56 protein-coding genes, 2 tRNA genes, 1 rRNA gene and 1 pseudogene (1 of these 60 running past the window's edge) are annotated in these 57671 nt (G+C 42.9%); 16 read left to right on the top strand and 44 right to left on the bottom strand.

Annotation, left to right across the window (positions count from 1 at the left end):
* From menD to H6F42_RS06385, 8 genes are all read right to left on the bottom strand, one after another.
* On the bottom strand, nucleotides 1-1172 hold the 5' portion of the coding sequence (menD, locus tag H6F42_RS06420) for a 2-succinyl-5-enolpyruvyl-6-hydroxy-3-cyclohexene-1-carboxylic-acid synthase (protein ID WP_190398528.1). Its footprint begins 625 nt before the window's first position; 1172 of the gene's 1797 nt are visible here — the first part of the coding sequence; it begins with the start codon at nucleotides 1170-1172; its stop codon lies off the left edge, out of view.
* A gap of 91 nt (nucleotides 1173-1263) precedes the next feature.
* Nucleotides 1264-2628, bottom strand: a complete 1365-nt coding sequence (locus tag H6F42_RS06415; protein ID WP_190398527.1) for a restriction endonuclease subunit S — start codon at nucleotides 2626-2628, stop codon at nucleotides 1264-1266.
* A 194-nt stretch (nucleotides 2629-2822) separates the two neighbouring features.
* Nucleotides 2823-2996 (bottom strand): hypothetical protein, encoded by a 174-nt coding sequence (locus H6F42_RS06410; protein WP_190398526.1) that lies wholly within the window; start codon nucleotides 2994-2996, stop codon nucleotides 2823-2825.
* 359 nt (nucleotides 2997-3355) lie between these two features.
* Nucleotides 3356-3667 carry a type II toxin-antitoxin system RelE/ParE family toxin gene (locus tag H6F42_RS06405; RefSeq protein ID WP_190398525.1) on the bottom strand — a complete coding sequence of 104 codons (312 nt, stop codon included), beginning with the start codon at nucleotides 3665-3667 and terminating at the stop codon, nucleotides 3356-3358.
* The gene (locus tag H6F42_RS06400; RefSeq protein WP_190398524.1) at nucleotides 3664-3918 is read right to left on the bottom strand and encodes a hypothetical protein; all 255 of its coding nucleotides are present in this window, start codon (nucleotides 3916-3918) and stop codon (nucleotides 3664-3666) included. Before H6F42_RS06400 ends, H6F42_RS06405 begins: the two co-directional genes overlap by 4 nt.
* A 244-nt stretch (nucleotides 3919-4162) precedes the next feature.
* Nucleotides 4163-5677 (bottom strand): N-6 DNA methylase, encoded by a 1515-nt coding sequence (locus tag H6F42_RS06395; protein WP_190398523.1) that lies wholly within the window; start codon nucleotides 5675-5677, stop codon nucleotides 4163-4165.
* Nucleotides 5674-9048, bottom strand: a complete 3375-nt coding sequence (hsdR, locus tag H6F42_RS06390; protein ID WP_190398522.1) for a type I restriction-modification system endonuclease — start codon at nucleotides 9046-9048, stop codon at nucleotides 5674-5676. Before hsdR ends, H6F42_RS06395 begins: the two co-directional genes overlap by 4 nt.
* A gap of 75 nt (nucleotides 9049-9123) precedes the next feature.
* A complete protein-coding gene (locus tag H6F42_RS06385; RefSeq protein WP_190398521.1) occupies nucleotides 9124-9750 on the bottom strand; it encodes a nucleoside triphosphate pyrophosphatase in 627 nt (208 codons plus the stop codon).
* Between the two features lie 215 nt (nucleotides 9751-9965).
* Here H6F42_RS06385 and H6F42_RS06380 point away from each other — a divergent pair, with 215 nt between their 5' ends.
* The 5 genes from H6F42_RS06380 (at nucleotide 9966) to H6F42_RS06360 (ending at nucleotide 14251) form a co-directional block, all read left to right on the top strand.
* A complete protein-coding gene (locus H6F42_RS06380) occupies nucleotides 9966-11249 on the top strand; it encodes an ATP-binding protein (protein WP_190398520.1) in 1284 nt (427 codons plus the stop codon).
* Nucleotides 11242-11874, top strand: a complete 633-nt coding sequence (locus H6F42_RS06375) for an RloB family protein (protein WP_190398519.1) — start codon at nucleotides 11242-11244, stop codon at nucleotides 11872-11874. The genes H6F42_RS06380 and H6F42_RS06375 overlap by 8 nt, the downstream gene beginning before the upstream one ends.
* 100 nt (nucleotides 11875-11974) lie before the next feature.
* Entirely contained in the window at nucleotides 11975-12883 is a 909-nt protein-coding gene (gene thrB / locus H6F42_RS06370; protein WP_190398518.1) for a homoserine kinase, read from the top strand.
* Between the two features lie 47 nt (nucleotides 12884-12930).
* Complete coding sequence (locus H6F42_RS06365; protein ID WP_190398517.1) at nucleotides 12931-13218, top strand: hypothetical protein; 288 nt, start codon at nucleotides 12931-12933, stop codon at nucleotides 13216-13218.
* A gap of 43 nt (nucleotides 13219-13261) precedes the next feature.
* Nucleotides 13262-14251, top strand: a complete 990-nt coding sequence (locus H6F42_RS06360) for a Gfo/Idh/MocA family oxidoreductase (protein WP_190398516.1) — start codon at nucleotides 13262-13264, stop codon at nucleotides 14249-14251.
* Between the two features lie 32 nt (nucleotides 14252-14283).
* Here the strand turns inward: H6F42_RS06360 and H6F42_RS06355 are convergent, their stop codons facing one another.
* From H6F42_RS06355 to H6F42_RS06325, 7 genes are all read right to left on the bottom strand, one after another.
* Nucleotides 14284-14853, bottom strand: a complete 570-nt coding sequence (locus H6F42_RS06355) for a protein tyrosine phosphatase family protein (RefSeq protein ID WP_242018349.1) — start codon at nucleotides 14851-14853, stop codon at nucleotides 14284-14286.
* Entirely contained in the window at nucleotides 14853-15374 is a 522-nt protein-coding gene (purE, locus tag H6F42_RS06350; protein ID WP_190398515.1) for a 5-(carboxyamino)imidazole ribonucleotide mutase, read from the bottom strand. The genes H6F42_RS06355 and purE overlap by 1 nt, the downstream gene beginning before the upstream one ends.
* A 128-nt stretch (nucleotides 15375-15502) precedes the next feature.
* Nucleotides 15503-16405 (bottom strand): alpha/beta hydrolase, encoded by a 903-nt coding sequence (locus H6F42_RS06345; RefSeq protein ID WP_190398514.1) that lies wholly within the window; start codon nucleotides 16403-16405, stop codon nucleotides 15503-15505.
* A gap of 64 nt (nucleotides 16406-16469) precedes the next feature.
* Nucleotides 16470-17189: a hypothetical protein gene (locus H6F42_RS06340; RefSeq protein ID WP_190398513.1), complete on the bottom strand. Its 720-nt coding sequence runs from the start codon at nucleotides 17187-17189 to the stop codon at nucleotides 16470-16472.
* Nucleotides 17190-17228: 39 nt separating this feature from the next.
* Nucleotides 17229-18746: a peptidoglycan-binding domain-containing protein gene (locus H6F42_RS06335; RefSeq protein ID WP_190398512.1), complete on the bottom strand. Its 1518-nt coding sequence runs from the start codon at nucleotides 18744-18746 to the stop codon at nucleotides 17229-17231.
* A 344-nt stretch (nucleotides 18747-19090) separates the two neighbouring features.
* The gene (locus tag H6F42_RS06330; protein ID WP_242018348.1) at nucleotides 19091-19894 is read right to left on the bottom strand and encodes an ABC transporter ATP-binding protein; all 804 of its coding nucleotides are present in this window, start codon (nucleotides 19892-19894) and stop codon (nucleotides 19091-19093) included.
* A 173-nt stretch (nucleotides 19895-20067) separates the two neighbouring features.
* Nucleotides 20068-20904, bottom strand: coding sequence for a sigma-70 family RNA polymerase sigma factor (locus H6F42_RS06325; protein WP_190398511.1), 837 nt, complete (start codon nucleotides 20902-20904; stop codon nucleotides 20068-20070).
* 413 nt (nucleotides 20905-21317) lie between these two features.
* On the opposite strand from H6F42_RS06325, the gene uvrA reads away from it, so the two are divergent.
* Entirely contained in the window at nucleotides 21318-24206 is a 2889-nt protein-coding gene (gene uvrA / locus H6F42_RS06320; protein WP_190398510.1) for an excinuclease ABC subunit UvrA, read from the top strand.
* Between the two features lie 321 nt (nucleotides 24207-24527).
* Nucleotides 24528-24887 (top strand): DUF3082 domain-containing protein, encoded by a 360-nt coding sequence (locus tag H6F42_RS06315; protein WP_242018347.1) that lies wholly within the window; start codon nucleotides 24528-24530, stop codon nucleotides 24885-24887.
* Nucleotides 24888-25000: 113 nt separating this feature from the next.
* Here the strand turns inward: H6F42_RS06315 and H6F42_RS06310 are convergent, their stop codons facing one another.
* Nucleotides 25001-26989, bottom strand: a complete 1989-nt coding sequence (locus H6F42_RS06310) for an FAD-dependent oxidoreductase (RefSeq protein WP_190398509.1) — start codon at nucleotides 26987-26989, stop codon at nucleotides 25001-25003.
* A gap of 581 nt (nucleotides 26990-27570) precedes the next feature.
* Between H6F42_RS06310 and H6F42_RS06305 the strand changes: the two genes are divergently transcribed.
* Nucleotides 27571-28128 (top strand): Uma2 family endonuclease, encoded by a 558-nt coding sequence (locus H6F42_RS06305; RefSeq protein ID WP_190398508.1) that lies wholly within the window; start codon nucleotides 27571-27573, stop codon nucleotides 28126-28128.
* Nucleotides 28129-28286: 158 nt separating this feature from the next.
* Here the strand turns inward: H6F42_RS06305 and H6F42_RS06300 are convergent, their stop codons facing one another.
* The 3 genes from H6F42_RS06300 to H6F42_RS06290 form a co-directional block, all read right to left on the bottom strand.
* Nucleotides 28287-29156 carry a DNA-formamidopyrimidine glycosylase gene (locus H6F42_RS06300; protein WP_190398507.1) on the bottom strand — a complete coding sequence of 290 codons (870 nt, stop codon included), beginning with the start codon at nucleotides 29154-29156 and terminating at the stop codon, nucleotides 28287-28289.
* Between the two features lie 64 nt (nucleotides 29157-29220).
* Nucleotides 29221-29412, bottom strand: a complete 192-nt coding sequence (locus H6F42_RS06295; protein ID WP_190398506.1) for a photosystem I reaction center subunit IV — start codon at nucleotides 29410-29412, stop codon at nucleotides 29221-29223.
* Between the two features lie 138 nt (nucleotides 29413-29550).
* The gene (locus H6F42_RS06290) at nucleotides 29551-30075 is read right to left on the bottom strand and encodes a L,D-transpeptidase (protein ID WP_242018346.1); all 525 of its coding nucleotides are present in this window, start codon (nucleotides 30073-30075) and stop codon (nucleotides 29551-29553) included.
* Between the two features lie 7 nt (nucleotides 30076-30082).
* Here H6F42_RS06290 and H6F42_RS22060 point away from each other — a divergent pair, with 7 nt between their 5' ends.
* On the top strand, nucleotides 30083-30208 hold the full coding sequence (locus tag H6F42_RS22060; RefSeq protein WP_277873818.1) for a hypothetical protein: 126 nt from the start codon (nucleotides 30083-30085) through the stop codon (nucleotides 30206-30208).
* A gap of 69 nt (nucleotides 30209-30277) precedes the next feature.
* Here H6F42_RS22060 and H6F42_RS06285 read toward each other — a convergent pair whose 3' ends face one another.
* The 5 genes from H6F42_RS06285 to H6F42_RS06265 form a co-directional block, all read right to left on the bottom strand.
* On the bottom strand, nucleotides 30278-30565 hold the full coding sequence (locus H6F42_RS06285; RefSeq protein ID WP_190398505.1) for a DUF4090 family protein: 288 nt from the start codon (nucleotides 30563-30565) through the stop codon (nucleotides 30278-30280).
* Nucleotides 30566-30827: 262 nt separating this feature from the next.
* Nucleotides 30828-31271, bottom strand: a complete 444-nt coding sequence (locus H6F42_RS06280) for a DUF29 domain-containing protein (protein ID WP_190398504.1) — start codon at nucleotides 31269-31271, stop codon at nucleotides 30828-30830.
* A 78-nt stretch (nucleotides 31272-31349) separates the two neighbouring features.
* Nucleotides 31350-32045 carry a class I SAM-dependent methyltransferase gene (locus tag H6F42_RS06275; RefSeq protein WP_190398503.1) on the bottom strand — a complete coding sequence of 232 codons (696 nt, stop codon included), beginning with the start codon at nucleotides 32043-32045 and terminating at the stop codon, nucleotides 31350-31352.
* Nucleotides 32046-32615, bottom strand: coding sequence for a Uma2 family endonuclease (locus tag H6F42_RS06270; protein ID WP_190398502.1), 570 nt, complete (start codon nucleotides 32613-32615; stop codon nucleotides 32046-32048).
* A 12-nt stretch (nucleotides 32616-32627) separates the two neighbouring features.
* Complete coding sequence (locus H6F42_RS06265) at nucleotides 32628-33290, bottom strand: DUF2301 domain-containing membrane protein (RefSeq protein ID WP_190398501.1); 663 nt, start codon at nucleotides 33288-33290, stop codon at nucleotides 32628-32630.
* Nucleotides 33291-33614: 324 nt separating this feature from the next.
* Between H6F42_RS06265 and H6F42_RS06260 the strand changes: the two genes are divergently transcribed.
* Nucleotides 33615-34454, top strand: a complete 840-nt coding sequence (locus tag H6F42_RS06260; RefSeq protein ID WP_190398500.1) for a hypothetical protein — start codon at nucleotides 33615-33617, stop codon at nucleotides 34452-34454.
* Nucleotides 34455-34541: 87 nt separating this feature from the next.
* Here the strand turns inward: H6F42_RS06260 and infC are convergent, their stop codons facing one another.
* The 3 genes from infC to holA all read right to left on the bottom strand — a co-directional run bounded on the left by infC (nucleotide 34542) and on the right by holA (nucleotide 37487).
* Complete coding sequence (infC, locus tag H6F42_RS06255) at nucleotides 34542-35066, bottom strand: translation initiation factor IF-3 (RefSeq protein WP_126385849.1); 525 nt, start codon at nucleotides 35064-35066, stop codon at nucleotides 34542-34544.
* 195 nt (nucleotides 35067-35261) lie between these two features.
* Complete coding sequence (gene aroB, locus H6F42_RS06250; protein ID WP_190398499.1) at nucleotides 35262-36392, bottom strand: 3-dehydroquinate synthase; 1131 nt, start codon at nucleotides 36390-36392, stop codon at nucleotides 35262-35264.
* A 111-nt stretch (nucleotides 36393-36503) separates the two neighbouring features.
* Nucleotides 36504-37487, bottom strand: coding sequence for a DNA polymerase III subunit delta (holA, locus tag H6F42_RS06245; protein ID WP_190398498.1), 984 nt, complete (start codon nucleotides 37485-37487; stop codon nucleotides 36504-36506).
* A 41-nt stretch (nucleotides 37488-37528) separates the two neighbouring features.
* On the opposite strand from holA, the gene H6F42_RS06240 reads away from it, so the two are divergent.
* On the top strand, nucleotides 37529-38221 hold the full coding sequence (locus tag H6F42_RS06240; RefSeq protein ID WP_190398497.1) for a sugar transferase: 693 nt from the start codon (nucleotides 37529-37531) through the stop codon (nucleotides 38219-38221).
* A gap of 58 nt (nucleotides 38222-38279) precedes the next feature.
* Here the strand turns inward: H6F42_RS06240 and H6F42_RS06235 are convergent, their stop codons facing one another.
* The 3 genes from H6F42_RS06235 to H6F42_RS06225 all read right to left on the bottom strand — a co-directional run bounded on the left by H6F42_RS06235 (nucleotide 38280) and on the right by H6F42_RS06225 (nucleotide 42019).
* Nucleotides 38280-39221, bottom strand: coding sequence for a hypothetical protein (locus H6F42_RS06235; protein WP_190398496.1), 942 nt, complete (start codon nucleotides 39219-39221; stop codon nucleotides 38280-38282).
* A gap of 147 nt (nucleotides 39222-39368) precedes the next feature.
* Nucleotides 39369-40025 carry an Npun_F0813 family protein gene (locus H6F42_RS06230; RefSeq protein WP_190398495.1) on the bottom strand — a complete coding sequence of 219 codons (657 nt, stop codon included), beginning with the start codon at nucleotides 40023-40025 and terminating at the stop codon, nucleotides 39369-39371.
* A 425-nt stretch (nucleotides 40026-40450) separates the two neighbouring features.
* A complete protein-coding gene (locus H6F42_RS06225) occupies nucleotides 40451-42019 on the bottom strand; it encodes a site-2 protease family protein (RefSeq protein WP_190398494.1) in 1569 nt (522 codons plus the stop codon).
* Between the two features lie 266 nt (nucleotides 42020-42285).
* Here H6F42_RS06225 and dnaB point away from each other — a divergent pair, with 266 nt between their 5' ends.
* Entirely contained in the window at nucleotides 42286-44820 is a 2535-nt protein-coding gene (dnaB, locus tag H6F42_RS06220) for a replicative DNA helicase (RefSeq protein ID WP_190398493.1), read from the top strand.
* Between the two features lie 75 nt (nucleotides 44821-44895).
* Here dnaB and H6F42_RS06215 read toward each other — a convergent pair whose 3' ends face one another.
* From H6F42_RS06215 to H6F42_RS06205, 3 genes are all read right to left on the bottom strand, one after another.
* On the bottom strand, nucleotides 44896-45546 hold the full coding sequence (locus tag H6F42_RS06215; RefSeq protein ID WP_190398492.1) for a rhomboid family intramembrane serine protease: 651 nt from the start codon (nucleotides 45544-45546) through the stop codon (nucleotides 44896-44898).
* 111 nt (nucleotides 45547-45657) lie between these two features.
* Nucleotides 45658-46686, bottom strand: a complete 1029-nt coding sequence (locus H6F42_RS06210; RefSeq protein WP_190398491.1) for an ABC transporter permease — start codon at nucleotides 46684-46686, stop codon at nucleotides 45658-45660.
* Between the two features lie 134 nt (nucleotides 46687-46820).
* Nucleotides 46821-46901 (bottom strand) — tRNA-Leu (locus tag H6F42_RS06205).
* Nucleotides 46902-47300: 399 nt separating this feature from the next.
* Between H6F42_RS06205 and H6F42_RS06200 the strand changes: the two genes are divergently transcribed.
* Together H6F42_RS06200 and H6F42_RS06195 are read left to right on the top strand one after the other, a co-directional pair.
* Nucleotides 47301-47717: a hypothetical protein gene (locus H6F42_RS06200; RefSeq protein WP_190398490.1), complete on the top strand. Its 417-nt coding sequence runs from the start codon at nucleotides 47301-47303 to the stop codon at nucleotides 47715-47717.
* Between the two features lie 45 nt (nucleotides 47718-47762).
* On the top strand, nucleotides 47763-49022 hold the full coding sequence (locus H6F42_RS06195) for an aldehyde dehydrogenase family protein (RefSeq protein ID WP_190398489.1): 1260 nt from the start codon (nucleotides 47763-47765) through the stop codon (nucleotides 49020-49022).
* Nucleotides 49023-49048: 26 nt separating this feature from the next.
* On the opposite strand, the gene H6F42_RS06190 is transcribed toward H6F42_RS06195, so the two are convergent.
* Nucleotides 49049-49306 carry a glutaredoxin family protein gene (locus tag H6F42_RS06190; RefSeq protein WP_190398488.1) on the bottom strand — a complete coding sequence of 86 codons (258 nt, stop codon included), beginning with the start codon at nucleotides 49304-49306 and terminating at the stop codon, nucleotides 49049-49051.
* Nucleotides 49307-49364: 58 nt separating this feature from the next.
* Here H6F42_RS06190 and H6F42_RS06185 point away from each other — a divergent pair.
* Nucleotides 49365-49438 (top strand) — tRNA-Val (locus H6F42_RS06185).
* A 230-nt stretch (nucleotides 49439-49668) separates the two neighbouring features.
* Here H6F42_RS06185 and H6F42_RS22280 read toward each other — a convergent pair.
* The 7 genes and pseudogenes from H6F42_RS22280 to H6F42_RS06155 all read right to left on the bottom strand — a co-directional run bounded on the left by H6F42_RS22280 (nucleotide 49669) and on the right by H6F42_RS06155 (nucleotide 54084).
* Nucleotides 49669-49878: pseudogene (locus tag H6F42_RS22280) on the bottom strand (type II toxin-antitoxin system HicB family antitoxin).
* A gap of 31 nt (nucleotides 49879-49909) precedes the next feature.
* The gene (locus H6F42_RS06180) at nucleotides 49910-50134 is read right to left on the bottom strand and encodes a YgiT-type zinc finger protein (RefSeq protein WP_190398487.1); all 225 of its coding nucleotides are present in this window, start codon (nucleotides 50132-50134) and stop codon (nucleotides 49910-49912) included.
* A gap of 2 nt (nucleotides 50135-50136) precedes the next feature.
* Nucleotides 50137-50451, bottom strand: a complete 315-nt coding sequence (locus H6F42_RS06175; RefSeq protein WP_199288931.1) for a DUF4258 domain-containing protein — start codon at nucleotides 50449-50451, stop codon at nucleotides 50137-50139.
* Nucleotides 50452-50461: 10 nt separating this feature from the next.
* Nucleotides 50462-52219, bottom strand: a complete 1758-nt coding sequence (locus tag H6F42_RS06170; RefSeq protein WP_190398486.1) for a serine/threonine-protein kinase — start codon at nucleotides 52217-52219, stop codon at nucleotides 50462-50464.
* Nucleotides 52220-52376: 157 nt separating this feature from the next.
* Complete coding sequence (locus H6F42_RS06165) at nucleotides 52377-52835, bottom strand: GNAT family N-acetyltransferase (RefSeq protein ID WP_190398485.1); 459 nt, start codon at nucleotides 52833-52835, stop codon at nucleotides 52377-52379.
* Nucleotides 52836-52839: 4 nt separating this feature from the next.
* Entirely contained in the window at nucleotides 52840-53229 is a 390-nt protein-coding gene (locus H6F42_RS06160; RefSeq protein WP_190398484.1) for a tautomerase family protein, read from the bottom strand.
* Nucleotides 53230-53367: 138 nt separating this feature from the next.
* Nucleotides 53368-54084, bottom strand: a complete 717-nt coding sequence (locus H6F42_RS06155) for a hypothetical protein (RefSeq protein WP_190398483.1) — start codon at nucleotides 54082-54084, stop codon at nucleotides 53368-53370.
* Nucleotides 54085-54687: 603 nt separating this feature from the next.
* On the opposite strand from H6F42_RS06155, the gene H6F42_RS06150 reads away from it, so the two are divergent.
* The gene (locus H6F42_RS06150) at nucleotides 54688-55185 is read left to right on the top strand and encodes a GNAT family N-acetyltransferase (protein WP_190398482.1); all 498 of its coding nucleotides are present in this window, start codon (nucleotides 54688-54690) and stop codon (nucleotides 55183-55185) included.
* Nucleotides 55186-55233: 48 nt separating this feature from the next.
* Here the strand turns inward: H6F42_RS06150 and bioD are convergent, their stop codons facing one another.
* The 3 genes from bioD to rrf all read right to left on the bottom strand — a co-directional run.
* Nucleotides 55234-55938 (bottom strand): dethiobiotin synthase, encoded by a 705-nt coding sequence (bioD, locus tag H6F42_RS06145; protein WP_190398481.1) that lies wholly within the window; start codon nucleotides 55936-55938, stop codon nucleotides 55234-55236.
* Between the two features lie 5 nt (nucleotides 55939-55943).
* The gene (gene trpE, locus H6F42_RS06140) at nucleotides 55944-57443 is read right to left on the bottom strand and encodes an anthranilate synthase component I (protein WP_190398480.1); all 1500 of its coding nucleotides are present in this window, start codon (nucleotides 57441-57443) and stop codon (nucleotides 55944-55946) included.
* A gap of 118 nt (nucleotides 57444-57561) precedes the next feature.
* A 5S ribosomal RNA gene (gene rrf / locus H6F42_RS06135) occupies nucleotides 57562-57671 on the bottom strand; the annotation flags it as partial.

Below are 57671 nucleotides of genomic sequence, written 5' to 3'. Positions count from 1 at the left end.
TCAATCGTATGTTCAGCAATGCTTTCTGCTAATTCAAAATCTAAGCGCCATTGTTTATCTTGCCAAACGGGTTGAGCATAATTTTCTAAATAATTGGCTAACTGCTCACAGAAGTTGACAGGATGGACATTGAGCGCCTGTGTCAGCCCATGCGTAGGATCGCTATTGATGCTGCCGACGATGATTTGCTGACAGCCGATGTGACGCTCTAGCCAAAGCAGATAGCTTTTGGAGGTAGGCATGGCTCCGAAGCGAATCATGATTTTGGGAGCATGGGTTTTACTAAAATTTGACGATCGCAAAAAGCTGTCGTAATGTCCGATTTCATCGCGACGATGCGCTCCTGTGGCTTCAATTAATAAGGGATAGCCCGTTGCCCTTGCTAGCCTTCGTACGGCTCCTACAAATTCTGGTGGTGAGTCATAGACTCCGACCACGATCGCGCCCTTGGGATGGCTAATAATTTGATTGGCAATGGTGGCGATGATGTCGGTATCTAGCGATCGCGTTCCTGCCCAGATTTGACTATAGGCGTTACCTGACGGGTTGCCGAGCATTGCCTCTGGACTGCTCAGGGCTAAGTCTTCGGGAATGTCGTTGGGAATGGGAATGGGCGGCATCGGATCGGCAAAGGGGAAGTTAAGATGGACTGCTCCTGCGGGTGTTTCACCTTTGCCAAGGGCGATGCTGACACTGCGGCTAATTAGCGATCGCAAATAGCGCAGACGGAAGCCAATAATTTCTGGGGTTCCCACTTCAAAGAAGTAGCGAACATGCTTTCCATAAATATTAATCTGATCGATGGTCTGTCCTGAGCCACAGTCACGCATTTCGGGTGGGCGATCGGCGGTCAGCACCACAAGCGGAATCCGACTATAGTACGCCTCAATAATTGCAGGATAATAGTTGGCGGCGGCAGTTCCTGATGTGCAGAGCAGGGCGACGGGAGCCTGTTGGACTTTGGCGACTCCAAGGGCAAAGAAGCTACTCGATCGCTCGTCAATATGCACCAATATCTGAAAGTCATCACAGCGATCGCGCAGTTCCGCAAAGGCAATCACAAGGGGTGTAGAGCGTGAACCGGGAGAAATGCAAACTGTCCGCACTCCTGATCGATAGAGTTCTTCGGCAACTATGCTTGCCCAGAGGGTGTTCCGATTGGCGGTGTTCATTTAATCGCGGTTCCGTGGCTATTAGGGTTAAATTACAGCTATGCTAAATGATTATCCAATTAAGTGAGATCTAGGGCTATTGCTAGACGTTTCACTTATGTGTTTTTACCTTTTTTCCTTTGTCTTTTTCCTTTTTTATTTGTTCTAATAGTACTGATGCTGGCTCATCATGAGGATCTTGCGGCACAAGTTCGCCCCGAAATGCTTTTGCTAATGTCGCCTGTTCTAGTCTGTCGCAAAGTTTCGTCGCTTTTTGATATTCTTCTTCCATCCTATCAATCTTCTCAAACATCTTCTCAACCCTCCGAACAATTTCTTTTTGTTCTTCTAAAGATGGAAGTTCAATTGGTAGGCTAATTAAAGTTGGTTGATTTATTTTTGGCATACTTCCTGCTGTTCCAGTTGCTCTATCTCTTAAATATTGTCTTGAGTTCTCACAAGAAAGCAAGAAATACAGAAATTGAGTTATGACAGTTTCCTTTACTCGTAATCGCATCATCAAATCTGGAAAAATAAACTGATTAGGAAGTCCATCATAAATTGCAGGAACTCCCACATATTCAATCGTATTACCTCTCTGAATGAGAATGTCATTAGGCTGCAACCAAAATTGCGAATTTATTTCTATGGATTCATCAAAATATTTAAAATGTTTTGCATTAAATTTTCCTGATGTTGTGGCAGTTAAAGTAAGAACTCGAAAAGGAGTTTCGTATGGGACAGGTTTTGCTGAGTAACCATTTTTGGGCTTATCAACTATAACTTCACCAAGAGTCGTTGATTGCCAAGAATTCTCTAAATTGTGCTTAATTCTCCAATCTTCTGTTAATTTGCCAGAGCAAGCAGCAGCTAAAATAGCTTGTTTGTAACGCGCAATTAATTTTGGGATGTGGTTTAGCTCATTACGCGCCGTGCGGTGGCGATCGCCTATCCGATCCAACTTATCCACAATCCGCCGTTGTTCATTAAGTGGTGGGATAGGGATCTGAGACTTCTTTATTTCACTAACTGCTGCTAAATTTTTTAAGGCTGTACCAACAGACTGGTCAAATATTTCTTTTTTTGCTAATGGAGATTCCAAATAAAGTTTTAGATAAAGAGGAACTACCACAGACAGATTTAATCTTAATCTCATCAAAGCTTGATTAATAATTCCTTTCTGAGCATTATGAGGAACAATTGCGACTCTTCCGATAGTACCTGCACAACTTATAATTAAATCATCAGGATAGACGTTAAATCCTATCATTTCTTTATATTTTTTATCGTCTATGTAATAGTTCCCAATGTCAAAATTGTTTTTAATAGCATTTTGTTGCTCATACACTTTATATCCTTGGCTTACAAAGATATCTTTTTTAAGAGAGCCACCAAATGGACCTCGCCGTATAGCGCCTTTTTCTTGAGCAGCTATTTCGTCAAGAGATGTTAATAACCAGTTATCGGGAAGATTCATAATATTCAAAAGTATTCTCATTCTAGAAAGTAGCGTGCGTTAAAGACCTCTCTCCCCCATCGGCAAATCATCACTCATAACCCAACCTCAACATAACTTAGTAAACATAAACCCACAGATCCCCGACTTTTTCTTTGCTATCAAAAATAACTGCGGCAATCACAAAAAAAGTCGGGGATTTCAGCCCTTGCATTTTACTTCACAAACAACCCTAAAAACCTAGAAGCAGTCACAACCAACGTACCCTGCGCCCCATCAAACGACTCAAAATCGCGATCGCCTGTAATTAGATAATCAGCAGCAGCAGCGATCGCACATTCCAAAAACGCCGAAACTAAGATATTAGTATCAACAACACCCCTAATCATTCGCCTCGCCTATAAGCCGCGATTTCTTCCGCAATCTCATCATCAGTAATTTCACTCACACCCGACAAAGCCTGTGTTTCTCTAAATAGCTGTTTCATATCTTCAACTAAAGCTGCACAATTTCCTATTGTTTTAGGCTTTACATGACTACGATTAGTATTTTGTTGAAAAATCAACAAAATCAATCACAGAACTTAACTTATCAGGTTCCAAATTCTCTAACTTTTCAAAAAGGCGATCTCTTAACACATCAATCGTTGTCATTGCCAAAACTCCTATATCTTCAAACTCCGTGCTTCACATTCAAACATCATAAGCGATCGCACATTTTTCTCTTTAATCTGTTTTGATACACAACATTAAATTTCATCCTCTTCCAAAAATAGATTTTTCAAATCCCGATAACCACTTACAACCCTCAAAATCTCAACACCCTCAGCGATCGCACGATAGAAAATCAAGTAACTGTCAACAGGAAAACTTCGCACATTCAAGGCTAGCTCATCACGATTCTGACCCATATTAGGAAAACTAACTAGCCTTTTACATTTATCCTCAATCTTATCTAGCAATCGTTCCGCAGCATCAAAACTACTATTTTCCGCTACATAATCCATAATTGCCTCAATATCCCGACTTGCAGGAGCAGTAAACCGACAAATCCGACTCATTGACCAACCTGCGCTCTCTTCTGCCGTAATTTATCCCGCAAATTCTGAAACATCACATCAGCATCAATAACATCACCACGATCTGCCGCATCAATGCCAATCTGTACTTCCTGTTGCAGTTGCCTAAAGCGTTTTTGATATCTAATCTGCCACTCATCCGTATTTAAAAACTCAATGAAAGCCAACACATCTTGTTGCTTTTCAGAAGATAATTCCCTGACCTTATCAACAATGGCTTGCTCAGTAGTCATGTTTTTTTAGTCCTTAGCTAATCTCTAAAACATTATACAAAATTAGTATCAACGACAATCGCACTCATTCGCCTCGCCTAAATGCCAAAACTCCTATATTTTCAAACTCCGTGCTTCACATTCAAACATCATAAGCGATCGCAAGAATGTCTCTCCAATTGCGATAACTTAATTCATAGAATCTCTCAACAGTAGATAAGCAGTGTGCGTTAGCTTAGCGTAACGCACCCTACAGAATTTTTGATTAGTTTAACTCCTCCATCAAACCATCGATCGCCTTCAGAGCATTCTGTAGATGAGAAGCGATCGCCGCCGCAATTTCCTCAGGTTCCGTCATCTCATCTTCAGGATCATCACTCGTATCCCGTAACCAAGCAATATCGAGATTATCATTGCGATCGCTAATTTGTTCACGAGTAAAGCAACGAAATCTTCCCTCCTCACCCTGATCAATACGTGGTGACTTCCCATAAGGATCATCCCCAAAAGCCGCCTCAAACTCCGCAAAATCCGCCGCCGTCAGTTGGCGTGTCTTCCCGAAAGTATTCATATTTGAGCGCATATCATAGACCCAGACTGCCTTAGTATTACCGCGATCGCCCTTACCGCGAGTAAAAAACAACACATTCGTTTTCACCCCCTGAGCATAAAAAATTCCTGTCGGCAACCGCAAAATCGTATGCAAATCGCAAAGTTCCATTAACTGCTGGCGCAACTTCCGTCCGATATTATCCTCAAACAGCACATTATCAGGCAGCACCACCGCCGCTCGACCCTTAGCTTTCAGAGCGCGATAAATATGCTCCACAAACGCAAGTTGTTTATTGGAAGTCTCGGCAGTAGTTGAGAAGTCATTTCTGGTCGGTCTACCCCCACCTTTTTTCGTTCCAAAAGGAGGATTCGTCAAAATCACATCCGCCTTACCCAACATCTCCCCATCGGGCGAAAGGCTATCCCCACAATCCACCGCTCTCTCAATTCCATGCAAAATCAAATTCATCAAACAAAGACGATGCGTATCAGGAACCAATTCCAAACCCCGAAAAGCGCGATCGCGTTGAAAATCCCCCTCTGCCTCCGACAAACTATAGAGATTATTTGTTTGCAGTTTGATGTAATGATCCGCCGCCACCAAAAAACCAGCCGTTCCCGCCGCAGGATCTTGAATCACTTCCCCAGCCTTGGGCTTCACTAGCCGCACAATGCAATCAATCAAAGGACGTGGCGTAAAATACTGCCCTGCACCCGATTTCTTTTCCGCCGCATTCTTCTCTAACAAGCCCTCATACATATCCCCCAAACGTTCTTCCTTCGGCGAAGCGACCAACTCCTGATTCCTTGCCGAGAACCAATCCAAAGCATCGATCGCATCGGTGAGAGCCTTGAGATTGGTCGGCTTGCGTAATTTAGTCTGAGCGTCCGTAAAAATCGCCAAAACCACAGGGTCATTAACCTTCTTCGCCGTACCCAAATCCAGCAAAAGCTGTTTATAAAACTCTAGCTGTTCCAATCCTTCACGATGATCAAGATCTTGCCAGCGATAGTTTTCTGGTAAGCGGCTTTCCTTACCCGTTTCCGCCAACATCTTCAGAAACAGCAGATAGGTTAGCTCCGTCACATACTCGTTATAGGTGATGCCATCATCTCGCAAAATATTACAGAGATTCCATAACTTCGCGACAATATCACGGGTGACATTCCCGCCCCCATTGCCTTCACGAATAATATCTTTGCCGTTAATATCTTTACTAATGCTCATGCTTGTCTTTGCCACAGTTCCTCATTGATATCGCCTAAGATCGTTTCTAATTGTCCCTCAAAGATGCGATTAAGTCGTTGAAACCCACCAGCATCTTCTTTGAAATTGCCTTGATCGAGGGCTTCGCGATCGACCACAATTTCCTTAATAATTTGCTGCTCAATCCGTCCCAACCATTGACGTTGCGGTTCAGTCCAAGCCCGTTTTGCCAAAATGCGGCGCATCGCTCCTTTCACCCGATCCTCATAGGGAATTAACGGATCACCCAACGCCGCCTGCCGCACAAAGCCAATAATCGAAGCCGCAATATCTTCATTTTTGGTATCGCGCCATGCTTGCTGCAAATAGGCTTCAGAGTAGCCCATTTTATCGATTTCTAGCCGCAATTCCCTTAACTGAGCGCGAGTCAACTCACGCGGACGCTGCAAAACCACCGTGAGCGCTGCAATTTTATTGGCATTATGGCGCACATAGTCTATAAATCCATCGAGAAAGTCTTCAGGTTTCTTGCCCTTGCCATAGCCTCTCGTTACAAAGATCACCTCATCATCATGCTCAGAAATAGGAATCCAAGTTCCTTCATACTCAGGATTCCATTCCCATGATTTACCCAGTTGCGGGTTTTCTTTTGCCCAAGCCACTATGGTCTCTAGAGGACTAGTCCGAAACTTGCTAAAAGTGGATTCTGGAGCTTCGCCTATGGTTGCCTCATAGTGTTCTTTTGAGCGATCGCCCATCCTTGAGAGTCGCTGCCGCAATTTCACGATCAATTGCTCACGGATAATTTTTTGATGCTGAGCATCCTCAACCTGCCTTAATTCATCAAATAACTGTCCTAACGAAATGGCAGGATCGACCACCACAGGCTTCATGTCGCTGACTTCTTGCATTTTTTCGTAGATACCCACAGCATCATAAATCTTAAATATCCTCTTCTCAATCTCATCACAACGCCTTGTCGCTCTACCCAGCATTTGTTCGTAGAGAATCCGACTATTGACACGACGCAAAAATACGAGGTTGCAGATTTTGGGAACATCGATCCCTGTGGTCAGCAGATCAACAGTGACAGCAATTTTGGGCAAGGAATCGTTACGAAAGTTGCGAATCTTGGTCTGCACATCATCGACTGAGCCTGTCAATTTTTGAATTGCATCATTATCCAATTCTTCATAGCGTTGCTGCATAGCGTTTTTGAGTTCTTGAACAATGAGATCCGCATGGCGATCGTTAGCCGCAAAAATCAAGGTTTTGCCATCCAACATCGGGTCAATCCGCACGGCTAGTTCCTGCGCGATCGCTCGATTAAAGGGAACCGTAATCACCTTTTTGTTGAACTTCTCCACCTCAAAATTCAACTCATCGGGCGTACTAGTCAGGTCAATTTCTCCTGATACCGTGTTATAGACCGCCACCTGCTCGTTAGCCTGAAACTTAATCCCTGACTGATTTAACAAAGTGCCAATCTGAAGGGGTGGCTCATGATCGATCAAAACACCATCAACCACCGCATCACGATAGCCATATTTAAAAATTGGCTCACCAAATATTTCCCTAGTATGCAGGGCAGGCGTTGCCGTCAGTCCGATTTTCACCGCATCGAAATGTTCTAAAACCCGTCGATACTTAGAAATATAGTCCTCCTGACTACGGAAACTTAACTCCGCGTCAGACATTTCGCGATCAAGTAAATATCCCCGATGACATTCATCAATCAAGATCAAGTCATACTGATCAATGGGCGGTATATCGCCATTTTCCTTGGCATATAACACCCGCTTGACCAATCCCTGAATTGTGCAGATATGCACCTTCGTTTCTGATTCTGGGTCAATATCCTTTAAACCCTTTAAGCCCAAAATATCAGCAAAGGTCTTTGCCGTTTCCACCTTGGTTGTGCGAAACTCATCGGCGGTTTGATTGCCTAAGGCACTGCGATCCACGACAAAACAAACCCGTCGAAATCGCTTAGTAGAAAGCAGCCGATAAAGTAAAGCGATCACTAATTTAGTTTTGCCTGTACCCGTCGCCATAGCCACCAACATCGAACGGCGATCGCTTGCCAACTGTTCTTCGATTTTTTCAATGGCTCTTTGCTGATGGTCATACAGGTTAAAGCCAAACTGCAAAGCCATATTTTTTAACTTTGCATGAGCTTCTTCCCGATCCATACTCAACAAACCCTCTAAGCCTTCAGGAGTCATCCACCCAGTCAAAGCTCGACTGTGGTTTATGGGTTTCCGCACATCACGAAACCAAATTCCACTCTCAGTTTCCAGTTGTTTGAGAAAGGGTCTACCATTGCTAGCAAAGACAAAGGGAACTTGATATTCCCCCCAAGGGCTATCACTGACCGTCTCCCATCCATTCCCTGCCCGAAAGCCCTTAGCATATCGCTCCGCTTGAGCGATCGCCGTAGCCACATTTTTGCGCCTCCGTTTCGCCTCAACCAGAGCCACACAGCGCGTACCCACAAACAGGGCATAGTCAGCTACTCCTTTGGCTGTTTTCCACTCAGCGATCGCCATATTTCTGCCCTTAACGGGTCTAGTCCCCTTACCATAGTGCAACTCTTGGCTATCCGTCAACCATCCCGCATCTCGCAATTGTTGATCAATAATTGCTCTAGTTTCCGTCTCATCCAGATCTAGCTTTTGGGCGGCTCGTTCTGCTAAGACAATAATTTTCTCGGTTTCCTTTGGTGATTTCGGCTTAGGAGATATGCTAACTGTCAAATTAGCCGCCAAATTTACTTTTTCCCGTTCAGCCTCCAGCGCCAATTTTTCCCACAATAGGCGATCCTCCGACTCCTGCTTAGCCCTTTCCTCAGCACTTTGCAAAGCGATCGCTCTTTCCCTCAAAAGCAGTTCCGCTTGCTCTTTTTGCGAAAGTGTTGCTGCTAATTCTTGCTGTAAACGATTTAGCTCCGTTTGTAACTCTACAGTCGCGTCTACAGGCTTACACGGTGGCACAAAAGCCCCTGCCTTAAAGTTGGGATTACCGCTAAAAGTACGGTGAAACCAGATAGCTAGCTTCCGCGCCAGTTTTAAGGTCATCAAAGCTTCAGCGTAGTCACCCGTATATTGATGATTGGCTTTATTTCCCGTCACACGTATTTGATGAAAGACATCTATCACTTCAGGATGTAGCTTCTCTAGCTTCAACCTTCGCAAGAGATCCACCTGTGACTCATCCGCCGATAACGTCAATCCCAAGTTGATTGCTGTCCATTGCGCCAATAGCTCCGTAAATTGGCGTAACTTTATCAAGCAAGTATTGGGATCTACTTGAAAAAAATGCTCAGCCAAAGATCCTAACTTGACTAGCTGTAGATCATAGGAACGTAAAAATTCAAAATTTGCTGATTTCATGACTAGTCCTCATGATGCGGCTCTAACATTAAATAAGGAACCGATTTTGTGTGACGCGGCGAAGCCGCGCCACCCTTATTTAATGTTAGTCCCGTGACTACTAAATTGGAGGCTGTAGCCTAATTCCGTTAACATCTGTCGCAGGATTGGCAGACTCAATCCTAAAACATTGGTATGACAGCCTTCTATCTTCTCAATCAGCAGTCCACCTAGTTTCTCTAGGGTGAAGCATCCTGCACAGCATAGCGGCTCCCCTGAGTCCGCATAGCTCGCTATTTCCGAATCAGTCGCATCCGCAAAATATACCTTGGTCACGCCGTAACGCATAACGCTGCGCTGGGTTTGTAGGTCGATTAGGCAATGTCCTGTATAGAGTTCGCAATAGTTACCGCGCATTTTTTGCCATGTGGCGATCGCAATATCCTTGGTGTCAGGTTTGCCATAGACCAGTCCATTTAAATACATGATTGAGTCACAACCGATTACGAGGGCTTTCTGTCCTGCAAATTCCTGTGTGACCTCTGGCAATACGGCTGTGGCTTTGCATTGGGCTAAGGTCAGCACTAGTGAGGTAGGGTCAGTTACTTGGATTGCGTCTTCGTCAAAGTTACTCACCCGAACTATGGGCGTGATTCCTGCGTTTTCTAATATCTTTTTGCGTGTCGGTGAGGCGGAGGCAAGGACAAAGACGGTATTAGTCATGTTTAGCGGTCAGGTTGACGATCTGGCTTTCGCTTCAATTGTATAGCGATCGCTTGTTGAATTACCGCTATTTAGATTTTCGGCTTTTACTTAATTCCCACAGAACCGATAAAGTTACCGAAGTTTTGCGATCGCTTAAGCGGTCAGTAAAAGTTGCTATAATAGCCATATTTACGTGACAAATTCACGTATTTTTGATTGTTGAGTAAAAAATTATGCTTTTAGACTTCACTGTAGAAAACTTTCGTTCGATTAAGGGTGCGGAAACTCTTAGTGCGGTTGCGGCGAGTAAGAGCAAGGCTAAACCCAACAATACTGAAAACCGTCGCCGAGTTAAGTCTGATGATGAAATTGCTCAACCTTTTCACATTGAAAGTTGGGATATTGATGTTTTGCCAGTAATCGCCATTTTTGGCGCTAACGCTTCAGGTAAAAGCAATGTCTTAAAAGCTCTTGAGTTTTTACTCAAATATATGATTCTCGGTAATTATGCTCGTGGGGTAGAACGAATTCCTTTTAAGCTAAATTTTCAGACCATAAATAGTCCAAGCTATTTCAAACTTCGTACTGCATTTAATGGAACTATATATACTTATTCTTTGGTTCTAAATAGTGTTCGTATACTTGTGGAAAAGCTAGAATATACTTTAGTCTCTACAAAAAGAGAGCGGCTTTTGTTTAGTCGAACTTGGAATGGAGAACAGCAAGAATTTGATTGGAAAAATGGTTCTGACTTTTCTGGATCACATACTCAACTTGAAAAAAGCATACAAGACTACGAACCATTTATAAGTCTTGTATTGACAAAGTTAGATATAAAAGTAGTTACACCACTTTCTGAATGGTTAAGGCTGGGACAATTAGGCACCAATTTTAGAAATGAAACACTTCTTGATGGTTTAGATAATTATGTATCAAAGCCTTATATCCCTCAAGCATCCGAAGTATTCGTAAAAACCAAACAACTTTTACTTAAATTCGATACTGGATTATTTGATATTGAGACAAAAAAATCCGAAGAGGGAAAGGATTATCAAGTTTATGCTTTACATAAGGCAGAAAATGGGGAAATTGTTAGGTGGAAATTTGAGGAAGAATCTTTAGGAACTCGGGATCTATTAAGTTTAGCTTTTAAAATACAAAGTAGGATGCAAAGCAGTTCTCTACTTATTGCGGATGAATTTGGCTCAAATCTGCACCCAAATATCACTAGTGAGATAGTACAGTTTTTCCAGAATCCAAAGACTAATCCTAATCGTACTCAACTAATTTTTACTAGTCACGATAATACTTTACAGAGAAATAACTTGTTACGGCGAGATCAGATTTGGTTTACACAGAAGCGTCCTGACCAAAGCACAGAGCTATATTCACTTAGTGATTTTAAAGTTCGTAATGATTTAGCGATTGACAAAGCATATCTAGATGGAAGATTTGGAGCAGTTCCATTTATTTCTGATGAAGACGATTTTATGCCAGTAGGTAACGGCAATGGCTAAACCTTCTTTCAAAAGAAATGCGCCTAAAAAAGACATTGCCAAAAAGATTTTGATTGCTTGTGAAGGTAAATATACAGAACCAGAATATTTCAAAGCCATTCGTCAAGATTTACGCTTAGCGACTGTTAAAATCATCATTCTTCCCCATGATGGAACCGATCCGCTTAGTGTAGTGAATAAAGTCTTAGAAGAGAAACAAGATCGAAAACGCGATAGAACTTGGCTAGAGGAAGATTCGGCATGGGCTGTTTTTGATGGTGACGAACATATTCAGAAAGATCCTCATAATTGGCATCAGGCTATTCAAAAAGCTAAAAAGGAAAACATCCAGCTTGCGATTACCAATCCCAGTATTGAGCTTTGGTATCTCGTTCATTTCCAAGATCATTCAGCTAGTATTTCGCAAGACAAAGCTAGAGAACGCTTAAATAGGCACATTCCCAATTACGACAAAGCTCGGTGCTATTATCAAGAAAAGCTCAAGGGGCTGACTCAAGATGCGATCGCTAGAGCAACCAAACTTGATGAATTAGCAAAGCAAGACAACCTACCTGAATACTCAAATCCATGCTGTAGCGGTATATCCAAATTAGTTTATATGCTTTTGAAATTAGGCGATCGCTAGAAAAAGCATAGTGAGACACAATAGCCCTTAGCTATATAATGTCCTACGTTGACGGAGATAACCAATAATTCTTGGCTCCAGTGTATTTTAGATTTTCAACATGACCATTTTTGAAGTTTCCGTTCCTGCAACTACCGCTAATATTGGCCCAGGGTTCGACTGCCTTGGCGCAGCCCTATCGCTTTATAACCATTTTGAATTTTCCCTTGCTGATCGCCTCACCATCACAGCATCGGGCGAAGGGGCAGACAAGGTGGAACGGGACGAAACAAATTTGGTATATCGGGCGATCGCTAAGTTTTATCAGCATATTGATCGCCCAATTCCGCCGATCGCTTTTCATACAGATACCAAAATCCCCCTATCGCGTGGGTTAGGTAGTTCCGCAACCGCGATTGTAGGCGGGCTGGTCGGTGCGAACCTATTGGCAGGTTCGCCCCTAGATCGCGGGGCATTATTGGATTTGGCGATCGCCATGGAAGGGCATCCCGATAACGTTGCCCCTGCGATGTTGGGCGGTTGTCAGTTGATGGCTTCTAATCAAGCAGGTGGCTGGGAATATTGCGATTTGCATTTGCATGAAAGTATTGGGCTAGTTGTGGCAATTCCTAACTTTGAGCTATCGACGGCTAAGGCAAGGGAAGTATTGCCGAAGCAATTTTCGATGCATGATGCGGTTTTTAACGCCTCGCACTTAGCACTATTAAGTCATGGGATTCAGACAGGGAATGTGAATTGGTTGAAGGCAGGCTTGCAGGATCGACTGCATCAAAACTATCGCCAAAGCTTGATTAAGGGCATGACAGAAGTACAAGCTGCCGCGATCGCCGCAGGAGCCTATGGCTTGGTAATTAGTGGCGCGGGTCCCACCCTACTTTCTTTAGCGCCAATGGGTACAATAGAGACAGTCGCCCAAGCAATGAATCAGGCATGGCAAGCAATTGGTGTCAAGGCTGTGACAAAATGTTTAGCGATCGCCAAAGATGGTACAACATTCAAAACTCGTTAAACTTTTTGGGCGAAGCCTAAAAAGTTTAAGAACAATGTAGGAAACTTATGTCTAAATTTCAATTTTTACTCATCTCGGCGCTAATTTCCTCAGTGGTGCTGTTATTTGTCGGTAGTCGTGATGGCAATCCCTTTGATACCGTATTTCCCATTGGAGTTGTCATTGGTTTAGCGATCGTTGCTCAAAAATACTTATCTGAAAAAGTCTGGAATCGCCTTGCCCGTTGGGTCAATGAAACCATAGGACGTAAAATTTTCTATGTGCGATCGCCACGTCCTAAGGTCGTCCCAGAGCGCAAATTATTGCCTCCTTCTAAATTGAATCGCCTGAAATAAATCATCCGCAAACATCTGCAATAATCCAGAGAATTCTCACACCATGACCTACGCATCATTAAACCAACCTTTGCGAGTTGGCATCGTTGGTTCGGGCTTTGTTGCCAAGCTCCGCGCCGAAATCTTTAGCCAAGATGCAAGGATTCAACTTGTAGCGATCGCTGGTAATCCCGAAAAAGCACAGTCGATCGCCCAAGAGTTTAATATTCCCAAGGTGCATCAATATTGGTCAGAGTTGGTGGTGCGCCCTGATGTGGACTTAGTGGTGGTGTGTAATGTTAATCGCGATCATGGAGCCGTCGTTGGGCAAGCTCTGCGATCGGGCAAACACGTAATTGTCGAATATCCGCTTGCGTTTCAATTAGCTGAAGCAGAAGAACTTGTAAAGCTTGCTCAACAACAGAACTTGATGCTCCATGTAGAGCATATTGAGCTATTAGGCGGCGTGCATCAATTGGTAATGGAACATTTAGCAAAAGTGGGAACTCCCTTTTATGCTCGATATTCCACCAAAAGCCCCCAGCGTCCTGTGCCTGATAAATGGACATACAAGCCAGACTTATTTGGCTTCCCTCTAACGGCAGCAGTTTCTCGCCTCAATCGCATTATTGTTCTATTTGGAAAAGTAAAATCTGTCTCTTGCCAATTGCGTTACAGTGGCGAAAATTTACCTCATTATTTTACTTCCTGCGTTTGCAATGCTCAACTTCAGTTTGAGAATGGCGTAATTGCGGATATTAGTTACAGTAAGGGGGAAAGCTTTTGGCTACCCGAAAGGATCATGGAGTTGCAAGGGAGTTCAGGCGCGATCGTGTTTTCTAGGGACAAAGGGAAGTTAGTGACTGCGGATGGTGAAAAGGAACTAGATGCAGGGACAACTAGAGGTTTATTTAAAAAAGATACGGAAAACGTCCTAGCCCATTTGTTTGACGGTAAGCCTCTCTATACCAATCACGAAAGTATTTTACATTCCCTTGCAGTTGCCAATGCCGCCGAGAAAGCGGCGACAACTAATCAAACAATTATGCTTTAACAGAGAGATTTAAAGTGCTGCTTTGCAGCACTTTAAATCTCTCCTATTGACATGTCTATAAAATTTTGCCAGATTTCATTAGGTTGCCAGATTTTGTGCAAATCCGCGATCGCTTGTTCTGGAGGACAATCTAAACGCGATCGCCGATAAAGATAGACAAAGGCAGAAACGCGCATATTTTTAGCACAATGGACAAATATTTTTTGATTTTGTCGTTTATCCATAGCTTGCAAAAACTGCGAGAAATCTTCCATAGTTGGACTTTCCCAAAGCACAGGAATTGCCACATACTCCATTCCTAGAGATTGCACAAGTTCCGCTTCATTGGCGATCGCCCCATCAGAAGTTGGTAGCGCGAGATTAATCACCGTCTCATATCCAGCATCGGCAATTTCTCGAAACTGCTCGACAGTTGGTTGTCCTGCGGTAGCAAGTTTGTCCGAAATTGGCAGGAAGTTAATTATTTCTACTAGGCGATCGCCATCTTGATTGATAAATTGGTTCATAAATAACTTAGTTCCCATTTCCGTCTTAGCTGAGAAGATGAGGTGGAGAATCAAAAATGTGATTCCTCCTAAAAGTTGAAGCCAGCCATCATCCATTACATTTGCTGCAAATACTTTTCGCTACCTAGTTCCTCTAGTTTCTCTTGCTTTTCCATCACCATATCTTTGAGGGAAGTGCGATAGGCAATTACTTTGTCGAGAAGTTCAGGATCATGACTTGCCAGAATCTGTACAGCTAGTAAACCCGCATTATCCGCATTCCCGATCGCTACCGTTGCTACAGGGATTCCCTTCGGCATCTGCACTATCGAATAAAGGGAATCGACCCCACTAAGTTGTTTCGTCGAGACAGGCACACCAATCACAGGCAAAGGCGAAAGCGCCGCCACCATCCCCGGTAAATGGGCGGCTCCACCTGCCCCTGCAATAATCACTCGAATACCGCGAGTATGGGCTGTCTTGGCAAATTCCACCATGCGCTCAGGGGTACGATGAGCGGAGATAATCGCGACTTCGTGGGGAATATTAAACTGTTGGCAAATGGCGATCGCGCCTTGCATGGTGGGTAAGTCGGAGTCGCTACCCATGATGATGCTAACTTGTGGCTGAGTGGTCATATTGCTAGTCTTAATTAATCTAAAGAATTTGTTAGAGAGGCTTCGCCTCTCTAACAAATCTAGTTCTTTATTTTACTGCACGTTCGTCTATTTAAAGAGAATGGCGGCGCGAAGCGTCGCCACTCTCTTTAAATAGATATAAAATTTAATATTTCTGTGGCTACCTTGGAGGGACGCTCTAAGTGAGGAACGTGACCACTATTCTCAATCCAAACAAGCTTGTTATGGGGGATAATTGCTTGGAACTTTGCGGCATCCTTTGTGCCGAGAATCTGATCGCGATCGCCCCATAAAATTAGCGTTTGTTGTGTCAAATAAGTTAATTCCTTCGCAAAGGAACCATAGCCACCGCTTTTAGTAAAGGAAATTAAAGATTCACTCCATCTCGGCATGGCTAAATGGAGCGATGCACAGATCTCAGCATCGGTCGTGACAAAGCTAGGATCAGCATAGGCTTTGAGACTGACTTCTCGGCGCACCTTCGGACTACGTAAAAAATCCGTTGCCATCCGATCAAATGGAGGTACAAGAAACTTCCCAGCCGCCGTTCCCTTTCGCATTCCTGCACTACCGATTAAAATTAATTTCTGGACTACTTCGGGATAAGTGAGGGCAAAATCAATGGCTGCTGCACCTCCCATTGACGCACCCACGAGAATGATGGGCTTGGTGATCGCGGTTTTCCAGAAATGATAAAGATGCTCCTTAATTGCATCGGGGCTAACCAGCCCATCAGCAAGGCGCTCGGTTAAGCCGAACCCAAATAAATCCATCGCCCAAGTTTGCCGACTACGGGCTAAATGAGGAATCAGGCGACGAAACTCAAAGAGCGAACTATCAAAACCATGTAGAAGTAAAATCGGCGGTTGATCTTCTTTGGGAAAGCCCTCAGAAACATAGCTCGTCAAAATTATTTCACTAGTGAACCCTGTGGAAACTAGGCAAAACTGGATTTTGTCCGCGATCGCGATGGATGTACCTTCGGTTAGTTGCGATCGCAAAGGAATAATTTCGGCAGGTAAGTTAGACATTAGTTAAATACTTAGTTAGACATTAAACTCAAAGATTAGAGAGGCAGCACGAAGAGCCGCCTCTCTAATCTTTAGGTGGGAAGGGAGTAAGTTTCATTTTGGCAAGGGTAGCCGCCGTAATCGTGGCATAAAAAGGCGTAAAGCCTAAGAAGAAATAGAGAATTCCATATAAGCTTCCTTTTCCCCGAAAAAAAGACACGATCGCGATCGCCATAAATGCGATTAACACCGAATTAACGACAATCCACCATAGCGATCGCCTATTAAGTAACTTCGTATTTTTGCCATTCCACAACACCAAACATTGCAAAATCCCCAACAATCCCCCTGCCAAAAATAACCAAAAAGAATTTACCAGCAATAGAGGCAGGCGATCAAAAATATTACTTTCAGAAAAAGAACCATCGAGATTCATCACAAAACCAAACTGAGGCGTATATGCCAAGCTGGTCGCCGCAAAGCCCACCCAAGTCCAGCCAAAGGAACTAGCTAAGATCCACCATGCTGAGGACTGCAAAAATCGCCGTAAAACTAAATATTGCATCAAGCCGACAAATACAGACACAAAGAACGATCCACAAACAATACCCGTGGCTACAGGACAGTTAAGGCTACCAAATCCTGTATGGCATACACCTATAGAAACAAGGCGATCGCTAAGATAATGGATGCCCACCAAACAAGCAGGAATCCCAAAAATATAGCCAATCACCGCACCTGTAAGCGTAGCCAATACCCATCGCCACCATAGCCCGACGGTAGATAAAGCGCGTTGTTTTTGCATTGTGTTTCAGTCCCGCATTGACAGCAGCAATATCAAATCCTAGATTAGCTCTTCTGTTACAATCCTACGCAAAATTTCAGCAACTGTGGCAGCCATTCGCGAATCAATCTCTAGGGCTTCGCGATCAGGATTTTTGAGATCAAGGACAGCACGGAGGGTCATATTCACCGATCGCAGCTTTGGCAAGGGGCGATCGTCAGAGGTGGCGAGGCGATCAACAAATTGCACACAGGCGGTGTAAGTCAATTCTGATTGTTTACGCTGATCGCTATAGCCAAATCCCATTTTAGAAATCACCACGGGATCGCCTATAAAATATTGCATTCCTAGCGCCGCGATCGCCGTATCCACGTATCTAGCCGTATCCTGTCCCATCGCATTAATCAAATTGCTTAAACTATGCCATTGAGCATGAGGTAAGCGATTACTAGGCGGAATATGGCGATGCCAGGCCACCAAAGACATCACTCTGGTGAGATCATAGGCGGAAATCAAATTGTCCCCCCGATGGGATTCCTTAGCAAAGGAAATCATGCTATTGCCAGCAATATCTAACAATACAGGCTGATCGATATAGGGCTTTTCACCATAACGACCTTGAAAAGAAAGTTTTTGATTACCCGTAAGAGAGATCAACCAATTTTGTAACTCTAGCGGTGTCGCAAATTGCTTAAACATAGCAGCTAAAGAGTTAGAGGTCATCCCGTTCGACTCAACATAGTTGCAAATGCGCTGCGCCAATTCCGAGAAAGAACGGGTTTGCTGCTTACCACTAGGATCGACGATCGCACAGTTAGCGATCCCTTGATTTGGCTCAACTTGATTCGCTTTGCAAATGGTATAGAGCAGAGGCAAAATTTTGGTGGAACTCCAAAACTGCACATTATCCAAAGCATTGCGCCCAATCCACCGCGATAGCATCTGACCATTGACGAGGCTACCAATGCTAATGCAAGCCTGTTGAATACTGTCGTCTAGAAATTCCAAGCCAATATTTTCAATATTAGGAATTTCACCGATCGCAGGATAGGGACGAAAGCGGACTCGCACCTGTGTACCCGCAAGCATGGCAATTTCACCATAGGACACAATATTTACACCATCGGGTAAACTCGCAAGGCGATCGGGATAGGACGAAATATGACTTAAAAGGGGTGATGGGGCAAAATTACGGTTAGGTAAACTATCCATCGATCCCGCCACACAGCCTTCTACCCCCCGATCCAGAAAGCCCAAATGACTAGAATCCGCCTGCCCCATATTTACAAAAATACGCTGAGAGTTCGTAAATTTCTGAAATAGGCGATCGCCCTCGCCGACAACTCCCAATAAATGCCTGACCACCGCAGGCATCTGCAAAAGGCTATTCGTAATTGCTTGCGAATTAGCATCCAAAATCGTATCGATGCTCAGAGCATTGGCAAACTGCACAAAGGCAGCCTCTGTTAATTTCCCATAAATGCCATCGACTTCGCCATCATATAGACCTAAATTTTGCAGATATGCTTGCGATTTGGTCAATTCATCCAGCGAAAGCCCTATCTCTGTCATCGCCATCGAATTCCTCTACTTAATGAAGCTTTTATCTTAGAATTATATGATTTTATCTGAGTTTAAAAACTCAATATTAATTCTATCTATAAGTAATGATCTTGATATGTATTCCCCATCGCTAAGTGTAAGTAGCTCAACACAATTAAATGTAAAAATCAAAAACTTATGGCACACGATGCGCGTGCGCCATAGGTTTTGACTCTGTTTTTTAATTATGTCCAGAAACCCAAAAAGCGAGTTGCGGCGCTTCGCGCCGCAACTCGCTTTTTGGGTTTTGGGTTGTACGGGCTAACCCTCGCTTTGCTATAGGAGTCAGCACAAAGCGCTGACTCTTATGCACTTTGAATTTAGGCTTTACTAAAATTACCGACACCTAAATACAATTCTGCAACTTCAGGATCATTCAATAAATCCGAACCCTTACCCGTAAATTCATCTTTACCTAAATGCATCACATAGCCACGATCCGCGATCGCTAAAGCCTTACGCGCATTCTGTTCTACCAAAATAATCGAAGTCCCCGCCTGATTAATAGTTTGAATCAAATTAAAAATATCCTGAACTAAAATTGGCGATAACGCCGCCGAAGGCTCATCCAAGATTAATAATTTTGGCTCTAGCATCATGGCACGTCCCATGGCAAGCATTTGCCTTTCTCCACCCGACAATGTGCCTGCTCTCTGGCTACGGCGCTTAGCTAAGACAGGAAAAGTGTCATAGATTTTGTCTTTCAAGGGCTTGATATTGCCATCACGGGTGTAAGCCCCCATATCTAAATTGTCAGAAATACTCAGTGACGGAAAAACATTCGCAATTTGCGGCACATAACTAATTCCTAAACGCACAATTTGCTCTGGTTTTAGTCCGACTAAGTTGCGATCGCCAAATAATATTTGTCCCGATCGCACAGGTACTAGTCCAAATATCGCCTTTGCAAAGGTGGACTTTCCCGCCCCATTCGAGCCAATCACCGTGACGAGTTCACCTTCATAGACGGCAAGATTTGCTCCTTGCAAAATATCTACGCCTTCCACATAGCCAGCCACGATCTCGCGAGCATCAATAATGAGTTGTCGCGAAATTTGGCGTTCAGGGCGATCGGGTTGCTCAATTAGCAGATCGGAGGAATTCGCAGATTGACTATCGTTCATAGGTGAGTTTAGAGCCTTACTTAGAAATAAGCATATACAGAGCTAGGCGCTTATTGCAAATAAGTATCTGGGCTCAATTAAATATAAAACCGCAAAACCTGTGGCGCACGCTGCGCGTGCGCCACAGGTTTTGCGGTTTTAATCTAGTTTTTAAACTAGCCCATAAAGTCCATCTAGCAAGCTTCAGCTTCTAGAACACAGCGTAAAGTTGATAAGCCTTTTTTAATTTGGCGGGAAATTGTCACCGCACTCACCCCCAACATTTTGGCAACTTCCGTTTGAGGCATATCCTCAATAAATACAAACTCAACAATCTCTCTGGTGCGTTGTTCCAGTACCGCCATCGCCTGTTGTAAGCGAAACTTATCTTCCTGTTGTAATTGCATATTGCTCTTAGGATCAGCCACCAGATCCCCAATGGAAGCCGCATCTTCTTCTTCAGATCGGATAGGGGCATCAAGACTTAAGGGAGCACGATTTTGACAGGCGAGTTTCGCTTCTTGCCATTCACTCAGGCTCACTCCCAGCGCATTTGCAACTTCTTGAGTAGAAGGTTCTCTTTGGAGGGTATTGCGTAGTTTTTGCATGACGCGGACTGATTGCTGTTGCAAATCCATCCAGCGACGGGGAATACGAACAGATGAATTTTTATCGCGTAAATAATGCTGTATTTCACCGCGAATGTAGCGGACGGCGAAAGAGCTAAAGGCATAACCACGATTTAGTTCAAAGCGATCGACTGCACCAATTAAACCTAAGGCTCCGACCTGTAGTAAATCTTCGTATAGCTCGGAATGGCGATCAGCCCAGAAATGTACTTCTTTTTTGACAAGCCCAATATTTAAACGCACGATGCGATCGCGTAGGTATGCGGATGGGGCTTTGCGATATTGCTTGAGTAGTTCAAGGGTGGTGGTTTTATCTGCTGCCGAAAACTCACGCACTCTATGGCTGGTGATGCTTGACTGAGTAGGAATATCGGATGGGAGCGCGAGTGTTGCGGTAGTCATAGTTTTGCCTTGAACTAATCAAGTCGGTTAATTAAGTTAATTAAGTCATGAAGAACTTTCTGGTTTCGATATAGGTAGATTAGTAGTTTAAGAGGCGATCGTCACCTTGCAGGCTGTTAGGAATTTTTGAGTTTTCCAAATACCTAACACCTAACAACCTGTTAGGAAAAAGCAAATCTTCAAGAAAGACAGCGCGAAGCGCTGTCTTTCTTGAAGATTTGCTTACCCAGTACGAAAACCCAGTATTGCTTGGCTTATCTGCGTTTTACAATTTAGATTTTTGATGGTGCGGCTTCGCTGCACCATTAAAAATCCGATTTCTTTAATCTGCTAAATCTCTCAGCGATCGCTTAGACTGGTAACAAATCTTTACGCCAGCTCAAGCAACCATCGCAATTTAAAGTAGCGCTCTAATGCCAGACCATACCCACATCCATGTTAGAGGTGCGAGACAGCACAACCTCAAAAATGTTGACCTGACGATTCCCCGCGATCGCCTGATCGTGTTTACAGGTGTATCTGGCTCTGGCAAATCATCCCTCGCCTTTGACACGATTTTTGCCGAAGGTCAACGCCGCTATGTGGAATCGCTCAGTGCCTATGCGCGGCAGTTTTTAGGACAAGTCGATAAGCCTGATGTGGACTACATCGAGGGTTTAAGTCCCGCGATTTCCATTGATCAGAAATCTACTTCCCATAATCCACGCTCAACGGTCGGCACGGTCACCGAGATTTATGATTATTTGCGATTATTATTTGGTCGCGCAGGTTCGCCCCACTGCCCGATCTGCGATCGCAACATTGCACCCCAAACCATCGATCACATGGTTGATTCGATTATGGAATTAGGCGATCGCACGCGCTTCCAATTACTCGCGCCCGTGATTCGGGGCAAAAAGGGAACCCATAAAAAATTATTAGCCAGTCTTGCTTCCGAAGGTTTTGGCAGAGTTCGCATTGATGGCGAAGTACGGGAACTGAGCGACAATATCGAACTGGATAAAAATAAACTCCATGATATTGAAATTGTCGTTGATCGCTTAGTTCGCAAGGATGATATTCAAGAACGTCTAACAGATTCTCTCGCCACATGTTTAAAACGTGCGGAAGGGATTGCGATGGTGGAGATTTTGCCCTCACCCCCAGCCCCTCTCCCAGAGGGCGAGGGGAGCAAGAAATCTAAGCAAGAAAACAATATTCTAACTTTCTCAGAAAACTTTGCCTGTCCTGAACATGGCGCGGTAATGGAAGAACTATCACCCCGTATGTTCTCCTTCAATTCTCCCTATGGCGCTTGTCCTACTTGTCATGGATTGGGAAGTATTAAAACCTTTAATCCTGAATTGATTGTTCCCGATCCCTCTCTGCCCGTATATGCCGCGATCGCACCTTGGGCGGATAAAACCCATACCTATTACATCTCGCTCCTATCTAGTGTCGGTGAATATGCAGGTTTTGAAATTAATACCCCTTGGGAAAAGCTCTCTCAAGCTCAGATTGACATTATTCTCTACGGCACCACGGAAAAGATTTTAATTAAGCCTGATTCCTTTTATCGCGATCGCGCTGAGGGCTACTACAAACGCTATGAAGGGGCGATCGCCATTCTCGAACAGCAATATAAAGAGGCGGGCGAATCGCAACGCCAAAAGCTAGAGAATTATCTGATCGAGCAACCCTGCGCCACCTGTGAAGGTACGCGCCTCAAGCCCGAATCTCTCGCCGTTCGCATTGGCGGCTTTAATATTATTGAGTTTGTATCGGCTCCCCTTGGCACTTGTTTAGATCGTCTCAAAAATCTTGATCTCGATTCCCGCACAAGACAAATCGGCGATCGGGTATTGCAAGAAATCGAAGCCAGATTGCAATTTTTATTAGATGTCGGTTTAGATTACCTAACCCTTGATCGTTCCACTATGTCGCTCTCTGGTGGCGAAGCCCAACGGATTCGCCTTGCTACTCAGATCGGTTCAGGATTAACAGGCGTTCTCTATGTATTGGATGAACCGAGTATTGGGCTGCATCAAAGGGATAATTCTCGCTTACTCGCCACATTAACCAAACTGCGAGATCTCGGTAATACCTTAATCGTAGTCGAGCATGACGAAGAAACCATTCGGGCTGCTGATTATCTCGTCGATATTGGGCCAGGAGCAGGCGTGCATGGTGGGCGAGTTGTCGCACAGGGTAGCGTTAAGGATATCGAGACCCATCCCGACTCTCTCACAGGTGCGTATCTCTCCAAACAAAAACAAATTTATACACCTGCGGAACGGCGCGAAGGCAATGGCAAGCATTTAGAAATTTGCAATGCTTATTTGAATAATCTTAAAAATATTAATGTCAAGATTCCGCTTGGCGAATTGGTCTGTATCACAGGCGTATCAGGCTCAGGTAAATCCACTTTAATTAATGACCTGCTGCACCATGCCCTCGAACATAATTTTTCGCGCAAAGTGCCAGCTCCTAAGGGTATGGAGGAAGTCAAAGGACTAAAGCACCTTGATAAATTTATTGTTATCGATCAATCTCCCATCGGACGCACGCCCCGATCCAATCCTGCCACCTATACGGGGCTATTCGATGTGATCCGTGAAACCTTCGCGCTGACAACGGCGGCGAAAACTCGCGGCTACAAAGCAGGACAATTTTCCTTTAATGTCAAAGGCGGACGTTGCGAAGCTTGTTCGGGTCAGGGCGTAAATATCATTTCTATGAATTTTCTGCCCGATGTCTATGTGCAGTGCGATGTCTGTAAAGGTGCAAGATATAACCGCGAGACGTTACAAGTTAAGTACAAAGAAAAAACGATCGCCGATGTCCTCGATATGACCATCGAAGAAGCGATGCACTTCTTCGAGAATATTCCCTCTGCCCATACTAAATTGGGAATGCTGGTGGATGTGGGCTTAGGCTATGTGCGGCTCGGTCAGTCTGCTCCCACCCTCTCAGGCGGTGAAGCCCAACGGGTGAAACTTGCCACGGAATTAGCACGACGAGCCACAGGCAAAACCCTATATTTAATCGATGAGCCGACCACAGGTTTAAGCTTTTACGATGTGCATAAATTGCTAGATGTAATGCAGCGCCTCGTGGATAAGGGTAATAGCATCATCACGATTGAGCATAATCTTGATGTGATTCGCTGTGCTGATTGGATTATTGATTTGGGGCCAGAAGGCGGCGATCGCGGTGGTGAAGTGGTTGCAGAAGGCACACCCGAACAGGTAGCCAAAGTTAAGAAATCCTACACTGGCAAATATCTCAAGCAAGTTTTAGCCGAATATCCGCGCCATACTTAACAAAAATAAGGACGGCGCTTCGCGCCGCCCTTATTTTTTGGGGTTTAAGGAAGTAGAACTGCTACTTCCTTGTTTTTATGCATACAAATTTTTGTCGCATCGCACAGACATTTATGCAATGATAAAAGAAATCCCACCGTTTCCAGTGGGACTAGCATTTTTGTGTTGAGTGCGGATATCTTAAACCATTTTGTGGTCAATGATATTAAGATTTTTAGCTGTTTAAATAAATTTTTTGCGATCGCAGGTCGTAAGGAAGCAAAAACAGCAATATTATAGAGGCGCAATGCGCCTCTATATGTTTTTTAGCCCTGTAGATGTATGGCATTGTCATACATCTACAGCCAAAAGCTTTATCTTTCAAAGAATATGCCTGAAGAAGCCAATCTCCCCACACCCACAGATACGCCTCCATCTCCCTTTAAAAATTTAACGGGCGCAGCGATCGCCGCTACTCTTGCCACTGGGCTTTACGCTTTTACGAACATGGTGGCGCATAAGCTCGCAACTGCGCCTTTGCAAACAACAAATACGTTGGCAAATCGTTTATCAACCCTTGTCCGTACTTTACTACTATCTATCGGTACGGGAGCCACGATGATTTTTGCTGTAATCGCCGTGGGATTAGTATTACTCACGATTAAGCAAGTATTTACAAGTGTTTTCAGCAAAGCTCAATAGATCGGCAGAACTTTGCGCTTACCACCCCCAAGATAAATGGCGGCGCAAAGCGCCGCCATTTATCTTGGGGGTTTTAATTTACAAAAGTGTTGGCACACTTTTGTAAATTGGTATTACCAATCTATTAGAAGACCCTGCGATCGCAAATGGGCTTGCAAGTCCTTGATCTTGCCGCGATCAAGAATCGCTTGCGGCGTTAAGCTAGGATCGTCCTGCGCCAAAATCCATGCTGCCGATGCACCTGCGGCAGCCCCTGCTGACCATTCGCCCACATGAATACGGGTTGCTCCATTTACGATGTGACTAACTGCCATCGCTTTACCACCCATCAGCAAATTATCAATACGCTGTGGAATCAAGCTTTCAAAGGGCAGAATAATTGGACGGACTTTGTCTTCATTGGCGGGCGCTGAGCTTGGAGCCTTGGATGGTTCCCAATTGCGATAGCGACAGCCATGCATATCGATCGCATAGTGGGTTAAGCCAATGGAAGTCGCATTAAAACTACGTCCACCTTCCATATCATTGCGAATGTCCTGCTCACGCATGAAAAACACTGGCTGACCATAGGCAGAACGCCCTAAAATCCGCCGACCTTCGCGAATATAGGGATACATACTTAATCCTGATTGAGTTGGCATGGGGCTGTCAGGACCTGACATCATCCGAATCGGAAACTCTGTTGAAGCGTATTTATCCATCAACCATTCTGCAAATAGAAGGGCATGATTTTCACCATCTTTAAGCGCTTTCGTATTTAAGCCTCCTAACCAGTTTTGCTGTTGACCTGAATCGCGAATTTGTTGATCAGTCAAAATCAGCGGCGGATTCATAATTCCCCAATCATTGCCACGATTCCAGTTAATGACGGTCATGTCGCCCTTGGCAGGAGTTGCCTTAAAGGGGTCATCGCGCTTCATGCTGACAATGCGGCGATAGTTAAATACGCTATTGCCTTCAAACATCGGAAATCTACCTAAGTCGTAGTCTTTGCGATGCTCTTCACGGGAAAATCCGGGCTGCACTTTGCGTAATTCCTTGAGCGATCGCCCTTCGTCATCGGCAATTTTGAGGACAAAGGGAAAGGTAAAGGCTTGGGTACATTCGGGATTGTCGGCGACCGCATGAACTTCACCTGTAGTGCTAAATCCTTCCGAACCGAGTCGATGGGGAATATTTGCCCAAGCAATCAATTCGGCGGTGTCGGTGGAGTCAATCACGATCATTTGCTTACCTGCGGGAGGCTGTAAGCGAATAGCTTTTTTATCAAAGGTTTCGTCAGGATTCCAGTTAAACCAGCTTTTGAGTTCGCGAGACAAACGACCTTGAGAGAGATAGTTAGGATCGCGGGGAATCCTTCTTACTGCATGAATGGCGGTAATGCGATCGCCTTTCTCATTAAAAGTTGCGCCCTTAAAGGCGATTTGAGTTTCCCATCGACTTTTAGGAGATGATCGTTGCGACTCGCGCAAAAACTCTTCGGAAGCGAGTTCTCCTGAATAGGGAGTGAAGCAAAGATTGCCTACCCAGCAACTATTCGTATCCGCTACCACAGCTCCCGGCTTGAGATAGGAATATTTATCAGGTAAGGCTGGCTGGCTGGCGATAATATTTTTGAAATGCGTCCAACTAAGCGGAAATTGTTGGCGATAGCGCATAAGTAAGGATTCATCGATCGCACTTACTCCCTGCGAACTCACCTGTCCGCCGAGCATCGGTGTAAGTTCGATAAGGCAAGTTGTTGCTCCCGTTTTCATTGAGTGATAGGCAGCGGCGACTCCCCCTAGAGATCCGCCAACGATCGCCACATCACATTCCCATACTTCCGCATCGGCTGGGGCTGGTGGATTGAGATTTGGGAATCCATTGCGATCATAAGGAGGAATCGATGCATCAGGAGTTTGGGCGATCGGTTCTACAGGTGGCTTTTGGTTGCCGATGATCTGCCAAGTCCTTGCCGCCGCACCGCTTAGGACTACACCCATAAACAGCATTAAAAAAATAAACCGCACTTTAGGCTTAAATGCTTGTTTTGGTTGATTTTCTATGTTTTGATCGCTGCGATCGTTTGTATCTTCTGGTTTCTCTGTTTGACCGCTCATAACTCGCTATCACTCATTAAATATTTACTTGCTTTATGGACAAGCAATTATGCTCACATCACACAACCTTAAGATTAGCTTATATTGTCTATGAGTAGACATATTTTAGTGTAAGTAAATTGGCTGACAAATCTAAGTTCAATTCCAGTTAAATACTTAGGCGATCGCATCAATTTTTCTCTATTACATCCATAGTTTAAGTACTTAATTTATGGGCTTTTAAATGGATAGATAAATACAGAGGCTTGTCAAGTCCTTTGCGATACAAAGATCGGTTTATTTCAATCTTAAATAATTTGTAAGTAGCTGGGCATAATTAAAAACCCAGACCTAAAAGCTGTGGCGCACACTGCGCGTGTGCCACAGCTTTTGGGGTTTTATCTTTAATTTTGCCTAGCTACTTAAAAGAGTTATTGCAAAGGGCTATAAGGGATAGGACAAGTATTTGTTCTAGCGATCGCCCATCGGAATTAGGCTTATGAAATAGCGACTGTAGGGATTAAATAATCACGATCGCTGTTTATACAAATGAGATAGGGAATCGCTGTTAATATCAAGGAAGTTTTTTAGGGCATAAGGCTATGACTGTGACAGCAATTAGACCCATAACTATAGATGAGTTTTTGCAATTGCCAGAAACTAAACCTGCCTCTGAATTTATTAATGGACAAATCACTCAAAAAACTATGCCCCAAGGTGAACATAGTCAACTTCAGATTGATCTTTGCGAAACTATTAATCAAATCGCGAAACCACAGAAAATTGCCAAAGCCTTTCCAGAGTTGCGCTGTGTTTTTGGTGGGTTAGCGATCGTCCCAGAGATAGCTATATTTCGTTGGGAAAGAATCCCGCGTTTGCCGTCGGGACGCATCGCTAACCGTTTTGAAATCTATCCTGATTGGGCAATTGAAATTCTATCTCCAGATCAAAAGTATAAACAAGTTTTAGGGAAACTCTTACATTGTGCGGAACATGGCTCTGAGCTAGGTTGGTTACTTGATGCCGAGGATGAAAGTATTTTGGTAGTGGATAGCGATCGCCGCGTTAAAGAATTTACCTATAGCGATCGCTTACCAGTTCTTACAGGAATTGATTTGGAACTAACGGTTGAGCAAGTCTTTAGCTGGCTAAGTCTTTAGCTGGCTAAGTCTTTAGCTTATTGATTTTGGTAAGAGGCGATCGCTTTAAATAGCTTTAGTCACTTGTCTCAGGACAACCCAAAACCCAGAAAACGAGTTGCGGCGCTTCGCGCCGCAACTCGTTTTCTGGGTTTGTGTCTTAACAAGAATGGCAACAGCTATAAAATTTGGCATTGAGCACAAAAATGCGTCGATCGCCCACCGAGCTTAATTTTGGAAATACTAGTACCACATACATTACAAGGCTGACCTGTCCGTCGAAATACCCAAGCCGTATCAATGTAATTTCCCTTCAGCCCTGCGACATTTTGAAACGAGCTAAACGTTGTGCCACCTTTCGCAATTCCATCACTCAGGGATTTAATAATTCCTTGATGTAAAGCTTTTACCTGTTCTGAGTTAAGAGAATTCGCCGCTTTTTGGGGATGGATTTTCCCTAAAAATAATGACTCATCAGCATAAATATTGCCAATACCTGCCACAGTTTCTTGATCGAGCAGGACAGTCTTAATAGGGCGACCACTACGGCTTAATTGGGTCGCTAAATGTTCGGGAGTAAAAGCCGCATCAAAAGGCTCTAAGCCTAGTTTTTGTAGTCCCGTAATCACTGATTCTGTCGGTTGTCCAGAGGGAACCCACCACATTTTGCCAAAGGTACGCTGATCATCAAAACGCAATTCTCTTTGACCTAAACCTTTTTCCTTTTTCCCCTTGACCTTTTCCTTTAAAAAAAGTCGTACTCGTGTATGCTTGCCCAAAGTTTCATCGCGATCGCACCAGAGCAAACTCCCCGTCATTCGTAAATGCACTCCTAATTGATTGCCTTGAGATAACTTAGCAATTAAATATTTTCCCCGTCGCTGCCATTCGATAAACTCTGCCCCAATTAGCGAATCTAAAAAAGCTTGGGAATTTTCAGGATAGGCGATCGCACGGGGTAGCAATATTTCACCACCTTCAATTTGCCAACCTAACGTATTTTCATTTAAACCAATCCGAACCGTCTCAACTTCTGGTAATTCAGGCATTATTCAATAAAAAAGCTACAATCTTTGCTATGCAAAGATTGTAGCTTTTTTAGGTTAGAAGAATCTAAGCGACTTCTTCGACTTCATCGATCGCAAAGTTATTAGTTGCGACATTAGAGTAATTTACGCTGTCAAAGCGAACGATCACTGGATAAATGATGCCGCTTTTATCAACAGAAGCTACAGTACCGACTTCACGATACCAGTAGGACTCTTTACGCAAAATGCGAACCTTGGAACCACGTGCAACTGCCATAGTTTTATCCTTATTCCTAAAGACTGTAATTTGAAAAATAAAATGATTACAGATATCGTCTCTAGGTTACTGTGAGGCGATCGTCTCTGTCTATTTCTAAGTCGTTAAGTTTTATTTAGCAAAAGGGGATGCTTAGCCCTAGCGCACCACCACCGTAGTTCCCACCGAAGCCCAACGATAGAGCCATGCAGCGTGGTCTGGGGCAACGTTAGTACAGCCATGACTGATCGGAATACCAAAGCTTCTATGCCAATAAGCGCCATGAATTGCATAGTTGCCACTGTAGTACATCACATTTGGGACATCTGGGACGTTGTAGTCTTCACCCTGCATTCTGGCGGTAGGGTATTTAGTCTGAATTTTAAAAATACCTTTGGGCGTTGGTGTAGCACTTTTGCCCGTAGAGACTACGACTGCATAAACTAACTGATTACCTTGCCATGCTAAAAGTCTTTGACTTCTAAGACGAATTTCAATCCAGCGTTGCCCCGATCGCCTGAGTAATTCGATATCGCGATCGCGCGCACTATTACTACGCCGAGAGGTTTGGGCGATCGCCATATCTGTCGTAAGGCTATCACTAACTCCTATCAAAAAGAGGGACAGAAATAGCAAAAGTGCGGAAGCTCTTAGTTTAGCGGGACAGTACTTAAACATATTCATTGAAAATTTGCCTACCTCAATTATGCCCAAACCTAAGTTATCTACGCCAAATCATGTAGAAATAATTAATGGTTCGGGGCAAAGCCCCGAACCATTAATTATTTCCATGCAGCAAGCCTATGACGGTATCTAATTCCTAAAACCCTAGAAAGTGATGCGGCGCTTCGCGCCGCATCACTTTCTAGGAAGAGAAGGACGTACATTACTTGTTGTAATAGTAAGCAACATCTTTATCCTTAAGTGGGGCAAAACCTGCCTCTAATAATTTTTGATTAAGCTCATCTTGAGGAATGTGCTTTGCGCCAATACGGACAATGCGCGATCGCATGGTATTAGTTACGCCACTGCGTTGACGACCAGCTTCTAGAGCCATAACACTACTGTATAAATCAAGCTTTTTGGGGTCGATGGGTGTGCCATCAAAATCAAGTCCCTGTGCGATCGCCACATCAATCGCATCAGCACCCGTCGTTGAAGAATTATCAGACATAAATTTTATGCGCCTAAAGTTACTTGGTTTAATTTGTTTATTACTTGCTTAATTATTGACTGCACCGAGCAATTTTGTACCACTAAAACCATCTATAGCTGTATGAAAACCAATAAGCGAGTGGCGGCGCGAAGCGCCGCCACTCGCTTATTGGTTTTGGTGTCCAAAGGTGACTATAGCTTTATAGACAAGGGGCTTAAGCCCCTTGTCTATAACTCCCAATCATAGAAATTGCAGTAACAGAACTTTGCATTTATTTTAATTAATCTTCAGGTAGATAATGAGGATTTAAAATATCTGCTAGTGCGAAGGGACAAATATCTGGAAAAACAGAAAGTTCTAATCCCGTTTCCTGAGCAGTAATTAATCTGGCATCTTGGTAACACTCAGCAAAGACGGATTCAAAATAAGGCTTAAGACTAGGACTTTTTTTTATAGCTTTATTTAATCGCAGAGAATGCTCAGTAATTGAGGCTTTCCAACTATTGGTACGTTTTTGCGGTTGATATTTCCATTTGAGTAAATGTTGCAAAACCCTAATTAAATTACTTTCTAGAGCATCTTTGCGGCTGTTTCCCATATCCTCAATTTCTTCGGCAAGATTTTCCAAGTCTAAGTTGGCGATCGCGCCTGTTCTTAATGAATTTACAGTTTCCGTCAACCAAAGATTAAAGTCGGTTTCATATAAGGATTTTGCATTATTCATATAAATCTCATTATATAGATTCAATAGTCTAAATTACATTGTGCATTGGCAGCCCCTAAAGGATCGCCTCAATCCTTACTACCACTGGACGCGATACATCGAAAATAACAAGCCATCTTTTTTCGCCGTAATCTTGCCACCTGTGGACTGCACTAACTCCGTAATTTCATTAAGCGGTGTAAGAAATACCTCAGCCCCTAAATAGGTTTCTAAAATCGCCCAATTTTCTGCTAATTCTAAATCAGGGGCGATCGCATCAAAAATCAAAACCCCATTGGGCTTTAATACTCGCTTTGCTTCTTGCAATACTAATTTCCAATATTTCAGAGGGTAATAGCAACTAAACCCTGTAGCAATAACGCGATCGAAGATCGCATTTTCATAATTTAACTGGTGCGCGGCTCCATGCTGCACCCCTTTAAATAATTTGGAGTTAAGCTGCGAACCCCTTGAATTTAGGGCTTCCTTCGCCACAAAACTCACCTCTTGACCATAAAAAACTACGTCCCAATCGCGCCAAGGATAAATTAAAAAGCTAACCCCACAACCAATATCCAAACATCTTTGATTTTTTTGAAATTGAGCTAATTCCCAAAAAGGTGAAGCAATTTTGCTCGACAGTGTATGGCTTACCCATTCTCTAAATAAAGGCATTGATTCCACCTCGGCAGGTAAATCAAACGCCTCATTGCGATATTCGCGATCGTATCGCTTTTGGACGGGGGCGATCGCCTCTGTCCATTCATCATTTTGAGAAGTAAAAGCTTTATTCATTTAAAACTCAATATTTTCGTATAAATCTGCCAAGCTAACTTCAACATCAATCGATGACAGCATAAACCGATCTTCTAAATTGTCATACTCGATAAACAACCATTGATGTTCTGATTGCTTAATGTAGCGCTCTACATGAGGTTTAGCCTGATCAATTAATAAATATTCCTGAAAGCTTGGAATTGTGCGGTAATCAGCAAACTTTTCACTGCGATCATAATTTTTGGTGGAATTAGATAATACTTCAGCAATAAAAACTGGTTGCGTAACTGTATCCTTGCGCCCTTCTTGCAACAGAATCGGACGCGGCACAACCATCACATCAGGATAAGTATGGATTTGACGTTCAGGAATCCATAGGCGCTGATCGGTGACAAATACTTGTAAAGATTTACCTTTGAGCGCCAGCCTTAAAATTACCGTCAAAGCACCAATAATTTCGTTATGTGTGGGTGTGCCACCAGTCATGGGAATGATTTCTCCGTTGCGATACTCGTTACGAGTCTTCGATGTAGTCTCTAACTCTAAATATTCTTCAGGGGTATAAGTCTTAACAGGAGTAGCAATCATAATTTTGATGATTTACGCAGCTTTTTGTTTTTGGGCTTTGAGATAGGCAAATACTGACTTATCGCCAATGTCTGAAGGGATTTCTTGGCTTAATTTCCGAATTGCAAAAATCATCATCAAAACTGCCCAAGTGCCTAAGAAAACCTGCTCGATCGCCACAGTTAAAAAATTCACTAAATGCCCAAGAATTAGCACAGGAACTAAAGGTACTAAAAACTTAGTTTCAAACCGACTAAAACAAAAAGTCTCTTTAAAGAAAATCCCCGTCAACGCGGCAAACATAAAACCCACACCAATTAAAGCGATGGGGTGATCATAAAGGGCGATCGCCAAAGGTTCTGGAAAATAGAAAGAAATAATTACCGAAGCGATCGCCCCAATGCCCCAAAAGATCTGCAAAACCCGATGCAATAATTCCAGATAAATATGAATTGTCCAAAGGGCAACACCTAAACCGATCACAAATCCCCAATATAGCCAAGTCACCCAATTTAAGACTTCAGGATTATTCGGCTGCGAAAGCACTAAAAATGTGCCAAGGCTAAAACATAAGGCAGCGATCGCCAAAGCACTGCGATAGATGATGACGCTAAAGCGATCGTCCTCAGTAATCGTAAACTCACCAAACTGACCTTGATAAACTTCAGATTTAATTTCCACAAATTTTTCCGTCAATGGCTATCCCTAAAAGTATAGCTGTCGCCGTTTGTATTATACCAAAGCACAAAATGTCTCCGCCATTTTGTGCTTTTAAAATCCTTGCAGGATGGTTTTTTTAATTCCCAAAAGTGTGGTCACATTTTCGTGAATTGATATTAGGGAGGCAAGTGGCGGCGCGATGCGCCGCCACTTGCCTCCCTAAATACTTGGTGACAGTTAATGTTATCTCTTGTTAATGATTGCCAAAATTACCATAATGCTTTACTATCTTGCAGTCAAAATCGACAAAATTCGGATGACGCTGTACCGAAAATCTAGTAGGCAGCAGAGGAACTTTTTATGCGTATCTATTACCTAGCTGGCGTGATTCTTAGCATTACTACCATCCTTAGTGCTTGTGGTGAGGGTACACCAACCGAATGTACGATCAGCACACCACGCGAAATCAGACAGGGTGTTACTAAGACAGGTAAATTTGCTCCAGGTACTGACTGCGAAGCAATGAGAAAGTTGGCAGAAGAAGGCAAACCACTGCCCACTATTGCTGAAGGAACCACCACTAATACAGCACCTAAGGCGGCGGCAACTCCTGTACAGGAAGGCTTTAAGACTCCCTTTGTAGCTGGACAAAAAACACAGGAACTTATAGCCACAACTGATAAGCAAGCTAGGGTACAAGAATTAGAGAAAAAAATTGGCGCTGATTCTAAACAGTCTCGCGATCCTTTTACCAGCACAATTATTAATCCAGTTCCCAAATTGGAAACTCTTTTGGCTAAGCCCAAAGTGCAACCTAACCTAAGACCTGCGATCGTGGTTAGGACTTCCAATATCAAAGCAATTGTTGTACCACCTGATACAAAGCTGGCTGAAGGCGCAAAGGTTACAGGTACGATTGAGCTATCAGGCACTGTCTATGCAATTATTAGTGCTGCTGAGGAGCCATCCGCGCGCTATGTAAAGGCTGGGCAGCTAATTTCTAATGGAAAAGTATTGGTCAAACGCATTGATACAAATGCGGAGCCACCAATCGTAGTGTTACAGCAAAATGGTGTGGAAATATTAAGACCCGTAGGCGCTAGTGTCGTTGCCGAAACCAATAATCCCCAATCAGCAACCACTCCAACTCCCCCATCTACACCGAGTTTGACAATTCCACCTCTAACTCCAGCCAGGTAAACACAATAAAGAGTTGGTGAGCTTTGCTCACCAACTCTTTACTAATAAAAAGAGGTCGCAAAACGACCTCTTTTTATTTTTTGTTTTTTATTTCTTGGGAGCCATTAACATGGTGATGTTACGACCTTCTCGTTTGGGATATTGCTGAATCTCAGCCACCGCTTCCAGATCGCTTGCCATGCGGTTAAGTAGAACTTCCGCAAGGTCAACGTGTTGAATTTCTCGACCACGAAACATCACAGTCGCTTTTACCTTGTCACCTTCTTTCAAGAAGCGTTCCGCATGATTAATTCTTACTTTGTAATCATGCTCTTCGATCTTGTAGCGCATCTTTACTTCTTTGACATCAGAAGTATGTTGCTTTTTCCGAGCTTCCCTTGCCTTCTTTTCTTGCTCAAACTTAAATTTGCCATAATCCATGATCCGACAAACAGGAGGATCGGCTTTGTCGCTGACCAAAACTAGGTCTAGCTCTTTTTCTTCAGCCATCTTCAAGGCTTCTTTTGGGGTCAGGATGCCGAGTTGCTCCCCCTCCATATCAATTACTCGAATTTTGGGATATCTGATGCGTTCGTTGATTTGGGGGAGGTCTTTAATTGGCTTTTTAGTCATGAAATCTCTGTTGTCTAGACTCTTTGGGTATGGGTGGATTACTAATGGTTTACAAATGTATAGCTTAACTAAACCAAAACTTAAAAATTAAAGTTAGATTTAACCTTAGTCTCTGAAATGTTTAAGCTTAGCAATATTTTTTCTTGACATAAACGTTTAAGTATAGTACGAACTAGCCTTAATTGTGTCAAGTGATTACGCTAAAAGTTGACGTAAATTTTGTTTAACGAGATCGCCTGTGACCCGATCGCTTAAGGTCACATTGCCGATCGCTGTAGGCAAAATGAATCTGACTTTTCCCGCTTCTACTTTTTTATCAGTAGAGAGAGACTCGACGATGGCATCTTGATCGATATCCGTTGGCAGAGTTTGGGGTAAACGAGTTTTGGTAATTAGGGAAATCTGTTGAGCTTGCTCTTCGGCAGACCATAGCCCTAGATCTACAGCGATCGCCCCAGCAATGATCATGCCTAAGCCAACTGCCTCACCATGATTATAGATGCGATAGTTGGTGACTGATTCGATCGAATGACCTACGGTGTGACCATAGTTAAGAATGGCGCGCAGATTTCCTTCTTTCTCATCCTTAGAGACCACTTCGGCTTTGGCTTTAGCACAACGATACAGAATGGTTTGCAAAAGCTCATCGGAAATATAGCGCAATTGATCGAGGCGATCGCACTTTGCTAATAAATCAAATAATTCGCGATCCCATATTACGCCGTACTTAATTACCTCCGCCATTGCCGAGCGAAACTCACGGGCTGGGAGCGTCTTGAGAACTGCGGGATCAATCCAAACTAGACGGGGCTGATAGAAAGCACCAATGAGATTTTTTCCCTGTGGGTGGTTGATCCCCGTTTTACCGCCGATCGCCGAGTCCACCATCGCCAGTAATGTTGTCGGTACTTGCACTAGATCAATGCCCCGTAGCCAAGTTGCGGCGGCATAGCCAGACATATCGCCAATTACGCCGCCACCGAGGGCAATAATTACCGATGAGCGTTCTAAGCGATGCTCCAGAGCATCATCATAGATTTTTTGTAGGGAATTGGCAGTTTTAAAGCGTTCGCCTGCGGGGAGGATCAAATGGGCAACATCAAAACCTGCATTACTCAGGGAGGTCTGGACAGTATCGCCGTAATGCTTGTAAATGACAGGATTGGAGACGATTAATGCTTTTTTGCTTTTTTTGCCTAAGCCGATTTCGACTAATTTAGAGCCTAAGTCCTTGAGGCTATGGGAGGCGATCGCTATGTCATAACTGCGATTGGGTTGATTATCACTATTGAGGGCAACGGTTACCGTTGCGGAAGTTTCGGACATATTTCTAAGTAAATGATCTAGTTCTCATGGTAGCAGCGATTATGCTGTCAAAACCCAATAGAGAGTTGTGGCGCTTTGTGCCACAACTCTCTATTGGGTTTTACGCTACAGCTATTTTGCCATTGCTTGACATAACTCAATGATCGCAGTTTGTAAGGTTGCGGTTTCATCTTTGCCATGTTTGAGATCGGCTTCTAGCCCTAACAAAATACTGAGCGATCGCATTAACTTTTGACTATTTAAACCCTGCACCTCTTGCTTTAAAAAATAAACTCGCTTAGGATTACCAACTTCGGCAGCCTCGGCGATCGCCTTATCATCGCGTTCCCCTGATTCTTGCATGAGCTTAATCCAGAGCCATGTGCGAAACTGTCCCACTAAAGTTGCACAAATGCGTAAGCCCACCTCATTGTTTCTTAATAACTCAGACACCAGAGAAAGGGCTTGACTGACATTTGCTGAACGAATTGCGCTGGCTAATTGCAAACTATTATGAGCCGAAGCTTGGACAAGAGGAGAAATTTCCTTTGCCGTCAAAGGTTTCTTATTTCCATAGTGAGATAGTTGCAATTTTTGCAGTTCCATATTTAAACGGCGAGTATCATTACCAATTGCATCAACTAATAAATCAATTCCATCTGTAGATAAATTCAACCCAATCTCTGCGGCTGACTGTTTTACAATTTGGGCGATCGCATCAGTTTTCCAAGGAGGTATTAAAGAAAACTCCAATATCTGGGAATGCTTCTGTAATAACTTGGTAGATTTGGCTCTGCCGTCTGGTTTATTAGATGCAGTAAACAAGATGTAGGAATTAGGAGGTAAACAATTAAAAGTTCTCTCTAGCTCTGCTAGTAATGGCTCTGAACATCGTTGAGCGATCGCCGTATCAGCCAACCAAGTTAAACGATTACCCATCCCAAAGGGAGAAGTTACAGCTTGGTTGAGACCATCCATTACTTCAAGATCTCCCGTTGCATTGATTTTCACATAGTTAAAATCACGCCACAGGGGATCGACATTTGTCTCAATTAACTTTTTGACGGCTTGAGCAATTTGGTAGTCGTCATCGCCCCAATAAAAGTAGACAGGCATTGTATGATTAGTTCAACTATGTGGTGTGGTGTAGAGATTTGATGATTACTAGAAGCAAAGAAAATAGTCAGACTAGCCTTATTGCAAGGAGAGCAACTGTAAATCGTACAGATCATTATGCAACGTGGGGAAAAAGAAGCTTTGATATTGCATTTGCATCGATTGTTTTAACTGTTTTTTCGCCGCTGTATTTATTGATAGCAATTTTAGTTTTCATTAGTTCTCGTGGTTCTGTTTTATATATTCATCCCCGCATTGGTTTGCATGGTCAAGAGTTTAGCTGCATTAAATTCAGGACAATGATTAACGGAGCTGATCAAGTTCTTGAGGAATATCTCAACTCCTGTCCCATCAGTCGCGCCGAGTATGAGGCATCTTTTAAACTCAAACATGATCCCCGCATTACCAAGATTGGTAAAATTTTGCGAATGACGAGTTTAGATGAACTTCCCCAATTTTGGAATGTGCTGGTTGGGGATATGAGTGTGGTTGGTCCTCGACCTTTAGTGCGTGCTGAGCTAAGCAAATATGGGTCAGCGATCGACAAGGTACTGAGCGTCCGTCCGGGCATCGCAGGGCTTTGGCAAGTGTCGGGAAGAAATGATATCCCCTATTCTAAGCGCATCCAAATTGATGCTAGTTACGTTCGCCGTATGAGTTTGGCACTAGATATAAAACTGATTTTAAGAACTATTTTGGTAGTTATTTTTCCCAAGGGCAATGGCGCTTACTAATTCTTGAACGGGCAAGCAGCTAAAAGAAAAAAGCCTCGCTTTGCGAGGCTTTTTTCTTTTAGCTGCGACGACCTCTCGTTGAGGGGCGCGAAGATAAATCAAACTCTAAGGCTGCGGCCATACCCCAAAGAATAAAGGCAAGAATCCAGAAGAACTCCGCAGGCTCACCACTTTGATATTGCTTACCTTCACAAATTTTATTTACACCGATGTTAATGCTGTAGTTAAACCACAGGTCACTAATAAACATCGAAATACCCGCACTACCAAGCAACCGCCAAGACTGAGCCGCCTTTCCGCCCCAAAAGGCAAGTAATAGAATCGTGGCAACGATTAGCAACCAAATATCCCCTAAAGCATAAACAATGTTGAGGATTTTGCCTGTGTCTAGGGTAAAACCACCACCTGCGCCAAAGGTGACATAGGCTGCCAGAATAATGCCGCCTAAGCCTACCGCTCCAACAATTCCCCACTGCTTAGGATAAAGATTTAGCCGCTTGCCGATGACAGACATCGCCATCCCCCACGACAAAAATACATAGGTTGCCGTAAAGAAAATATCGGCGATCGATGGGAAGGTATTGACAAGATCTTTGGCTCCTTTAGCTCCACCAGTGATTAGCCCGCTTTGATATTGGAAATCTAGATATCCAAATATCAAGTTTCCTATACCCCAAGAAATAATGCCGATCCCTAAGCCTAGCCAGACATTGCGTCCACTAATAATTTTTGAGCTACGCCAGTTACGCAAGCATAGGATTCCTGAGAAGGCGATCGCTACCGTCTGAAAAATATAGGTTCCATAGCGATACCAGTTGGGGCGAGCGACAAAGTCTTTCACCGCCTTATTGCATTCTTCAGGCTTGATGATATGAGGTCCATCAGTGGGGGCGCTAAGGAAAAGATAGAACATTAAGGCTAAGGTTGCCCATCCGATCGCTGCCCAAATAATAGATTGTGTGGAAATCCCTGATGGGGAAGAAGATTTGGCTCTACTCATTATTGAACCTTGGCTACAACCATAAGAAATGCACTATTAAAACTAAAAAATAAGATATAGCGTTTTATTTAGCTAAGAACCTAAAAATAAATTCCAGAATATAAACCCAGAATATAAATTTAGAATTTAGGACAAATAATTAAATGATTACTGCCAGAGTTTACCTGAAGGGACTTTTTTCAGCCAAGCAGTAACTGATCCTGATTCTGGTAAATCATTTAGGGCATCAAGTGCAGCATCGACAAAGCTGGTATTCCCAAAATAGGAAGAGGCAAGTCGATGCAGTTCACGTAAAAGAATTTGTAATTTGCTTTCATCCCAGTTGGGAATTTGCATACTATTGAGTGGGTTAATTGATAAGACTCCATCCAAAGCGCCGAGGGATTCACTTTGAGCAAATTGACTTTTTTGCATAAACTTGAGCAAGTCTTGCTTAAAAGAGCCAGCTTGCCTAGGACCAAGGAGATCTTCAATTTCAATGTACACAGCTTGCAATATGAGTAGGCATCCTTGGACAAGATGTGTACCCGCAGAAGAACTTTCTGTAGGTGCTGTGGACAGTTGGTCAAGTTTGACTCTACCCCAAACGCTAAAACGTTGAGGCTCTTCCAACAATACGCAAGCTTTGCCTTTGTTATCAGTTAAGTCACGCCAAAGCGCTAAAGCTTCATCTCGATTATCGCCAAACATGTTGAGTAACCGAAATGTTTGCCCCTGATACTGCAAAATCGGTATTTGTTGATCTTTATTTTGTGGGTTTTGGACGTTGACGATCTCAACGTCTTGGCGCTTCAGGATGAACATGTCTCTACTGTTGACTTAACTGATGTTACCAGTAGCAACAAATCGTAGCTACCTAATGCCAAGGTTAATAATAATCCCAAAGTTACATTCACACGTTGAATTTTAAATTATTTAGAAATTATCACGATTTTATAGCAATTTAAGTTTTGCTTAGGACATAAAACCCAAAAAGCGAGTGGCGGCGCTTCGCGCCGCCACTCGCTTTTTGGGTTTTGGTTTGTGCTGGCTAATTCTTGCTTTGCTATAGATTTGTTGTGGACTCTCAATCATCCAGAATTGTCTGCTAACCCTAGCATTTCTCAATAATTTGGGTGGTGAATAAGTAAGTAGCTGAGCATAATTAAAAACCCAGACCCAAAAACTGTGGCGCACGCTGAGCGAACGCCACAGTTTTTGGGGTTTTATATTTAGTTTCACCTCAATCTTTATAGCAGTGATTTAGGTAGAGGCAAGATGATTAGTAACCCGATCGCCATCAGGGCAATACCAACCAGATCTCGTTTTTTGTCAAGCTCGATCGTTTCGTTTAAGATAAGGGGTTGGGGCATGGGCAAGAGGAATAATAGGAGGATATAAATTCGTAGCCAAGGTTGCGCTAGTATGGCGATCGCTAAAATGACCAGCCTTGCTATACGGGCCACTTGAATAGTTTGACGATATCCAAACATCGCGATCGCCAGATAGCCGCCATCGAGAAAAGAAAAGGGCAGTAGCTGTAAGGCACTAAGAGCGAAGCCTGACCAACCCGCTAACGCCAAGGGCGAAAAACTATGAATTTCATTACTAGTTACGGTTCTACCGAGGTTCGTAATAGTTTGTAAAATATTGTGAATTAAGGTCGCTAAAATTGAAAATCTAAAATTAAAGCTCTGAAGATTTGGCATTAGATTTTGCCCTAGTCCTGACTGAGCAAGCAAGGGATCAGCGATCGCCGAAGGAGTTGCGGGAATTAAAAACCAATTTCCTAAAATTATTAAAATCAGCGAGATAGTTAAACCTGCGATCGCGGGTAACGAGACAAAGTCAAATAGGATGCGTCTTTGCTGAGAAAGATTTTGACTGGAAGTAGAGTTTTGCCGAGGTAGAAAATTTAGTTTGGGGCTGAGGCTGCCAATTAATCCAAAACCACCAAAGCAGGGTAAAAATATGGGGCGATTAAGGTTTTCAATTGGTAAACCATATTTTTTGGCGATGTAATTTTGGGCGATCGCTCGTCCTAAAAAAATACTAGCGATTCCTAAAAAATAGGGAAGTCCTTGAATTAGGTTAAATAAGCGGATGTCTTCAAGACGATGGATATTTGCACCTGCGACCATGACCGTGAAAGCCGTTAAAACTACAGAAGCTATCCCTATAAAATGATGGGGGCGGATCGGGGAGGAAGTAAAAGGGGTTATGGGGATCAAATAAAAACAATAGTTAGTGGTAGTAGGTTGATCAGTTTGAAGATTGGAGAGCTTGCCAAAACCTGTACCTAAATTTTCAATAGGGCTTTCTTGCAATGTACAAACAAAGCGATCGTCAAAGGTTTTTTGGATATTTTGGCTAATGGTTTCGTAGGCATATTTATAGTTTTGCGATCGCAGTTTGCCCCGACAATATATTTCGTGAGGGTGACACTCTAGGGACTTTAATTGATAAATATTTTGAGGAAAGCAGTCTTTGAGTTGTTGTTCTTCTGTGGGATTGAGGATACAGGATATTTGGTTAGAGAATTGCTCATTTATTTGGGCATCGGCTGGCGTGGGATTTTGCCAATTGCTATAAATCCATAGACCTATCACCAAGCCCATCATCACAAAAGTTAACGAGAAATTGACTTTATAAATAGTGATCCCTGCGATCGCTATACAAGGAATGGCAACAGCCAAAGTCCACAAAAATATCGTGCGTAGGCGATCGCTTGATAAATCTGGAGAGAGCCTTGGCGATCGCTGATGATAGATGGCTGCACAGCCAACCACAAAAAAAACAAATATTTCCTCAAATCCCATATCAATTACTCATGACTACAAGCACTATAGCAATCCTAAATGATTTGAGAGAGTGCGACCCTAGGATTCGTCCTCTCTCAAATCCCAAAAGCTAACGAAGAAGCAAAGCGTCTTCGTTAGCTTTTGAGGTTTGATTTGAGCATTGCTATAGAATGGGGGATGCACTCGTAGCCAGCTTCTATATTTCTAGATACTTTTGGTAAATTTTCTTTAAAAAATCTTTATCAGCATTCCCAGACATTCAAGCCAGACATTCAAGCAAGTATATGAGCAAAGAATTTGAATCTATCAGCGATCGCCTTCCCCCTCAGAATATAGAGGCTGAGGAGGCAGTCTTGGGGGGGATTTTGATCGATCCAGAGGCAGTATCGCGAGTTCTAGATACTTTGCGTCCAGAAATGTTTTATGTCGCCGCCCATCAGGAGATTTTTCGCGCTTGCCTAATGCTCCACAATCAGTCCAATCCCACGGACATGATGAGTCTGACCACATGGCTTAGCGATCGCGATATGCTCGAAAAAATTGGTGGTCAATCAAAAATTGCCCAGCTTTGCGATCGCACTGTGAGTGCCGTCAATATCGATTTTTACGCCCAACTGGTGGCGGATAAGTATGCCCGACGTAAATTAGCAGAAGCAGCGCGAGGCGTAGTTGAAATTAGTTACAGCAATGAAATCGAACTCACTCAACTTCTCGATCAATCCGAACAAAAGATTTTTGCAGTTACGCAATCTCGCGCCCAACAAGGGCTGACCCCTGCGGCGGATATTCTCACCAAGACCTTTTATGAATTAGAAAATCGTTTTAACTCCCTTGGCACTGGCAATTCTACCGCCACAGGTTTAATTACGGGTTTTTATGATTTTGATGCGATGACTAACGGCTTACAGCGATCGGATTTAATTGTCCTCGCAGGTCGCCCTTCAATGGGAAAGTGCTTGGCTTTTGATAGTGAATTAGTTTTAGCCGATGGCAGTATTCGCACCATCGAAGCCATCTATCAGCAATATCAACAAAATCAAATCACACCTAATCTTTTAACCTTACGAGAAAATTGGCGTTTTAATTTGACGCAACCGACAGCCTTTATTGACGATGGTATTAAGCCCGTATTTCGGGTTACAACAGCTTTAGGAAGACAAATTGAAACTACTATAACTCATCCATTTCTAACAATTACGGGTTGGCAACCGCTCGGTAAGTTATGCGTAGGCGATAAAATCGCTCTTCCGCGTCAGGTGGCAGTTTTTGGAAAGGAAATATCCTCTCTCTGTGAAATTAAACTTTTAGCTTATCTATTAGGAGATGGCTGTTTAACGCAGAGCAGTCCTAGATTTACGAATATCAATCCTAAACTTCAAGACGATTTTATTGCTGCTGTCGGGCAGTTTTCTCCTAGTTTAAAGGTGACAATTGATACTCATGGCGATCGCGCAGCAACACTGCATACTAGAGCAAAAGAAAGAGGCTCAGGTAATCCTCTAATTACTTGGTTAAGAGAGTTAGGGATTTGGGGTAAAGATTCTCATCACAAAATGATTCCAGATTTTGTTTTTCGTTTAGAAAAATCTTTAGTTGCTTTGTTCTTAAATCGTTTATTTGCCACGGATGGATGGATTTCTACCTTAACGAGTGGACAAGTCCAAGCGGGTTATGCCACTGTCAGCGAAAAATTAGCCCGTCAAGTCCAACATTTGTTATTAAGATTCGGTATAGTTTCTAAACTTAAACACAAGTCAGTTAAATATAAACAAGAAATTCGTTACTGTTGGCAAATTGATATTACTGATGCTTTGTCCTTACAAACTCTAATTGATGAAGTTGGTGTTTTTGGAAAAGAAGATGCGTTATCCCAAACAGCAGGTATTAATAGCTCAAATATCCATGTGGGCAAACGCGCTCCCACTAGAGAAAGATTATTAAAACTAGCTACAGCCGTTGATTGCCTATCTTTACAAAATCTTGCTACTAGCGATGTTTATTGGGACAAAATCACTGCGATCGAGTTTGTCGGTGAGAAGCAGGTTTATGATCTGACCATTCCTGACACCCACAATTTTGTTGCTAATGACATCTGTGTCCACAATACGGCTTTTGGGCTAGAACTAGCTCGCAAAATGGCAGAAATCCATAGATTACCTGTAGCGATCTTTAGTTTGGAAATGTCTAAGGAACAATTAGTTTATCGACTCTTAGCCAGTCAGTCTAAAGTCCGCTCTAGTGATATGGGTATTGACAGCAATCGCCTTCGTACTGGACAAATCAGTGAAAACGAATGGGGAACTGTGGCAATGGCAATTAGTGGACTTTCAGAATTACCTCTATTTATTGATGATACGCCCAATCCACCTATTACGGAACTTCGCTCTAAAGCGCGACGCTTACAATCAGAAAAGGGTGGAGAACTAGGCTTAATTCTAATTGATTATTTGCAATTAATGGAAGGTTCTGGTTCCGATAATCGCGTACAGGAAATTTCGAGAATTACGCGATCGCTGAAAGCTCTAGCCCGTGAATTGAATGTGCCTGTGATCGCGCTATCTCAATTAAGTCGGGGGGTGGAAGCAAGGACTAATAAGCGTCCGATGCTATCAGATCTAAGAGAAAGTGGAAGCATCGAACAGGATGCGGATTTAGTTATCAATTTATATCGTGATGAATATTACAACCCCGAAACTCCCGATCGCGGAGTTGCAGAAATTATCATTGCCAAACATCGTAACGGACCAGTCGGTACGGTCAAATTACTATTTGAACCACGCTTAACCAAATTTGAGAATATGGCTTCGAGTCGTAGTTAGAATAATCAGCTAAATAGGTAAGGATTGGCGGCGCTAAGCGCCGCCAATCCTTACCTATTTAGGGTTCAGAAAATTTTATTTCTTGGCAAACTTGGAGAATAGATAGATTGCGATCGCTCCAGCGACGAAACCACTCACATGGGCAAGATAGGCAACCCCCGGTAAATTGGGATTAGCCATTGCGGCATATATCGTCTGACCTGCAATCCACAGCCCTAGAAATATAAAAGCAGGGATAGGAATAGCGGTAATAAAAAACCCGAAGAAAACTAAACTTAAAATTCTCGCTCGGGGAAATCGGACAATATAAGCGCCCATAATCCCTGAGATTGCTCCACTTGCTCCCACCATTGGCACTAAGGAATTGGGAGCAGTTAATACTTGAATTCCTGCGGCAATCATGCCACATATCAAATAGAAAAACAAAAACTTCCAATGTCCTAATTGGTCTTCAATATTATTGCCAAATAGATAGAGAAACCACATATTTCCGACCAAATGGAATATATCGGCATGGAGAAATTGCGATGATAGGAGTGCGATCGCTTCTTTATTAGGATTAGCAATTAATTCTCTTGGTATTAACGCCCAATTCCCTAGCCATTCCACAAGCTGAAAATTTGGAAGACTCACCTGATATCCAAAAATCAATACATTGATGACTATCAGTGCATAGACGACAATGGAAGTATCTTGAGTTGGGTTATCGTCGTGAAGAGGAAACATTGCTATTCCTAGATGACAGTTTCATAGATTCTAGCAAGTTCAAGACCCCAAGAGAGTTTTTACAGCCCGTGTAACGGGCTGTAAAAACTCTCTTGGGGATCGGGGATCGACTTAATCCATATCATCTAATTTGATGCGAGGATCTACTGCCTTGAGAAGGAGATCACCGATGAGACTACCAACAACTAGCATTAATGTGCCAAGCATTAATCCAGCCATTACTAAATTTGTATCTTTCTCCTTAGTCGCTTCTAACAAGAGTTTGCCCAACCCCGGCCAACTAAAAAAGAATTCCGTAATAAATGCACCACCGAGTAAGCCACCAAATTCAAATCCTAGTAAAGTTATCAGGGGATTGATTGCATTACGCAGGGCATGGACATAAATAACTTTGTTTTCCGATAAACCTTTAGCCCGAGCAGTTTTGATATAGTCCTGACGTAAGACTTCTAGCAAGCTACCGCGCATAATCCGTTGCAAACCTGCAAAGCTGACGATGGTTAAGGTCAAGGTAGGTAAAAACATGTGATGGGCGACATCCCAAAATTTACCCAATGGCGAGAGTTCAGCAAAATTGATACTCGTCATCCCGCCAATGGGAAACCATCCCGTATTTTGGGCAAGCATTAGCAATAAAATCGCTAAGACAAAGCTCGGAAAACCCTGTGTAGCATAGCTAATTACTTGAATAATACGATCGCTTAACGTGTTTTGCTTAACAGCGCTATAGATACCCAGAGGGATTGCTAAAAGCCAAGTAGTAATTAAAGAGGCGATCGAGATTAAGAGCGTATTACCTGCTCGCTCAACAATAAGCGGGGTAACGGGCGTTAACCCTTGGCAGCGTACCCCCAAATCACCATTAAGAGTGTTCCGCAACCATATCCCATATTGCTCAAGTTCGGGCTTATCGTAGTTAAGTTGTTTCTCTAGCTGCTCAATGGTTTTCTTCGGCGTATTTGGGTTAGTGCGTAATTCTGCAAAGCAATTTCCGGGGGATTTAGTAATTGCAAAAAAGCTGAGGATGGATACTCCTAAAACTACTACAACTGCTTGTCCTAGTCGCTTTACTACAAAGCCTGTAGTGTCGTTGATGATATAGCGCCAAAAGGATCGATTGCTTTTATTTGCAGTTGTCATAGGTTACAGCCATTCTTAAAAATGCAGGTTCGCTAATCATAAAGTGCCCCTTAGCGTCATCTTACATCAACCGCTATTAATAAAAAAAGAGAGTGGCAAAGCCACTCTCTTTTTTTATTAATTAGTGATTCAAGTGCGGATGGAGAGACTCGAACTCTCACATCAAAGATACTAGAACCTAAATCTAGCGCGTCTACCAATTCCGCCACATCCGCTTGGGTTAGTTTTTTTACACCGAATAGAATAATACAGCAATATTGGTAAATTGCGGCATAAAATTTTTGATTAATCGTGAAACCCAATTAATTAGAGCCTTACAAGGAAATTTTAGAAAGTTTGGTTTACTAAACTTTCTAAAATTTCCTTGGTCGTTTGATCGAAATAAATTACCAAAAACCGTAAAGTTGCGCCCCTACGGGGCGCAACTTTACGGTTTTTGGTTTGGTAATTCATTATGCTTAGCTACTTATGAGGGACGAGCGCTTTATATTCCTCACACATATTTTGGGTTTTATGTCCTAAGCAAAACAATGATATACAATCATTTTGAATAGTCATTTGATTTCCTTTGCTCTAAGTCTACTGTTAGCAATCTTGTTGAGCATCGCTGTCTAGTGCATATACATAAGCCTCAAAAAATCGATCTAGAGCAAATTTATCCTTGTCCTTGCCCGCGCAAACGTGGAAAGTTAAAACCGATCGCGCTGACAGATGCCTTTGGTTGCGATCGCTGCTCTTTGTTATTTGAGCTAGAAAAAGACGGCTACAGTTTATTGCAAGTAGGCGGAATTGACTCCCAGCGTCATACGTGGCAATGGGTGGGCAAATGGCAACCTATTCGGGAATATCGGCAAAGTTCTTTGCTAGAAACAACTGCGATGTATCTGTCTTTTGTGTTGTTTTTAGCATTGCTTGCGTTATGGATGCTCAACCTGCACTCGGCTTTTAGTATTCCCGCCGCAATTATGTTATTTATGCTGATGGGTTTGATAATATGGCGATCGCTGGTGCTGCGTCGTCGAGATCCTTAATTAGCCTTTATTTAATTACAGATTAGCCTTTATTTAATTACAGATATGCTACCCGAAGACCTGACAGGCTTCATTTATAAATCCCACTCCGCAGCACTTCAACTCGCCCAAATCTCTACAAAAGATCGTGATCGCTTGTTGTTAGAGTTAGCCGAGGCAGTTAAAAAGCATAAAAATTCGATTCTCGAAGCCAATACGTTGGATCTAGAAGCGAGTCGTGATATGGCAGTTCCTGAGCTAGTACTGGAATGGCTCAAGCTCACCCCAGAGCGACTTAACCACGCGATCGAATGCCTGAAGCATCTTTCCAATCTACCAGACCCTTTAACTTTACATGTGGGCATCAATGGTTATCAGCGCGTCCCCTTAGGAGTTGTTGCCTTTGTCTATGAAGGGTTTCCCCAACTGGGCTTAATTGCCGCAGGAATGTGCCTTAAGGTTGGCAACACAATTATTCTCAAAGGGGGGAATGAGAGTAGTTACACGCAGGAGGCGATCGCCGCAATTGCTAAGGAAGTTTTGGTTGATAGTGGTTTTCCCGATTCCTGTATGTCATTTATTCCCAAGGGTTTAGCTCTTAAGGAGCTAATTGTCCAAGAGAGATATTTGCGCTTAGTAATTCCCTATGGTCGTCCTAGTTTTGTTCAGCAGGTGAGCAAACAAGCTACGGTTTCCGCTTTGCCGATCGCGATGGGTAATTGCTATATGTACCTATCTGAATCCGCAAATTTGGATTTTGCCAAGGATATTATTCTCAATAGTCGTAAGGGCGATCCCGATGCGGTTAATGCGATCGAAAAAGTAGTAGTCCACCAATCATGGCTAGAACGGGGTATTGGTAATTGGATTATTAGTTTAAAAAAGCAAGGCTTATTAGTACGTGGCTGTCCCTCAACTACCGCTTATTTTCGCCAATTTACTGAAGACTCCTCAGACCCAGCACAGACCCTTGAGACGGAGGATACTTGGGGGCAGCCCTATTTAGATGAAACGATCGCCATTAGAGTCGCTCATGATACAGAAGAAGCGATCGCATGGATTAATCAATACAGCAGTGGTCATGCCGATGTATTACTAACAGATTCCTTATCAGAGCGCGATCGCTTTGTTAGTCGGATTAATAGCAGTACAATTTTTGTCAATGCCCATAGTCGGTTTAGCCGCTACGCTAAATTTGGGGATAATGGCAATTTTAAAATTGCGCTGGGGATGTCCAGCTTAAAAACCCGTGGTGCATCAAGATATCCTGGGGTGATTGATATCTATGCACTAACTACCACCAAGCAAGTAATCAGTAGCTCTTAAATTAAGTAGATAGGCTGTAAAGCTCTCTAAACATAACGTTGCAGTAAAGCTTCGAGTTTCTCGACAGGCGATCGCGGCGGAAATCGGGGTAATTCTTGCTCCTGTTGGCGATCGCCTAGCGCACAAAGTACAGGTATTTCATACTGGTAGCGATCGAACCAGTCGGAGTTACTGTTGATATCCCGAATTTCTAGCTCAAAGCTGACGCTCTTAACCTGTTGTAATTTTGCTAGCAAACCATCACATAGACAACAACCTTGCTTGCTATACAAAATTAGTTTCATAGATCTTGAGATATCTGTGTTGAATTTAATCTTACTATGTTATATTATTAATCCGTCAGAACGCATAGCTCAGTTGGTTAGAGCACCACGTTGACATCGTGGGGGTCGGTGGTTCGAGTCCACTTGTGTTCATTCTTATATATCTCCTCTCAATTCACATGCTGCTCTAACAAACTGAGTTATGTACTATTCCTAAGATATCAAATGGATTTTATATTAGTTTTTTTTAATCTATCCATCGGAAATTATGACCTTTCTTTTTTCCTGTTGTTGATGTCTACCTTTATACTGGGAAGGGAGTAGGGCTGATTAACAATTCTTAATCTAGTCTAAGTGATCACCCTCACATGAGCGATTTTACTCTAAGCAGATTGCAAAAGTTGCATAGAGTTTTTTGGCTGAGGCAAGAATTTTCCTTGGTCGCGACAAATATCAAGATATATATCAATTACTTCTTGTCCATGTTTGGCAGCTTCTTCGGAAGTATTACCGTGTGTATGAAATTGCTGAAATGAGAAGGCTGGAAGATGGACAAGATAGCAGTTATCTTCGTCTGATCAAATAATTATCATGCTGTAAGTGGGGCATTACTTTAATCTTGCTCTAGGCTGCTTCTTTGTCAGGTGTGGAAAATTCAACGTTTTTTCGATCTAATTCTGAGATAGCTGATTGGATTACATCAACTTCATGTTCAGCAAAATATACTTCGCCGCATTGATCGCAAACAAAGGCAGGAATTGCATCCCAATGTAAGTAATAACCATTTTTCTGAATGCTAAATGGTGCAGTCTTTTTCTCCATGTGACCTTTGCAGTAAATACATTCCATATCTATAACCTCTCTTTAAAATTGTTTGTCCATTGACTGCCGATGGGTATGTAAGCCGTAATAATTGCAAGGTATTCTGGCTTAGGGGCGCAAACCACATGAATTATTCGATCTGTTTCTATTGATTTGAGCAGTAAGCAGCTATGTCCTCTCGCATCTTCTGGATAGTCTTCTATCAATTCTCCTGTCATGACAGTTTCTCTAACTTCTTGAGTAGTAATCATTCGATCTAGTCGAGACATTTGACGGAGCGCATGGGGAAGAAATAATATTTGCTTTTCTGCTGATTCTTTAACTTGTTGAAGAATGTCTTCCATAATTTTAGACTTATGGCTTAATCAAGTGCTGTTCTTTTTTGCGGTAAGATGCTAATTGAGACTGACGCTGAAGCATTGGCAGGATAGTCAAGTAAAACAAGCCCGCGCCACTGGCTATAGTAACGATAGGAATCATTGTCGCAGGAATGAAAAATCCCTTTATTAAACCCATACCAAAAATATTCATTCCAAGCCCACAGCCACAGAGCAGAGCCAATACATAACGACTCCAGAAGAGCATCCAAAATGAGGGATTTTGGGCTGCGCTCAAAGACTTGTATTTTTCATCAAGCTTACCTCCAGCCCAAGCCCCAGCCCAAATCCAAGCCGCAGTCCAAACCACAGCACCAGCCCAAGCCCCAGTCCAAGCTATAGCCACAACCCCAACCACTTCTAAACATATACCCACAGCTACAGCCCTAGTCGCAGCCATAGCTACAACAGCCAAAGCCACAGACCCAGCCAAAGCTATACCCACAGCACCAGCCTCATCCTCAGCCCGAATAGCTATAACACCACTTACAAGAACACAACCAAAATATAAAACCTCCTCAAAATACAGAGACAGAGGTATCTTAGGCAAGGGGTTAGCTGTTTCAATTTCTAGGAGTAAATTGATTTGACCTTGGTTTGTATTGGAACGGAATACTACCTGCCGCGAACCTGTAAGCCCTGCACGCAGTTTGCTGGTATGTACAGTTATTTCACAGTTGACATCGTTCCCTTTAAATTTTTGTTTGTTAAATGAAATCCAAGCATGACTATCTGGCGTGTGCGGCGGATCGTTGGGATGTGGGGCGACTTCCCAACAACCTTCTAAAACAGTTTCGGGAATAGAATTTTTGAGCGTAATCGTCTGCCTCATTTTTTCGCCCAAGTTCTTTGCCTTAAACTTGAATGTAATTTTACTCGGATCGAACTCTACACCATCTTTAAAAAATTTGACTTCAGGTACACGCACAACATACAAAGGCTTCAATGTCTCCAATGCAACCTTAGCATCAGCAAAACGCTTACTCGGATCGGGCGCAACCATTTGATCTAGCCACTTCACAAAGGTTAAACTGCATCCCTTCAACTTTGGATCGATTTTGCTGCGATCTAGTTGATTGCTGAAATCGATGTAATTGCCGATATCTGTCGAACGGATCGCCCCAATCAAACAGATTAACGTCAAACCCAAACCATAGAGATCGGAAGCATTGGTTAGCTTGAGATTGCGGATTTGTTCGGGAGCCATGAAGCCAAACGTCCCCGCCGCCGCGCTACTCATCGCCACACTGCCACTACCCACCCGAGCAAAACCAAAATCAATCAGGTAAACATTGAGATTATGATCCACCAGAATATTTTCGGGCTTAACATCACGGTGAATCACAGGCGGCATTCGTTCTTGCAGATACACCAAAATTTCTAAAAGCTGCACCGCAATTTGCTTAATTTGATCGGGCGTAAAACTCCGTCCCACCGCCAAAGTATCCGCAGGGAAATATTCCGTAACTAAGCAATAGCCGCTATCTGTCTCAAACTTGTCTAAATACTTGGGAATACCGCGATGACTTAAACCCTGTAGGCTTTGGATCTCACGCTCGATCGCTCTAAACCCATCCCACCCCGTACCCTTAGAAAACTGAAATTGCTTGATCACAACTTCAGCATTATCAGCAAAACGTTTGGCAAGGTATGTAAATCTCCCCCCCTCCAAGTTATGCCCCAACTCTTTGATAACTTGATAGCCATGTGCCGATAAATCAGGAAATGTACTCATATTTCTAGGTAAAGTCTAGATTTTTATTATGTTTTTTTATTTTTGCAGTATTTTCATGATTTGCAAACCTAAGTTTTTACATTTTTGTAATTATTGATGGCGTATCAAAGCCGCAACATCAATAATTGCTTCCTTCTTTTACGGCGAAACCCTTAGTTTAAGTACCTAAATGTTTAACCATCAAATGACGCTTTTCTTTGCAAAAGCCTAATTTGGTATAGAGCGCCTCCGCCTGACTATTCCAGTAATCAACCACCAAAGAAAGCGATCGCATCCCTTTGCTTTTTAAATAATCTTCGATTATCACAAACACCTGTTTACCAAGCCCCTTCCCCCGATATTCTTCCTGAATATATAATTCATCCACTAGCCCACAACGCCCGTGATATTCCATACTAAAAAAGAAAGTCAAGGCAACATAACCAATGGGGCGATCGCGATCGCAAATTAACCAAATCAATCCAAACTGCTCATCACTGAGCAAGGCAATAAAAGCTTTGATCACATCCTCGTTAAATTCAATCTGATCAAATTGATAGAACTCTTGAGCCAACTCCATCAAGGGATCTATATCAATAAATTGTGCCAAGCGAAAATTAATATCTAAATCTGTCATATCTTTAAACATTTACCTTGTAGCTCAAATTCAATTCATCACCTGACATTCCTCGAATCCCCCAATTATGGCTCGGAGTCTCAATGAGGATAACTTCCACATCTAATGGATTTATATCGAGGTTTACTTTTAGTCGATCAAATAACAGACGATGCAAAGTTTTTTTTGCTTCCACAGAACGTCCTGAAAACATCAATATTTCAATAATGATGTATTTGTCTGAGCGATCGCTTGGATATTCAAAGTCTTCCGCTAGTAGAGGGAAGAAACGCTGAAACTTCTTTTCAGGAGGATAATTAAAAGCATCCACAACACAGGAATGAATAGTGTTAGATAAAAGTTCGCGATTTTGCTGAATAAACTCCGCATTTCCATAAATCTTAGTTTGGGGCATGACAATATTACTTCTTTCTCAATCAAGAATTGTTAGGGCGGGGGAAAGCCCCACACCAACAATTCTTGATTTTATAGCAAAGTAATCCAGAAGATTTTCAATGTCGCGGCAAAGGCACGACATTGAAAATCTTCTGGATTAATCAGACAAACGTTGTTTTAAACTTTCTGCAATTTTTGAACCTAAATATTCAGGAATTAAATTTTCGTTAGGGCCTAATAAATACAAAATTAGGCGCGTGCGTCCTCGCAACACTAACAAATTAGCATTCACCACTAACAAATCTTCCTGCCAAATCGCATTCATCACCTTATAAAACAACCCAGGCTGACTATCTGCTTCAACTAATAAGGCTGGCAAATGAAACATGCGATCGACATAGAAGTTAGTCTCTACTTTCCTGAGTCCACTATCAAGGTTAAACTCCAGAGCCAGCATCTCCTCCACCTCAAAGCGCCCCAATAATGTCTCTTTGATCGCCTTACGGACGTTTTCAGCAGTTTTTTGGGGCAAGGTTTTGCCTCCCCGCGAAATTACTAACTTGATAAATACCAGCATGGGCGAATGAATTTGCCCATATAAATTTAAGCTATGGATAGTTAAACCATAAGCCGCCAGCACCCCAAAAATATCATTTAACAGAAAAGACTGGTTCCGATAAGCAAAGTAAAGTACACTTTTAGCCCCTTCCGACTTTAGCTCAATCACAGCTTCTTTAGTTTGATAAAGCTGATAAGCCAAGCGCAAGTTTTGCAGTTGAATATCACTACTGACAAACTGCCCATAAAACTGCGGAAAACTCATGTTAAAGCGTTTCAGCAGCTCAATCGTAGAGGTTTTTAGACCGAATGTCATTGACTACCACCTGACTGCTCATAGACAGATTTGCTCAACCCAAATGCCTCAGTCAACCATATTAAATGCTTATAGGCTCGAAATGACATGATCGCTTTTAAAATTGCATATAGTGGTAGTGAAAAGACTAACTTGTAACAGCTTACGGATTTGCGGTCAAGTAAAGAATTTATTTTTGTATTAGGGCAAATTCGCAGTACAGCAAAGTCGTGCCACAAAAAATCTGATTCTTGATTAAATTGCAGAATTCTTATAACAAAGATGGCAATGATGCCTTTAATTTTACCAACATAAAGACAGGTCTAGATAAGAGCCGTTTTGCACCCTCCCATAGGTGGTAAGAAGTAAAGCCGCACCTCACCCATTGAAAGTAGGAAAACTACATTGTCTTCTCTAGCAATCCTATTTGATTTGTGAGATTAAAAAATTTAAGAGAGTGCGCTTTTTTGGGACGCACTTTCTTAAATCTTTTGGGATGGCTAGATATGCAGATTTTATTTTAGTATTTGCGATCGCATGGTTTCAACAAAAGCAGATACAATAAAAAAGTGCTTAGAATATCTGCAATAGATCTGTAACAAACAGGGCGATCGCTATATACAAATGGGGTTCTGGAAAAGCTTATTTGGTTCTGATACGCTCGAACCGACAAAAAAGACAAAACTTCGCCAAGTACCCAACCAAAGCGGACAGATTTTTTTTAGCACCGAAAAAGATATTGATCTCTACGAACTAGAAGAATTATGTGATGCGGTAGGTTGGGCAAGGCGACCAATTCGTAAAGTTCGTATTGCTCTACAACACAGCTTTGTAGTTCTTTCGATGTGGGAGCATCGCGGCGGCTTTCGTCGATTAGTCGGTTTTGCACGAGCAACCTCTGACTATGCTTTTAATGCCACCCTCTGGGATGTAGTAATCCACCCCGATTTTCAAGGTAGGGGCTTAGGCAAAGCTTTGATGGAAGAAATGATCCGCGAGTTACGCAAAGCTGACATTAGTAACATCAGTCTTTTTGCAGATGCACATGTGGTCGAGTTTTATCAACAACTAGGTTTCAACGCCGATCCCGAAGGCATCAAAGGAATGTTTTGGTATCCCTAAAACAAAAATGGCGGCGCGAAGCGCCGCCATTTTTGTTTTAGGGATTGATCAGAAAATACGCTCAATATCTAACTCTGAAGCAGCGCGAGCAAGCAGCTTAATATCCTGAAAATCGCTAATATATGGCAATATTCCTAAAACTGGAACCGAAGTCAATCGAGAAATCATCTGTGGCGGAGCCAGTTCTTCAATCTCCTCTGACGAATATTCTTGAGAACAACTCAAGACAATTCCTCTAAGTTTTACCTTTTGCAAATTCGCTAAAGCGACATTAGCAATCGCCTGAGATATCGCCCCCAGTCTCACTGGCACAACTAAAATTGCTTCCAAAGCCCAATCTCTCGCCAAATCCGCCACTATATACTCATCCGTAATTGGCGAACCTAATCCACCCATTGCCTCAACTAGTAAACAGTCTTTTTGTTGCTGTAGTTTTAGAAACTGTTGCCAAATAATAGCCAAATCAATCGGCTTATCTTCCTTATAAGCGGCGATCGCAGGCGCGATCGGGGTTTCAAAATATAAAGGTGTAATTTCCTCGAGAGTTTGGGAAAGCTTAAAAGTCTGATTATAAAATTCGCGATCGCCAACACCCGACTGTAAAGGCTTATAAATTCCTAGCGAAGTACTAAGTTGAGCAAGATCCGCGCGATCGCGATAGGTCAGCCAATAAGCCGCCAAAGCTGCCGTTAAAACCGTCTTGCCAACACCCGTATCACTCCCAACAATCAATAAAGGCTTTAGTCTTATCATTATTATTAACCCAAACAACGTAATGATTCCAACATTCCCTTAGCCTTATTTAAAGTTTCTTGATATTCCTTCTCAGGATCAGAATCGGCAACTACTCCCGCACCAGCTTGCACACTAGCAGTCCCATTTTTCGTCACCATCGTCCGAATTGTAATGGCTGTATTCAACTGTCCTTCAAAATCATAGTAGCCATAGGCTCCCGCATAGATTCCTCGGCGATCGCCCTCTAAGTTATGGATAATATCCATCGCCCGAATCTTGGGCGCACCACTTACCGTCCCCGCAGGGAAACAAGCCTGAAGTAAATCCCAAGCAGTTTTGTCTGGACGAATCTCTCCAACAACATTACTGACAATATGCATCACATGAGAATAAAGTTCAATCGACATCAACTCATCAACCTTCACGGTTCCACTTTTGCACACACGACCCAGATCATTCCTACCTAAATCCACCAGCATCACATGTTCCGCAATTTCCTTAGGATCGGCAAGTAAATCTTGGGCTAGCTCCGCATCTTCTTTAGGCGTAGCTCCCCGAGGACGAGTCCCCGCGATCGGACGTAACACAGTACGTGAAACTCCATCACTAACCTCAGCCTTAACCATAATTTCAGGACTAGAGCCAATAAGCTGCCAATCCTTAAAATTAAAGAAAGCCATATAGGGTGAAGGATTCACAACCCGCAACGAGCGATACAAGGTAAATGGCTCACCCTTAAATTCCGTCGTCAATCGTTGCGAAAGCACTACTTGAAAAACATCGCCAGCTTTAATATGCTCTTTGCCCTGTTCTACCGCTTTACAGAATTTCTCACGAGTAATATTACTGGTATAGCTTACAGGGGGCTGCAATCGCGGATTAGTCCATTTAATTGAAGTTTTTTGTCGATCTAAAGGAGAACGTAGCTTATCCACTAATACCGCCAATCGATCGCAAGCAGACTGATAAGCTAGGTCAGGGGCAACTCCTGTACTTAAATCAGCATAGGCGATCGCCCAAATCTTCCGTTTCACCTGATCAAAAACCAACAAACTATCTACCTGCATCCATACTCCATCAGGAGTATCGTTTTCCTGACAGGAATAAACAGGTACTTTCGGCTCAATCCAGTTAATTAACTCATAACCCCAATAACCAAATAATCCCCCTAAACTCGGTGGCAATTGCGGCAAATGTACAGGATGAATCGACGAAAGACAATCACTCAAATGCTTAAATGGATTCCCAACAAATTCCTTCACTACGCCATCACGAAATATTTGTGTAGTGCGATCGCCTCTTGTCTCTAATATCCACAAAGGATCACAACCCAATAAGCTATAACGACCCAGTCTCTCGCCACCCTCGACAGACTCCAACAAGAAACTATAAGGCTGACCTTGACAAACTCGATACCAAGCCGACACAGGTGTATCCAAGTCAGCAACCAGTTCCATATACACAGGAACAAAGTTTCCTTGCTCAGCAAGCTTATTAAAGTCGGAATACTCAGGAAAAATCATGCGATCGGAATTTCTAAATAAATTGCTGCAACTGACTAAAATCTTAGCGTGGTTTTCAACCCTACAAAATAAGAGAGGCTCAAATCTATGATTTGAGCCTCTCTTATTTTAGTATTAAGCTTGGCATCGAGCTATTTTCCCGTAGGGCAACCCCTAAAGTATCTTCACCGTGACAGCGTTTCACAACTGAGTTCGGGATGGGTCAGAGTGGTACCACCGCACCATAGA

The sequence above is a fragment of the Pseudanabaena sp. FACHB-1998 genome (genome assembly GCF_014696355.1).
Taxonomy (GTDB): domain Bacteria; phylum Cyanobacteriota; class Cyanobacteriia; order Pseudanabaenales; family Pseudanabaenaceae; genus Pseudanabaena.
The sequence above is the reverse complement of the archived record's forward strand: the minus strand, read 5'-3'. Positions and strand labels throughout refer to the sequence as shown.

Bases quoted from the DNA above. Each gene is read 5' to 3' on its own strand.
- dnaB (WP_190398493.1), top strand. From the start codon at position 42,286: ATGAGCAAAGAATTTGAATCTATCAGCGATCGCCTTCCCCCTCAGAAT.
- H6F42_RS06345 (WP_190398514.1), bottom strand. From the start codon at position 16,405: ATGTCTAACTTACCTGCCGAAATTATTCCTTTGCGATCGCAACTAACC.
- H6F42_RS06305 (WP_190398508.1), top strand. From the start codon at position 27,571: ATGACTGTGACAGCAATTAGACCCATAACTATAGATGAGTTTTTGCAA.
- H6F42_RS06175 (WP_199288931.1), bottom strand. From the start codon at position 50,451: ATGGAAGACATTCTTCAACAAGTTAAAGAATCAGCAGAAAAGCAAATA.
- H6F42_RS06195 (WP_190398489.1), top strand. From the start codon at position 47,763: ATGCTACCCGAAGACCTGACAGGCTTCATTTATAAATCCCACTCCGCA.
- H6F42_RS06235 (WP_190398496.1), bottom strand. From the start codon at position 39,221: ATGAGTAGAGCCAAATCTTCTTCCCCATCAGGGATTTCCACACAATCT.
- H6F42_RS06150 (WP_190398482.1), top strand. From the start codon at position 54,688: ATGGGGTTCTGGAAAAGCTTATTTGGTTCTGATACGCTCGAACCGACA.
- H6F42_RS06215 (WP_190398492.1), bottom strand. From the start codon at position 45,546: ATGTTTCCTCTTCACGACGATAACCCAACTCAAGATACTTCCATTGTC.
- H6F42_RS06405 (WP_190398525.1), bottom strand. From the start codon at position 3,667: ATGAGTCGGATTTGTCGGTTTACTGCTCCTGCAAGTCGGGATATTGAG.
- H6F42_RS06410 (WP_190398526.1), bottom strand. From the start codon at position 2,996: ATGATTAGGGGTGTTGTTGATACTAATATCTTAGTTTCGGCGTTTTTG.
- H6F42_RS06375 (WP_190398519.1), top strand. From the start codon at position 11,242: ATGGCTAAACCTTCTTTCAAAAGAAATGCGCCTAAAAAAGACATTGCC.
- H6F42_RS06225 (WP_190398494.1), bottom strand. From the start codon at position 42,019: ATGGGATTTGAGGAAATATTTGTTTTTTTTGTGGTTGGCTGTGCAGCC.
- H6F42_RS06275 (WP_190398503.1), bottom strand. From the start codon at position 32,045: ATGAATAAAGCTTTTACTTCTCAAAATGATGAATGGACAGAGGCGATC.
- H6F42_RS06270 (WP_190398502.1), bottom strand. From the start codon at position 32,615: ATGATTGCTACTCCTGTTAAGACTTATACCCCTGAAGAATATTTAGAG.
- H6F42_RS06210 (WP_190398491.1), bottom strand. From the start codon at position 46,686: ATGACAACTGCAAATAAAAGCAATCGATCCTTTTGGCGCTATATCATC.
- H6F42_RS06295 (WP_190398506.1), bottom strand. From the start codon at position 29,412: ATGGCAGTTGCACGTGGTTCCAAGGTTCGCATTTTGCGTAAAGAGTCC.
- H6F42_RS06300 (WP_190398507.1), bottom strand. From the start codon at position 29,156: ATGCCTGAATTACCAGAAGTTGAGACGGTTCGGATTGGTTTAAATGAA.
- holA (WP_190398498.1), bottom strand. From the start codon at position 37,487: ATGCCTGTCTACTTTTATTGGGGCGATGACGACTACCAAATTGCTCAA.
- H6F42_RS06335 (WP_190398512.1), bottom strand. From the start codon at position 18,746: ATGGCGATGACAGAGATAGGGCTTTCGCTGGATGAATTGACCAAATCG.
- hsdR (WP_190398522.1), bottom strand. From the start codon at position 9,048: ATGAAATCAGCAAATTTTGAATTTTTACGTTCCTATGATCTACAGCTA.
- uvrA (WP_190398510.1), top strand. From the start codon at position 21,318: ATGCCAGACCATACCCACATCCATGTTAGAGGTGCGAGACAGCACAAC.
- H6F42_RS06160 (WP_190398484.1), bottom strand. From the start codon at position 53,229: ATGCCCCAAACTAAGATTTATGGAAATGCGGAGTTTATTCAGCAAAAT.
- H6F42_RS06355 (WP_242018349.1), bottom strand. From the start codon at position 14,853: ATGGATGATGGCTGGCTTCAACTTTTAGGAGGAATCACATTTTTGATT.
- H6F42_RS06380 (WP_190398520.1), top strand. From the start codon at position 9,966: ATGCTTTTAGACTTCACTGTAGAAAACTTTCGTTCGATTAAGGGTGCG.
- H6F42_RS06325 (WP_190398511.1), bottom strand. From the start codon at position 20,904: ATGACTACCGCAACACTCGCGCTCCCATCCGATATTCCTACTCAGTCA.
- H6F42_RS06165 (WP_190398485.1), bottom strand. From the start codon at position 52,835: ATGACAGATTTAGATATTAATTTTCGCTTGGCACAATTTATTGATATA.
- infC (WP_126385849.1), bottom strand. From the start codon at position 35,066: ATGACTAAAAAGCCAATTAAAGACCTCCCCCAAATCAACGAACGCATC.
- H6F42_RS06190 (WP_190398488.1), bottom strand. From the start codon at position 49,306: ATGAAACTAATTTTGTATAGCAAGCAAGGTTGTTGTCTATGTGATGGT.
- H6F42_RS06330 (WP_242018348.1), bottom strand. From the start codon at position 19,894: ATGAACGATAGTCAATCTGCGAATTCCTCCGATCTGCTAATTGAGCAA.
- H6F42_RS06395 (WP_190398523.1), bottom strand. From the start codon at position 5,677: ATGAGCATTAGTAAAGATATTAACGGCAAAGATATTATTCGTGAAGGC.
- H6F42_RS06400 (WP_190398524.1), bottom strand. From the start codon at position 3,918: ATGACTACTGAGCAAGCCATTGTTGATAAGGTCAGGGAATTATCTTCT.
- H6F42_RS06240 (WP_190398497.1), top strand. From the start codon at position 37,529: ATGATTACTAGAAGCAAAGAAAATAGTCAGACTAGCCTTATTGCAAGG.
- H6F42_RS06170 (WP_190398486.1), bottom strand. From the start codon at position 52,219: ATGAGTACATTTCCTGATTTATCGGCACATGGCTATCAAGTTATCAAA.
- H6F42_RS06315 (WP_242018347.1), top strand. From the start codon at position 24,528: ATGGCATTGTCATACATCTACAGCCAAAAGCTTTATCTTTCAAAGAAT.
- H6F42_RS06310 (WP_190398509.1), bottom strand. From the start codon at position 26,989: ATGAGCGGTCAAACAGAGAAACCAGAAGATACAAACGATCGCAGCGAT.
- H6F42_RS06340 (WP_190398513.1), bottom strand. From the start codon at position 17,189: ATGCAAAAACAACGCGCTTTATCTACCGTCGGGCTATGGTGGCGATGG.
- trpE (WP_190398480.1), bottom strand. From the start codon at position 57,443: ATGATTTTTCCTGAGTATTCCGACTTTAATAAGCTTGCTGAGCAAGGA.
- H6F42_RS06285 (WP_190398505.1), bottom strand. From the start codon at position 30,565: ATGTCTGATAATTCTTCAACGACGGGTGCTGATGCGATTGATGTGGCG.
- H6F42_RS06260 (WP_190398500.1), top strand. From the start codon at position 33,615: ATGCGTATCTATTACCTAGCTGGCGTGATTCTTAGCATTACTACCATC.
- purE (WP_190398515.1), bottom strand. From the start codon at position 15,374: ATGACCACTCAGCCACAAGTTAGCATCATCATGGGTAGCGACTCCGAC.
- H6F42_RS06155 (WP_190398483.1), bottom strand. From the start codon at position 54,084: ATGACATTCGGTCTAAAAACCTCTACGATTGAGCTGCTGAAACGCTTT.
- H6F42_RS06365 (WP_190398517.1), top strand. From the start codon at position 12,931: ATGTCTAAATTTCAATTTTTACTCATCTCGGCGCTAATTTCCTCAGTG.
- H6F42_RS06290 (WP_242018346.1), bottom strand. From the start codon at position 30,075: ATGAATATGTTTAAGTACTGTCCCGCTAAACTAAGAGCTTCCGCACTT.
- H6F42_RS06230 (WP_190398495.1), bottom strand. From the start codon at position 40,025: ATGTTCATCCTGAAGCGCCAAGACGTTGAGATCGTCAACGTCCAAAAC.
- H6F42_RS06360 (WP_190398516.1), top strand. From the start codon at position 13,262: ATGACCTACGCATCATTAAACCAACCTTTGCGAGTTGGCATCGTTGGT.
- H6F42_RS06280 (WP_190398504.1), bottom strand. From the start codon at position 31,271: ATGAATAATGCAAAATCCTTATATGAAACCGACTTTAATCTTTGGTTG.
- H6F42_RS06385 (WP_190398521.1), bottom strand. From the start codon at position 9,750: ATGACTAATACCGTCTTTGTCCTTGCCTCCGCCTCACCGACACGCAAA.
- H6F42_RS06415 (WP_190398527.1), bottom strand. From the start codon at position 2,628: ATGAATCTTCCCGATAACTGGTTATTAACATCTCTTGACGAAATAGCT.
- bioD (WP_190398481.1), bottom strand. From the start codon at position 55,938: ATGATAAGACTAAAGCCTTTATTGATTGTTGGGAGTGATACGGGTGTT.
- aroB (WP_190398499.1), bottom strand. From the start codon at position 36,392: ATGTCCGAAACTTCCGCAACGGTAACCGTTGCCCTCAATAGTGATAAT.
- thrB (WP_190398518.1), top strand. From the start codon at position 11,975: ATGACCATTTTTGAAGTTTCCGTTCCTGCAACTACCGCTAATATTGGC.
- H6F42_RS06180 (WP_190398487.1), bottom strand. From the start codon at position 50,134: ATGGAATGTATTTACTGCAAAGGTCACATGGAGAAAAAGACTGCACCA.